Source organism: Deltaproteobacteria bacterium, from assembly GCA_016180845.1.
In the GTDB taxonomy this organism is placed as follows: Bacteria; UBA10199; UBA10199; order JACPAL01; family JACPAL01; genus JACPAK01.
Window position 1 is genome coordinate 1 of sequence record JACPAK010000003.1, and the last position, 57,671, is coordinate 57,671.

Below are 57,671 nucleotides of genomic sequence, written 5' to 3' on the forward strand. Positions count from 1 at the left end.
CGCCACAAAACACAACGGATCGATTCCCTCCATTGCGCACGAGGCCCCCATGACACACCCCGATTTCGTCAACAGATCCAATGTCGTCAATGTCGTCTCGGGCGTCGCATGGCAGGCGATTGATGTCGTGGTTCCTTCTTCTACAGAGGCCTCACAGTAGTTCCGGATGTCGTACTTACCCGCCTCATCGGTAAACTTTATATAAAACCTCGCCTTCCAGCTCGTTGTCGTCGCATCCGTCGGTTTCAAATCCTCCAGCACCGCCGCCAGTGTGTAATTCCCGCTCGTATCGGTCGTCGCATCCCCCAGATCCTCCCCCTCCAGTGTAAACACCTCGCCGGTGAGACCCGAACCGGCACTGTCGGCTGTTGCATTCTTCATCACGAGTCCTGCCACCAATGCCGAAGAGGAACTGGAAGGAATCGTCACCGTCCCGGTTACACTCACCGTCGACTTCGCCGCATCGGTCGTCGTCGTCCCCTCCTCTGAAGAGGTCTCCGCCACACCACCACATCCCCAAATCCCGTTAAATGCAGAGGAGTATACAACACCCACGAGGGTCAAAAATGTTAAGACTCGAAACAACGACAGGAACATCGGTCATTATAAAGAAGCAATAGGCATGCCAAGATTCCTCTTAAAAAAACCATTATAAATCAGAGTGATAACAGAACACCCTGATAGGAAAGGGGTTCGAAAAAACCCGTTTTTGTTAGGTTTTTGACAGTGATCACACCCTCTCGAGGTACTCGTCAGTTCCGGTATCCACTCGCACAACATCCCCTGTCTTCACAAATGGGGGAACCTTGACGGTGAGACCATTCTCGAGCTTGGCTGGTTTATAGGAAGCGGCGGCGGTCGCCCCCTTGACCGGAGGGTCGGTATCGACAACCTTGAGATCCATTGTCGCAGGGATCTCGATCCCAACAGGGGAGTCATCGTAGAAATCGACGGTCACCTTTGTATTGGGCTGGAGATAATGGACAGCAGAACCGAGTATCTCGGCAGAAAGCGAAGACTGTTCATAATTGACCGAATCCATAAAGACATGATGGTCTCCCTCTTGATAGAGATACTCCATCTCCTTCGCCTCGAGTGTCGCCTTCTCCACAGAATCCTCAGAACGATAGCGGTAATTAAGTTTAATCCCATCTTTCAGTCGCTTCATCTCGACTTGCATCTTCCCGCGCTTATTTCCCTGGGTTAAATGTTGAATCGTCAAGACACGGCAGAGCTCTCCCTCATAGAGAATAATCATCCCAGCTCTGATTTGCGTTGCTTGAATCATAATATCGGGGGGCGACTACGTCGACTTCCCCCCCGCCACCCCCCACATGTATTCGCTCGCGCGAAGTGAATTCGACGCTCGCTTATGATACTTATTGCTTACCATAATTGCTCTATAGGGGATGATAGTGAAGGATTCAAGGAGTTCGTGAACTTTTATCTGCGGCCGGTCAATTCCTGATAGATTGTCTCTCGCGGCCCGATGGTCACAATATCAATAACCGTCGATTCTGGTAATCGATAAATAATCCGAAATCGTCCGACCCGAAGACTCCAGAGCCCCTCAAGCTCCGCATGAAGTGGTTTCCCCTCATGAGGATTGTCTACAAGGGCCTCGAGACCACCCCTCACCTTTTGTTTGAGAGAAGGAGGAAGATGGGCAATCAAGGAAACCACTTCTGGAGGAATGCGAAGTCGACGATGAAGTAACATAGAGACTTAGGAGTGAGTAGAACGGAATAATTCCTCAACACTATAGGTCTTCTTGACCTTCTTTAAGGCCTTGAGTCCCCTGCGAATCTCCTTCATAAAAGGCTTGTTGGCGCGTATCGCCTGGGTTTCCTGCCAGCTCTCATACTCATCACCGCTCACAATAACGGCCGCCACCTTGCCATTTTTGGTAATCGTCACCACTTCATCACGTCCTTTGACCTGATCAACGAGTTCACTCAGTTTCATTTTAACTTCAGAAAGTGACAGTGTCTTCATAAGTCCTCAATTCTGGTCGACTAGAATTCAGGTCTATCGTGAGCTTCTCGAGTCGTTTTGTCAATCTGCTTTTTTTCTGGCCTACTCTCCAAAAAAACATTATCAACCGATCCATGAATCGGATAACTCGGGGAGGGGAACTTCTTCTTTTTTTTATTGCCCTGACCTTTTCAATCAAGAATGCCGAGGCGGTTCCCTACTTCGCCGTCATCGCGAACACGCAATGCAGTCATTGCCACATCAATCCGACCGGTGGGGGGATGAGGAGCTCGCATGGGGTTGGGCTTTATAGCGAGTTTGCCCTCAAAAAAACAGCTCACCTTTTCGATAATAAATTCAAGGGTCAGATCAATCCATATATCGGGATCGGTGGCGACATCCGGCTTCAGCACCTATCGACCATCGAAACGCCGCGTGCCAATAACATCACGATTCCCTGGGGGGCCCTTTATCTTCGAGCCGACCCGATCAAATATTTTACCTTCTACACCGATACCGATCTCGCAAACCTCACGAGCCGCGAGATCTACGGGATGATCCATAATGGGATGATCTCAGACCACGACATCCCGACAAAACTCTGGCTGAAAGCGGGACGGATCAATCTCCCGTACGGCCTTCGACTCCCCGATGACAGCTCTTTTATCCGAAGCGATCTTGGGTTTACCTTTGCTGGCCAGGACCTCGGTGTCGAAGTGGGAGCAGAGCCGGGACCGTTCCGGTTGGCGCTCGCTGTCACCAATGGTGTCGGTGGTGGTGCCGGTGACGACAATGGCAAGAAGGCATTCACCTGGTTTTCCGAATGGCATCGAAAAATTTTCAGGGCCGGTGGTTCCTTTTTCTACAACGACAGTCTGGTCTCCCGAACACTCTCCGGTGGGATTCATTCCGCCCTTCATCTTTGGAAATTCGCGATCCTCGGTGAGATTGATCTCCAAAGGGTCCGGACAAACGTCGTTAATCTCTCACGAACCGTTTATGTCGGTTATGGTGAGATTGACTATGAGCTGACGCAAGGGCTGTTTCTGAAGGGGGCTTATGATGCGATCGATGATAATTTGAGAGGATCGGGGCTTCATCATCGGGTTAGCGGAGGGTTGGAGATTTTTCCGATCCCGTTTCTGGAGGTAGATTTGTTGTATCGGATGCGACTTGGTAATGGGGCACTTGGGGATGATCAGATTATGGGGATATTTCATGCATTTTTTTAGACAAAATCCCCCCTTGCCCCCCTTTGTCAAAGGGGGGTTGGGGGGATTTAAAAAAATAAAAATTCTCCTGATATTATTTCTTTGGCTCATGTTTCTCGCCTGCGGCGGAGATGAGGCAGAAGACGATTTGACGCCTACCGACCCAGGCACTGCGGGGGGCGGATCAACCCTTTCAGCCACCCTTTCCAGCATCCAGACCAACATCTTCACGCCGACCTGCGCCACTTCCGGCTGTCATAGTGACGGAAGCGCCTCTGCAGGGCTTATCTTGACCGACGGGAATTCCTTTTCGAATCTGGTCAATGTCACCAGCACAGAAGACTCATCCCAACTTCGGGTGAAACCGGGTGAGCCTGACAATAGTTACCTCGTGAAGAAGATTGAAGGGAATGCCGGGACACGAATGCCACGAGGAAGCTCACCTCTTTCTTCGAGCGAGACTCAGGCGATTCGTGATTGGATCTCTAACGGCGCCGAAAATAACTAGTCCTGAACCTGCCTGCTGTGAGCCTGTCGAACTAGTCGAAGGATCAGGGCGTCGCACAGCTCGCATTCCCAAACGTCTGAACACAGCTCGCCCCGACTGTGTTGCTTCCAACCATATTCGTGCAGGTTCCTGATTGAACCGTCATCGTAATCGTAAAGCCGCTGCATCCGAAAGGTGATAGGGCACCCGTCACTGTATTGGCCGATGCGAAGGTACAGCCAGCCGTTGTCGTCGTACTGCTTGTTGTCCCGCTAAAGGTATTCCCCGATTTAGGCCCGGAATAACCACCGGAGGACCATGAGTTATCCGCTTGGGTAATGGTTGTAAATTGCATCGCCATGCTATTCGCTGTGGCAGCACAGGTATTGGCTGTTAGAGAGCCGGTCGTCAAAGTAAAGGAGCTTGGCAGATTATTCGAGGCACAGGCACCTGCGGTGCAGATCCCTAAACTGCACTGTGCAGCAACAGAACAAACTTCAGCAACCTGACCTTGACCGAGCGGAGTACAGCGTCGCGCTGAAGTTGTTCCACCGCAATAGCTGGAGCTGCACTCTAAGTTGGCGGTACAGGTCTCAGCATTTGCCTTACTGGTGGTGGTTGTTGCCGTCGTTGTCCCAGTCGAATAGCAGGCAAGCCTTGTCGCATCCGTCGTCGCGGTACTGAGACAGGTGTCGACCGTGCTTGTCCCGGTCGCCGTGATCGTGGCCAGATTACTCGTAAATGTGGCATCGGCCTTCGTCGGATCGTAGGCCGCCCCTTGAGACCCGATGTTTGCATCAAACAAGGTATTGGTTCGACTGATCGCCTCAGCACTCCCGGCCGCTGTCCCAATCCCCTTGTCCTTGAACGTATCTCCCCACGACTCCCCCAAACTTCTTAACTTGCCAGCATCAGTCGTCCCCCCGATCGCATCAAGCGTACTCTTCATCTTATCAAACACATTCTGTAACGTCCCATTCGCATCGACAAAACCACACGCCAGCGGGTCCATCCCGCACCCTGCTAATGTCCCGACCAACGCCTCCGGTTTAAACTTCGAAAGATCACAACTCCCGGAAGGACAGTACTGAGACAGCGTCGCGAGAAGCGTCTTGTCCAAATTTGTCGTCTTCTTCATCGTCTCGAGCTCAGAGCCATCCTTCGCATTCGCGTAGATCGCTGCGAGTTTCGAGGTATACGTCGGATTCTTCTTGCATAACTCACAGGCCGATCCCGTCTCCCCCTCCGAAATCGCCTTGATCTCCAGGGTCAGGCTCGCTGACTTTCCTGATCCCCCCGCAATGTTCGTATAAAAAATGTCCCGAAGCGTCGAGGCTGCTGTCGCACCAGTTGAATATTTTGAAGAAATATCCGAACCAACACCGCATGTCGTCAACTGATCCCCCGTCAGACTCCCAGCTTGCGCTGCCGCCATCATCGCCTCCGCTGAGGCGAAACCGAGCGCTCCAGGGGTTGTCGCCGCCATACACTGCCTCGCCACCTCCTTCACCGCACCGACATCATCCTGAACCCCAGTCCCGGTCGTCGGATTCGCATCCTTATAAGTCTTCTTCTGCAATTCCACATAACAGAGTGGATCGATCCCCTCCATCGCACACGATGCCCCAATCTGACACCCTGACTTGGATAAAAGATCGGCCACAGTCAGTGTCGTCTCGGTATCGGCATCACAGGTGATCGAGGTCGTCGTCCCCTCCTCGACCGTCGTCTCGCAGTAGTTCCGGATATCGAACTTCCCTGTCGAATCGGTACACTTGATATAAAATCGCGCCTTCCAGCTCGTAGAAGTCGCATCCGTCGGTTTTAAAGAAGAAACCACGGCGGCCAATGTATAGGCCCCGTTTGCATCAACCGTCACCTCCCCCAGATCTTCCCCCTCCAATGTAAACGCCTCACAGGTCATCCCGACCGCCGCTGACGGCGTGTCCGACGCCGCATACTTTATCCCAAGCGTTGAAAGCGCTGATGCCGAGGTTGCAGGGGCGGAGATCGTTCCGGTGAGATTGACGGTGGGTGCCGCAGCATCGGTCGTTTCCGTGGCACCTCTCGTGGCACTTCCACATCCGAATTGCGTCCAGAAGAGGGGGGATATAAAGAAGAAAGAAACGATCATCAAAACCAAGATTTTAATTTTAATGGATCCCATGACTGCCCTCCCTGCCCCAACCATTAGTTTTTTAGTTTCCCACCCCTAAACCCAGCAAGATTCATTCCAGAAAAATAGAAAATTAATAGACTGATATCATTCATCTTTTTTTGATTGGAAAGAATAAAGGGGGTATAAAAAAACCCTTTTCTAACAAAAAAATGACGGTATAACGATTCCTCTCACATCTAAATGGGGAGGTCTCAATGAAACGAATTAAAAAAATCGGAATGATCGTCGGAGGGACTCTCTTCCTCTTGATCGCCACTATCGTGATCCTTCCCTTTGTGATCGACGTGAATCACTTCAAGGATCCGATCATCCAGAAGGTCGAGGAGAATATTAATGGCAAGGTCCATCTCGATCGAATCGGACTCAAGCTTTTCCCTTTTATCGGACTTCGGCTTGAAAAATTGGCGGTCACGAATCTCCCCGACTCTCCCTTCAAAGACTCTCCTGTGGTCAAACTGGGGGAACTTGATTTCAAGATCCATCTGAAAAGCATTCTCAAGAAAAAGATCATCGTCACCCTCCTCCTGAATCAACCTGAAATCCAGTTTATCAAAACAGCAGAAGGCTCAAATATTGATGCCCTGATCAAGAAAAAGGAGACGGCCCCGGGTCCCCCTGTAGAAGCACCACCACCGGAACCGAAACCGACTGAGGAGGTCAAAAAAGCCCCCCCACAACTCCCTGCGGAGCTGATCATCGAGGAGATCAGCATAAAAGAGGGATCACTACTCTTTGACGATCGTGTCGCCCAAAAACCACCGCTAAAGGTTGGCGGCTTTCGACTTCGGATTACGAATGCGGTCCTGACCGACACGAGCAAGCCGATCGGGATCGATCTCGGCATGAGACTCTTTGACCAGGAAAAAGAAAACTTGGCCTTTCAGGCCGAGGTCGCTGTCGATCAGGTCAAGAAGAATGCAACGCTCAAGGATGGAAAATTGACTGTTGCCGGCTCTCCGATCCTGATGAATCTCGTCGTGGAAGATTTCGAAAAGGAACAAAAGGTCGATGCGACACTCTCCGCACCTGCCTTCGCCATGAATTCGGTCTACTCGCTTGTCCCCGATGCCAAAAAATCTCTCCCACCGGGGACCAAGTTCGAGGGCTCTCTCACACTCGATGTCTCAGCGAAAGGAACCCCGAAGAATATCGACTTGAAGACATCGCTCGATCTCAAACAGGCATCGATCGTCTACGGCCCTCTTTTTTCAAAACCGGCCGGTTCGACACTCGATGCCTCCATTGCGGTGAACTACACGCCGGAAAAGGTGACGATTCAGACACTCGCCTTCCACCTCCTTTCTGCAGCGCTCACAGGAGACGGAAGTCTCGGAATGACAGGAACACAAGAAGTCGCGATCAACTTAAAAACCAATCCACTCAATCTGAAGGAATTGATCGGCCTCTCACCCGCGAACAAGGCATTGAATGTGGACGGATCCCTCCAGCTCGGTCTGTCGGCCGCAGGCCCCACAAAACCAAAACCGGACGTCGCGATCTCCGGAAACCTCTCTTCGGAAAAGCTGAGTTATGAAAAATTTACACTGACCTCACTCACAAGCTCTTTTTCCTTCGCGAATCAAGTCGCGAATCTGAAAGAGCTCGCCTTCACCCTCTTCGAGGGGAGATTTTCAGGGACTGCCGTCGTTGATATGAAAAACCCGAAGCAGATGGGGTGGGATTCGACACTGAAGGTCGAGGGGATGAATATCGACATGGCGCTCACACAAGTCGCTTCATTGCCTGATGTGTTAACCGGGAAGGGGAATGTCGATGTTGTTCTGAAAGGATCCGGAACCAAACCGGAAGAGATCAAAAAGACAGTCTCCGGCACCATCGGCCTCGCCTTGAATGACGGCGAGCTGAAGGCGGTTAATCTTGGGCCAGCAATCTTCTCGGAAAATTTATTAAGCGGAATGGACAAACTTGGCCAAATTTCCGGAGGGAAATTTGGTCAGCCCGGTTTTGTGCAAAATCTGCAGAGCACCCCCTACCAACATCTTGCGATGAACATGACGATTCAGGATGGGAAGATCCAGATCTCCAAATTTGATCTGACTCACACGGAGAACCAGATTGAGATGGGTGGGAACATGGATCTCGATCTCAAACTCGACCTCGCCGGGAAATATATCCTCTCGAAGCCGGCCACGGAGGCGTGGATCACAAACGAAAAGGTCCGTCCCTACGTCACCGATTCGGAAGGGCGTTTCTTAATTCCGTTCAAGATTTCCGGTGAACTGAAGAGCCCGACGATCTCGCCTGACTTCGCCTATGTCAATGAGATGGTCGCGAAGGCGGTCTCCTCGGCCGCCACTGATGAACTGAAGCGCCGCGCCGCCGAAGAGGCCGATAAAGCCAAGAAGGTCGCTGAAGAGAAGGCAAAGGCAGCTGCAGATCGCGCCAAACAAGAGGCAGCGGCAGCCCAGTCACGCGCGGAAGAAGAGGCGAAGAAAAAAGCCCAAGAGGCGGCACCAAAACCGGCCGATGTGGGAGAAAAATTGAAAAAGTTGTTTTAGGAGCTATGTACACTACTGGATTACAAAAATCAGAAAGTTTTCTTGTAACTTATCTCTTAATCTTTTACCATTTCCACGCAGGTTTAGAGGGACAAATATGAAGCATCGACTCCGGAGGCAAGTATGTCTTCCCTCAAAAGCCTTATTGCGGAATTAAAGAATTTCCGAACAATTCTTTTGATCGGATTGATCGGTCTTGCAACAACCTTTACCGTTTTTTTTACTGCCCTCGAATTCCGGACCGGCCGCCTCCAAAAAAAATTCGAGGAACTCGCGAGGGAAAGAATCGAAACGATTCAAAGGGAGATCGACAGCTACAAGAACGACCTTCAATCAAGCGAGGCCGAGGGAGATTCCTTTGAGATTGAGAATCTCAAAAAAAGGCTGATCGCTCGTCGCCCATATGTCGTCACCGTGGAGTGGCTTCCCCTCTCCGTATCGACTCAAAAAGGAACCATCCCCTTCCTCCCCTGGAAGGTCATGGAGAAATTACCACAAAAGGGGGATGTCATGGCGACCGCTCAGGAGACCTTTCTTTGTCTTTACCTCCCTGTTTTTCAAAAAGACTCCGGAAAATTGTCAGGATTCGTGAAAGAAACAATTCACCTGCCCCAGTTGGCACTCTTGGCCCTTTCACCATTCAAACCAATGGGAAATATCATTGAATTTCTCGACTTGACCGAACAGAAAAAGTTCCTCTTCACCATCGATAGGGGAGGAGACGTCAAGGCAGACACACAAGGGACGATCTCCCGCTTCTTTTTTGAAAAGGAGATTGAGATCCCACCCCTCCGTCTTCAACTCAGATTTTTATCAACCCCTGCCTACGTCAAAAACTATCAGCCATACGATCCCTGGTTCTTTCTCCTCCTTGGATTTACCCTGACTTTTTTTCTGACATCCTATCTGTGGAACAGCAAGAGAGAACATGAAACTGTGGAAAAACGAGTCGTGGAAAGGACATTGGAACTTATCGAGGCGAAGAAACGATATCAGCGACTCGTAGAAAATCTTCCTGATTGCGTCTACTCCGCATCGGTTGATGAAAAAGGAACTATCCTCTTTATTTCAAAAAGATGCGAGGAGTGGAGCGGATTTACCCCCGAGGAATTTTATAAGGACCCGATGACCTGGTTCCTCACTCTCCATCCCGACGACCGGGAAAAGACGATCGAGGCCTTCGGAGAATCGGTTCTCGGAGGGAAGTCTTTTCAACTTGAATACCGTATTGTTCACAAAAAGACGGGGAGAATTCGGCTTATCAGAGACAAGGGGACGCCTGTCCTCGACACCTCCGGAATGCCGATACGGCTCGACGGGATCGCCTCCGATATCACCCACGAGAAGGAGATGGAAAAGGAACTGATGGATCACCTGAAAGAACTCGAAAAAACGAACCAGGCGATGATCGGGAGGGAGTTGAAGATGATCGAGCTCAAGTGTCAGATCAACCTGCTCTCCCAAAAGGTCGGGGAAAAAGAACCGTTTGGCCCCCTCTCCGAGATTGGGCAGGAAGCGATCAAGAGGGAAAATACAGAGGAGAAACACCTGGCGCTCCTGAATCTGATGCAGGACCTCATGGAGGAAAAGAAACAATTGGAGCTCTCTCAAGAGACGTTGCGACACAGTCAAGAACAACATGAACGTCTGATTGAAGACGCACCCGACCCCATCGTGGTTCTTGATGGCAATGGATTTATCCGGATGATCAATCCCGCTACCGAAAAGATCTCAGCCAGGCCAAAAATAGAATTGATCGGTTGCCATTTGATCGAATGGGAGGCCTTGAAAAAGGATTCTCGCTCCAAAATTCTGTATGAACTTGAAAAAATTCTCGAGGGTCCCTCTTCTCCCCGTTTTGAGGTTGAGTTCATACATCCCACGAGAGAAACGCCCCTCTTCATGGAGGCACATGCCCACCTTCTGGGAGGAAAAGGTCATTTCGTTCAGATTATTTTCCGAGACATTACCGAGAGGAAACGGCTCGAGACACTTAAGGATGAGTTTATCGGCCAGGTTTCACATGAATTAAGAACCCCCCTGAATGTGATCGAACTCGGCCTCTCCAATCTGCAATCAGGACTTGCCGGCCCTCTTAACGAAAAACAGGCCCAAATCATTGAAAGAAACAGCCGCAACGCCAAACGGCTGGCGCAATTGATCGACGACCTCCTCGATCTCTCACGTCTTCAGTCAAAGGCGGTTGTGCCCCGACTGGAAAAAGTCTCTCTCAATGATCTGATTCGTGAAACCCTTTCCAATTTCCCCAAAAAAGAGGCTATTGCTATCGAGGAAAAGATGGAACCCCAGCTCCCTTCGCTGGAATGCGATCCGGAGATGATTGGTCGCGTGATCACAAACCTCCTCATGAATGCGAGCCGGTATGCACGCTCAAAAATTGTGGTTCAGACAGAAAAAGCTCGATTTCAGAATCAGGAATCACCAACAGAAATCTTAACCTCTGTCGCGAACGATGGCCCCGGTATCCCGCCCGACAAAACCGAGGAGATTTTTCAAAAGTTCACCCAATTAAGCAGAAATGGTGCCGAAAACCACTACAAGGGAGTGGGGTTGGGTCTCGCCATCTGCAAGGAGATCATGGAAAAGCATCATGGCAAAATATGGGCAGAAAGCGATGGAATGAACGGCGCGAAATTTTATTTCACTCTTCCCCTGCGGAAAAATTTTATCGTGAATTAACCTTCCGGCTCTTTTGAAGATCTCCAATATATTTTTGAAGTGTCTCGGTAATATCTCCCGGCTGGAGCAGAACCTCGATCAAGGAAAAACGGTTCGAGGCATACACCTTCCAGAGCGCTTCTTTAAATTCTCTCGGTGTCTTGACCAAAAAACCATCCCCTCCCCAGAGTCTCGCCATCTCGCTATAGGACCACGGGATCAGATTGTTGTAATTCGCCGGGAGGATCGACTGGAGCATCCCCCATCGTTCGTTATTCAGCAAAATCACAATCGGGTTCACCCCATAGCGGGAGCAATGCGAAATCTCCAACCCTGTCATCTGAAAGGAACCGTCGCCCAGAAGAATGATCGGTCTCTCCCCCCGCCCAATCTGAACCCCCAGTCCGGAAGGAATGGCAAAACCCATCGTCGCATAAAAGGCGGGCGCCATCACGCGATCAGCCTGGATTTCATAGGAAATAAAAATCGAATCCCCCGTATCGGCAATAAGGATTAGTTGTTTTTCATTCTGCAAAAAATAATTTGTGATCTGGACAATATCGCGTGTTGTGACTGGTTTGTCGGTCAGTTCAGGAAGTGAAAAGCGTGGGAGTTGTCTCGCCTTGAACTTTGACTTCTTCGAACGGATCTTGGGGGAGGTCAAGAGTTTCTCAAGCAGCAGAGGGAGAGAAGTATTTTCATACTTATGATGCCGGATCGTCATCTGATGCCCGAGCGCATGAATAATCTTGTTCGGATCCATCCTCAGGAAATGGTAGGAGAGATTCGTATCGGCCATGAGGGATCCCAACAAAATGAGGCAATCGGATCCCTCGACAATCTCTTGAACACCAGACTCGCTGGCATCCCCAAGGTAAGTCCCGACATATTGAGAATGATTTAAGGGAAAAGTCCCACGCGCGAGAAAATCGGACGCCACAGGACAACCCAGTTTTTCTGCCAGGGCGACGACCTGTTCCCGGAGACGACGGCGGTGGACCTCAATGCCCACTACGAGGACAGGCCTCTCGGCCTTCTGAATCTGCTCCACCATCTCTTGTGACGCCTCTTCGAGCCCCCCCTGATCAATCGAGATCTTGAATCGTGTCATTTCCTTGGGGACAAGAATTTCCTGATCGACCATGTCACGTGGGAGTTCGAGATAGACCGGTCTCATCGTCTCGAGCGCCACATCGATTGCTCGACAGATCTCTTCGTATGCGGTTTCAGGATTGTCCAGGACCGCAGCGTACTCAGTCACCTCTTCATAGATCTTGAGCTGGGTCCTTGGAGATTTCACCTGATGGTGGAGAAGAAGCCCCTCCTGCGGCTGTCTCCCCGGACCACCACTGATCACCACCAGCGGGGTCATTTCGGCATAGGCGCAGGCGACCTGGTTGATCATGCTGAGCCCCCCGACGCCATAGGTCACACAGACAACCCCCAGAGAGGCCCCGGATCTCGCATAGGCCTGAGCTGCAAACCCGGCCCCTGCCTCTGTCGACAACGGGACAAATTTCAGATTTTTCCTTTTTTCGATCTCCAGACAGAATTGAACAATGTAATCCCCTGGCACGCCGAAGAAAGTCGAGACCCCTTTTGCAGAAAGGAGATCGATCAGTGCATTTGAAAGTGTGGTCTTCATAATGCTCCCCCAACAACTGATGAAGCGATGCTAGTCTCTTAAGGATTGACCGTCAAAAAGAATAATAGGGAAAGTTTATCGAATGAGGGCGCAGCCAGGGCCCGTACTTCCACTAATAATCCCATCGGGAAGTGATTTTTGAGGGAGAGATTCCTCGGTCGAGGAATCGCAAAGATCCCCGACCCGATCGTGATCGGTATCCTGTTGCCCGGGGTTAAAGACGAACGGACAGTTGTCGGTTTCATTCAGAATCCCATCGTCATCCTCATCTCCGGTCGGGAGAACGCTGGTCGTCGGATTAATCTCCGGTGGTTTGACTTCGACCAACTGGTCACACTGTTTTGCGAGGGAATTTACAGGATCAAACGGTTCACAATCAAAATAATCGGAAATGCTGTCTCCATCGGTATCCCAATCATCGGGGCTTGTCAGGAGCGATCCGGACTCAAGTTCATTTTTGAGCCCATCCCCATCCCGATCTTCATCGCATGAGTTCCCTATCTGATCCCTATCCAGATCCGCCTGATCCTCATTGGCCACCGTCATGCAGTTATCGATCCCATCCTCAACCAGGTCCCCATCGGTATCGGCGGCACTGAGGGATAGTGGAAGAAGCGTCGCTGAAATAATCAATAATGATTTCAAAACGTTGTTCGGTCTCACGTTAGTAATTATCGGCGAGGGAGGGAGAAAGTTGCCTGATTAAGACGATCTAAGACCAACTGGAAGAATCGTGGGATTGATAGGTCTTTATCCCAAGCCCTATTGAAAGACCAACGACGAGACTTAAAACAGCGGCAGCCGCCATTCCTCTACGAGTGCCGGCTACCGCTTTTTTAATTCGGTAATAGCGATTTGTCTCCATATAGGTAACAAGTTCTTCCGCATAAGCAGCAAGAAAATCTGCCTTAGCGGAACCAGCCAATCCAGTGCTGGCTTGAGGCGCATTGTACCACAGACGATATTGTTTAATGCTTCTACCTGCCACTTTATCAATAAGAGAGGCGGGCAATCTCCCGACAAAACCGTAACCACCACTACTCCGTCGTAAATCAGTGATAAACCGGCGCGCAACGGGGAATTGAACCTCATGGCTTCTCGCAAGGATACCGGCAAGGTAGTTGTCGTAGATATGGCACCCTTGCTGATAGATTGTCCGCCCATAAAAAGGAGCTGACTTTATGTCCATCTTGGCAACAAATTGGTAAGCCGCCATGCCGGCAGAACACCAGATTGCCGGCTTGGCAATATCAAGCACACAGTCTCGTAACGCCCTCTCTTTTATTCCATCTCCCATAGCTTCATTTTTGTTATCGGCTAAAAAACAAGATCGTTGCTACTTTTTCCACATTTTCCACAGAGGGAGGGCGGAATATTAGAAACTTTTTCCACGGAAGAGCCGATAACATAAGTGGAGTTTCAGATGATTTTGAATACACCACCAGCATCCGTAGTCACACGCTTTTTCCTTTACGGGACCCTCTCGGCGGTGACCGACCACCTCTTTCTTTCGACTACTGGAGAAAAGAGGGAAACGCCCAACCATCTGCTGCTCTCTTTTCTGATGGGTGGCATGGGCGGAATCGGCCTCCTGAATCAACTTAAATGGTATAGGGCCCTCGAACAAACAGGCTCCTCTCTGCTTCATCGAGGGAATCTCAGACAAGCAGCGATCATTTTTTCACAACTTGGAATGGTCGAGGGGGGGCTCTTTGGAGGGCTGAATAGCCTCGTTGGGACAAACTCAAAAGAAGCAGAGACACCGAATGAAAAGGGACTCCGTATCCTAACAGCCTCCCTGTTTGGCGCTATTTCGGGGGGGCTTCTTTCTCCACTCCTCAGAATCGCTGGCCGGATTCCACTCAATGCAACCCAAGCCCCTCATCCTGCCTTGGCCTCCACATCACATTCCCGTGTGACTCATGAAGTTGGCCCTCCGCAGTGTCTTATGGCAGGAGAGGCGGTCCCATCGACAGATACCGTCAGAAGAATCAAGGAATTAACACCCCACTTTTTTGAAACAATCGATGCAGAGGGGATCCGGCAATTCGAGCAAGATCTTGGATTCATCCTCGATCACCCAAAACTCAAGACAAGCTTTTTGGCTGAGCAGCTCCGGTTTGCCCGTGAAAGTGTTTTACATCGACATGACCCCGTTCTCTATATCGACAATAGTGGCATGGGGACATGGGATCTGGATTCCCTGGTCAATTTCCCTGACCGCTCATTTCCCCTTTCAATCGGATTCTCCGCCTCCTGTCCTGACTTGCTGGTCGGAAACATAAAAGCCTATGCCCTTAATGGAGAGCGTGCCGTCATGACCCTGCACATGCGACTCACCGCCTCGCGCATGGCACGATGGCTCGTCGAGAATGAGCCCCTCTTCCTTACCTATACGCGAGGAGATGGGGGCAATTTCGATCGTTTTCCTACGATCGCTGTTCAAAAGCTTTTTAAAGAGATGGCCTCAGAGAGGCATGCCTCCCTGCTTGTCTTCTCAAGTTGGAGAAATAACATGCGAGAGGAAGCGACAAAAATATTAACAGATGCCGGCTTCCCGCCAGAAACCGTTGTTTACACATGGGGAGCGATATTTGAGGATGTCTATAAGTTGAATGCGGTCAAGGATCCGAGGGCGATTCGCTCCGTACGACATTGGGTCTCTCGTGTTGAGGCGCCATGGCGCTACCATCGAGAACTGGTCCGCTGTTGGGAAGATTTTATCCGTTCTAGAAAGGCAGCTACCGGGCTTTCCCGAAGGGAGTTTATGACAACCCGGCTCAAAGAGGCTGCCGCAGCTGAAGGACTTTACTTCCCCGATGAGCTCTACTACTAGCTTTCTCTGCGTAAATAATCCCGTCGTTTGACAACCTCTCGGACGCAGCAGTACATTATTCAATAGATGGAGACCAAGAACAGAAACCAGGACCGTCCGATGAATCCAGCGCTCGATCTGGAAAAGGAGATCCTCCGCCTCAAAAAAGAACGGAATGCGGTGATCCTCGCCCATTTTTATCAGGAATCCGAGATTCAGGACCTCGCGGACTTTGTCGAAGATAGCCTTGGTCTCGCACGTCGCGCCCAGAAGACGAATGCCGATGTGATCGCGTTTGCCGGCGTCGACTTCATGGCGGAGACCGCAAAAATTCTGAATCCGAAGAAAAAGGTTGTTGTCCCCGATCTCGAGGCGGGGTGTTCCCTAGAAGAGAGTTGCCCGCCGGAGGCGTTCGCTGAATTCAAGGCAAAACATCCGGGGCACCTCGTCATCTCTTATATTAATTGTAGTGCGCGCGTGAAGGCGCTCTCTGACATCATCTGCACCTCGTCGAATGCCGAAAAGATCGTCGCCCAAATTCCAAGAGACCAACCGATCATCTTTGCCCCGGATCGAAACCTCGGCGCCTATCTATCGAAAAAACTCGAACGCCCGATGGTCCTCTGGAACGGTAGCTGCATGGTTCATGAGATCTTTAGTGAAAAAAAGATGATCCAACTAAAAGAAAAACATCCCCGAGCGCTCGTGATCGCGCATCCCGAGTGCGAAGAACAGGTCCTTCGACATGCCGATTTTATCGGTTCCACATCGAAGCTTTTGGCGTTTGTTCAAGAGAGTCCCTCAGAGGAATTTATCATTGCGACTGAAGTAGGCATTTTACATCAGATGGAGAAATTGGCCCCCGGCAAAAAACTGATCCCGGCCCCACCCGATGGAAACTGCGCCTGCAATGAATGTCCCCATATGAAAAAGAATACGATGGAGAAACTCTATCTCTGCTTGCGGGACCTGAAACCGGAAATCACGATGCCTGAAGAGTTGCGCCTCGCCGCCCTCCGCCCGCTTCAGCGGATGTTTGAGATGACTGATTTCTAACAACAAAACTAAACCCCCTTCGAGAATTCATTCAAATGACTACCGCACTGACCGCACCACAAATCATGGACGAGCTCCTCCTCCGGCTCCATATTCCTCCCTCGAGCCAGTGACGACGACTGCTTGACTTCGAATGAAAGACGTTATAACTTTGTTCAAACAAGGGCTGTTTATGGAAAATTCCAGAAAATTGACAAAGATCGGTAACAGTTACGGGTTAATCCTTCCCAAGGAGGTACTCCGACTTTCGGGAATTGACCCAAAGGCAGGTTGTCGGGTTGCCGTTGAGAAGGAACGGATCATTATTGAGCCGGCCAAGCATGAAAAGAACACGGACAATGAAGTGGCACGTGCGATGGTTCGATTTATAAAAAAATACCGGGCCGATCTTGCAAAACTCGCCTCCTCGTGATCGTCCGCTATTTAAAGATCGAACATGTCATGGCCCTGCACGAAACGGGCATTCAGCAATTCGGCGGAATTTACGGAATACGCGACAAGAACGCCCTGGATGCTGCAATCATGCAACCTCGACAATCGTTTGGTGGCGTCGATCTCTATCCAACCCTTTTTACCAAAGCAGCGGCTTATGCCTATTTCATTTCTCAAAATCATCCCTTCCTCGATGGAAACAAGAGAACCGCCATCTCAGCCGCAGCCGTATTTCTCGATTTAAACGGTTATGAAATCAAAGCCCCCGCAGGAGCGATCTACAAGCTGATGATCAATGTGGCTGAAAAGAAGTTTACGCCTGAACAACTGGCAACCTGGTTTTATAAAAATTCCCGCCGTAAAAAATCGTCTTCGGAGGTGAACGCCTAAAGTCCTACCCATTTCCTCCACTCCCCCTCAGAGAGAATCTGGACCTTCCCCCCTTTTGCCTGAAGCTTTTTGGCCTTGTCGAGTTTGGAACCAGCTCCCCCTCCGTCTCCAACCACGAGATAGTCAAGATCCTGCGTCACCCCACCCGCGATCTCTCCTCCTTTTCCCTCGACTAATTTTTCCGCCTGCCCACGTTCCATGGCGAGAAGCGAACCGGTGAAGAGGAATTTTTTGCCGAAAAATGGCCCTTCTCGTAGGGGCGACCCCGTGCGCGGGGTCGCCCCTACCAGCGTCACGTGACGCAACAATTTCTCTATCACCCCTCTCCTCTTCCTCAACCCCTCCACCACCTCCCGCGCAATCACCGGCCCGATCGTGTGGATCGCCGAGAGCTCCTCCTCGCCAACCTTCAATATCCGGTCAAGCGTCTTGAACTCACGAACGAGAATCTTTGAGGTATGCTTCGCCAACTCACGAATGCCAAGGGATCGCACGAAGAGATCGAGCGGGAGTTGCCTCTTCGCCTGGATATTTCCAATCAGCTTTGTCGCGAGGATTTCCCCCATCCTCTCAAGTTCGAGAAGATCCTCTCTCTTCAATTGATAAAAATCGGCCGGGTCCTTCACAAATCCATTTTCGTAAAGTTGGGCAATTAATTTTTCTCCGAACCCGTCGCATTCGATCACCTTGATAAAATGCTCGAGCTCCTCCATCTTCGCCTTTCGGCAGCCCCCTTTGTTGGTACAATAGACAAAATCATCAATGAGCTCTGTGGCAAAACCACACGAAGGGCATTTCTTCGGCATTTCAATCGCCGCCCCCCTCCCCGCCTCAACAACCGACTCCAGATTCGGGATCACCCCTCCCCGCCTCATCATCAAAACCTTTGATCCCTTTCGAAGACCAAGCTTCTTCATCAATCCGTAATTATGGAGAGAAACGTGTGTCACAGAGGCCCCGGATAGCTGGACAGGGTCGACGACCCCTACCGGCGTAATCACGCCGGTTCGAGCGACGCTCCATTCCACATCTTTCAGGGTTGTCACACCGGAATCCCCCTGAAATTTGTAGGCGATCGCATACCGCGGATGGTGCGCGGTAAATCCGAGCCTCTCCTGCTCCTTCACCTGATTCACCTTGAAGACGACACCGTCCGTTTCATAGTCCCACGAGTCCCTCTTCGAGAGGAAATAGTCATAGGTCCCCTGCATCTTCTCCTTAGGGATCTGACGAGCCTCTACCGTCGGAATATGAAAGGACTTCAAGAGTTCAATCTTCTCCCCCTCTGACTTCAAAGAAAGACCGAGAATGTCGTAACCGAAAAAAGAGAGCTGATAGTCGCGCGTCTTCCGAGGATCCTTTTGCTTGATCGCCCCCGCTGCGAGATTTCTTGGATTGGCAAATTCTCGTTTGTACTTCTTGAAGACGGAGAGTTTCATATAAATCTCTCCCCGTATTTCCGCTCCCCCCTTTGAAAAAGGGGGGCCGGAGGGGATTTTCTGGGGGATATCTCGGATCATCCTCGCATTCGCAGTAATATCCTCCCCGACCATCCCGTCGCCACGCGTTGCAGCGAGAATAAGCTCCCCTTTGGAATTATACCGAATCTCCGTCGCGCACCCATCGATCTTCGGTGAGGCGATGAGATCCCCCTCAAACTTCTCGGCCCACTCCTGGATCTCCTTCTCGCTATAACACTTATCGAGCGAGAGCATTTCAGAGGTATGCGAAACTTTTCGAAACTCTTTTTGTTCAACCGAAAAATCAGGTGGTATTTCAGACAAGACAGGCGAGTCCGGGTTCAGCTTTTTTAAACGGAGAACCAGTTGGTCAAACTCGTAGTCGGTGATCTCCGGTTTCTGGAGTTCAAAATAGAGACGGTTATGATGCCGAATCGCCTCTTCCAGTTCTTTGACCGTCATCCTGGCAATCTTCAGTGTCACTTTTTTGTGGAATTCGGAAGCGGATAAAGCTGATCAGTTCTCGAGAAGACTTTTTCCAGATTGGTATGACAATTAATTCCAAAAACTCCTGAGCTCTTCCCATTTAGCCAGAGGATAGAGACAGCAGCGTTGTCGATCCTCATGCGCAACATCTCATTTAAATCCAGGTTCATGTAGTGCGTCAGGATTACCTTGATCACATCGGCATGACTGACCGCCATGATCCGTCCCTTACGGTGCTCCTTCCGCATCATTTCCACCCAACGCACCCCCCTCTGCCAGACATCCTTCATCCGCTCGCCACGAGGGGCCTGGGCCTTCGCCGGATTCGTATGATAGAGTTTGAAGGCGGGGTAACGACTCACCTCATCGAATGTCTTCCCCACCCAATCTCCATAATCGATTTCAACCAGCTCAGGAACCTCGACAACCCTGACACTCCTCCCCTTCGCCAAAATCCGCGCGGTCTGGATTGTCCGTTTCAGCGGGCTCGTGTAAACTGCCTTAATCTCAATAGAATCCAATGACTTCGCCGTCTCTTCCGCCTGCTTGATCCCCTCCCGATTCAGGGGGACAGGACGCCCCCCCATGATCCGGCGGTTCTTGTTCCAATCGGTCTCACCGTGTCTGATAAAGAGGATCTCGAGCATGTCGCCTTATATAGCGGAGATTTTTTCAGGATGCAACTTGAGGAACTCAATTTTTAGAGATCTGGGAAAAAAGTTGAATTCCTTCTTTATTTAAGCGACGTATCCAAAAATGGACAAGCCCTTCAAAGCAACACTTCCAAACGGCCTTCGAGTGATCCTCCTCCCAAAAAATGACGCGCCGGTCGTTTCGTGGAATCTCTGGGCCAATGTCGGCAGTGTGAATGAAACCCCTGAGACCGCCGGTATCTGTCACCTGATCGAACATATGCTCTTCAAGGGCACCTCACGGCGGCCGGTCGGACAGATTGCGAAGGAGGTCGAGGCATCGGGCGGTGAGATGAACGCCTACACCAGTTTCGATGAAACGGTCTTCTACATCAACATGTCGAGCAAGAAGCTCGATGTCGGGCTGGATATCCTGGCAGACGCCGCCGCGGATCCCACTTTTGATGCCACTGAGTTAACACGTGAAAAAGAGGTCGTCGTCGAAGAGATCTCGCGCGCTGAAGACAATCCCTCGCAGATGGTCAGCGAAGATCTTTTTAAAAAGGTCTTTGCCGTTCATCCTTACGGCAAGCCGATCGCCGGGGATCGCAACACCGTTCGGGAGGTCTCGCGCCAAACTGTGATCGATTTTTATCGACAATGGTATGTGGCCTCGAATCTCCTTCTGATCGGTGTGGGTGATTTCGCCATCGATCCGACAATCAAAAGAATCGAGGCACTTTTTAACAAAATTCCTGCTGGAACCGCTCCCCGTCAAGAGATCCCGATCGAACCTCCCCAGACCTCCCCCCGTCATGTCACACGAGAGATGGCGGTCGAGGGGTATTATCTCGATCTGGCCCTCCCCGCCCCCTCCCTGAAACATCCCGATGTCGCGGCGCTTGACCTCCTCGTTCAAATTTTAGGAGGCGGGGCCAGCTCCCGACTGGAACAAACGGTTAGGGAAAAGAAAAAACTGGTGAGTTCTATCTCTTCCTCAAATTTTATCTCCCGCTATCCCGGTGTGATTGCCATCGGGACCGTCCTGCAGGATGGAGAATTGAAAAAACCTCTTCAGGCGATCTGGGAGGAAATGGATCTCTTGCGTCACGAGAAGGTTTCCGCCGTCGAACTGACACGGGCTCGTGATAATATCCGAAGCACACGCATTTACGAAAAGCAGACTGCCGAACGTCTTGCCAGAAAGCTCGGTTTTTTTGAAGGTCTGGCGGAAGATCTGGAATTTGAAGAACAGTATTATCGAAAGATTTCAGAGACGACCGAAGGCGATCTTTTGGAACTCGCCCAACGCTATTTTGTTCCGGAAAAGCTGACGCTAGCCCTCTGTCATCCAAAGGGAAAATTAAAACTCTCGCCTCAGAGTCTTTTTTCTTCCCTTGGGAAACCAACATCAAGGAAACCGAAACCGACTTCGCCTTCCGTCTCTTCTTTCACCCTCTCTGAAGGAGTCCGTCTGCTGGTTCGGGAAAACAAGACACTTCCGATCCTCTCCATGCGAAGCCTTTCGTTAGGAGGTAGTCGTTGGGAGACAAAGAAGACCAACGGAATTTCCCATCTCGTTTCGATGCTTCTGACAAAAGGGACGACACACCGTACGGCACGTGAAATCGCCGAAGCAGGAGAGAATATCTGCGGAAATTTCGATGGCACCATGGGACGCAATCTGATCGGCCTCTCCGGAACCTTCCTTTCGGAAAAAGAGACCGAAGGGGTCGAGCTTTTCTTTGATCTCCTTTTTCATCCCTCATTTGCCGAGGAGGAGATCAAAAAGGAAAAAGAGACCACCTATACAATGATCCGAAATCAGGAAGATTCACTCCCCAATATCGCCATGAGACATTTCTTCGAATCCCTCTACCCTCAACATCCTTACGGCCTGCAGCCTTTGGGGACAATCGATTCCGTCCGCAAACTCAAGCGGCAAGATCTCTTCCGCTGGTACCAACAGGTCCTTCACCCCAAAAATATTGTCATTTCTATTTCCGGAGATGTCGATACCAACGAGATCAGGGAAAGAATCGAAGAAAAAATCAGGATAGGAAACGACTGGAAGTTTTCTTCCCGCTTGAATCTTCCTCGTTTGGCCAAGGTCTCGCCACCGAAAAAACCAAAAGAGGTCATCCTCCGGAAAAAAGAAAAATACCAGGCCCACATCGTCTATGGTTTTTTAGGAACCACACTCACCCATCCGGATCGTTATGCGCTGGATGTCATGAATGCGATCCTTGCCGGTCAGGGGGGGCGCCTCTTTCTCGAACTGCGTGACAAAAAGGGACTCGCCTATTCCCTCTCCTCATCGAGTACCGAAGGAATCGAACCGGGCTACTTCATGGTCTATATGGGGTGTGATCCGACCAAGCTCGAGATCGCTTTAGCAGGGATCAAGGATGAACTCAAAAAAATCGCCACGGAAAAAACGCCTGAGGAAGAGATTTCACGAGCAAAAAAATATCTGATCGGTAATTATGAACTCGAACTCCAGAAAAATTCTGCCGTCGCCGCGATCCTCGCCTCAAATGAAATTTACAAGATCGGCTGGGAGGAGCTCTATCGTTACCCCGAACAGATCGAAAAGGTAACGGCGAATGACATTCTACGCGTTGCCCAGAAATACCTGCGACAGGATCACTCCGTGCTGTCGGTGGTAAGACCTTAGGGATTATTTCTCAAATGAGAGCAGATTCTTTCTTTATCCTGCCTTGAAAAACTGCTGCCGTAGATTCTCTCAAATAATGCTATTTTAAGCTCAGTGGAATTCGCGAGCGGGCTGCTGTCTCTGATTCCTGATTGGCACATCTCCCGACAAAAATGAGTGAGTGAAATGCCCCTCAGAAATCGCTCCTTCCCCGTCAGTTTTTTTATCCGTTCATTGTAGACCTTCTGAAAGCTTGTCGAGGTATCAGGGCGATACATAATATTGTTTCAACCTTTCCAAAAAACCCAGCCTCTCTGCCCATCGTTCCAGATAACTGTAGTCTAACTCATCTGACAGGAGAGTGACTAGGTTTCTGATATCACGCTCCTGCATCTCTGAACGAGACTCTTTTGACCATTCAAGTTTGGCAAGAATCAAATCTTCAGGTGAAATCACATAGCCCTTAATAGAGCCTAACTCCTTCAATCTTCGTCTCTGAAATTGTTCACGTGAAAAAGGATCATTTTTACGGACAATCAGATCCACTTTAAAAATCGTTTCTTCATCAAGGATATTAAACATACGTTCGAGATTCAGCGCCTCCTGAACGGCTTCACGACTGATGTAAAACCCGTCCTGAAAAATTGTGATTAGCCTTTCCGTATCCCTGCTCTCAACCTCAATAACAATGTCAAAATCGTTGGTGGCACGAGGGTGGCCATAAAAATTCAAGGCCATAGAACCTGTCAGCATGTAGGGAATCGAGGCCCGGTTGAGACGCTCAATGACCCGCTCCAAGGTTTTTAATTCCGGGCTTTCTAAGAGAGTGGACATAAGATCAATCTTTATTCTGGCAATAAAAATATAGCAACCCCATCCAAATCCTTACCGAGAACCAACAACGAAAACGTTCCTTTGGGAAAGAACTGAACGGAGGAGATCAATGCTGTTATTGCCGATGTGAATGCTGATGGTAAGGCTGATAATAGAATCTCGTCCGCCAACAGATCCACTCAAGTAGCCTATAATGCAAGACGGTTTTCTCAAGATTTTATTGCCGAGGTTTCAAGAGTGATCGGTGATTTTCCATACAGACAAGCCTCCTCCTATTGGCGGCTTAAAGCTTTGGAAAAATGGTGCGCGGAAAATGCCCTTCATAATGATCCTGAAGGCGAATGCGCTAATGTGGGTGGGGGTTTAAAAGACTGAGGATCACTCCGTTTTATCCGTTGTAAAACCCTAACCCCTCACCTTTTGCCCGGCAAAAACTTCTCCCACGGGCAATGCCCACAATCCGGCTGGCGTGATTTGCACCAGTTTTTGCCGATGTTGACGATTAAGGCATGGAACTCGTTATACAAATTGGAGCGGGTGTCGGGCAAATGATTTTCAAAATACTCCTGAATCTCATGATAATCGGCCTCCTCGGTCAGAACCTGATGCCGCGTGAAGATCCGTTTCGTATAGGCATCCACGACAAAGATCGGTTTGTTTCCTGCGTACAACAGGATCGAATCACAGGTCTCCGGACCAATCCCTTTTACAGATAAAAGTTTTTCGCGGAGACCCTCTGTTCTCTCGGCAAACATCCGATCCAGATCGGCATCATACTCATCAATTAAAAATTTAAGAAAAGAACGGAGACGTCGCGTCTTGATATTGAAATATCCTGCGGGACGGATCAGAGAAGCGAGGTGGGACGGGGCGACCGCATACAACTTCTTTGGTTCGAGCAACCCTTCCTTCTTAAGATTCGCAATCGCCTTTTCAACATTTGTCCAATTTGTATTTTGCGTGAGGATCGCCCCGACACAGACCTCAAAAGGGGTCTCACCGGGCCACCAGTGTTGGGGGCCAAGTTTTGCGAGGGCGGCTTGGTAATAATCAAGCAGCTGGTGCCGCATCTGTCGCTGGCGCTGCTGGGGCCGGAGCTGCTGCCCCCTCTTTCACCCCCGCCTTTGCCTTATAATGCTCCTCACACAGGCCCAGCTTCACCATCGGCTTCCGGCAGTTTTCCTGATGACAGGTCTTGAAACGGCGATGAGGCAGATCCCCTTGCCGCCATTTTTTGTAATGAACATTACAGTACCCTTTTGCGCGATAGGGTCTTTTGCAATTCTCCACCTTACATTTTTCAGTCTCCATGATCGCTCCCTCCTATTGTTGAATGAACAAGATCAACCAGCCATTCTTCCGTCTGATCTTCTCCCCGGTAGCACCTCACCCGAACATGACCTCGAAACCTGGAAACAACCTCTGCGTTGCAATCATGAACATCCGGAAAGTTCCCCTGAATCACCGCCAACGCCCTCCTGGAGTCCCCTTCATCAAACTTTCTTTGCATATAACTCACCAGAAAAACCCCAACGAGAAGAACACCGACCGCTGCACTCCAACGCAAAAGCGTCATTGTCCGTTTTTATCCAAACCCTCTTTTTCAAGAACCTCTTCCAGTTTTTCCTTTTCCTTCTCGTCGATATTCTCCATCGCCGGTCCGGTCGGTAGATTTCTTTTCTTGAGGTAACTATCCACTTCCCCTCGAACCTGACGCACGATCTCCTGGATTAATGGGGCATTCAGAAACTCCCTGACATGATCTTTTACGGGACGCCCCTGATAGTCGAGTTGCAGGATAACCCAAAAAAGTGCTCCAAGAACCCCCAAGAAAAATAGCTTTCGCAGAAGCCAAAACATGCCCATGTTTTTGGGTATTTGAAGCAGGGTGTCAAGTGATGATTCTATCGTCTTTGGGATAGACTTTCTGCCAACGGGCCTGTAGAATTTATGAATCAATTATGGCCCCCCTTTTGGATATAGCGGCCGAATTTGGTCGTGCCCCCCGCGTTTTGATTGCCGACGACCACGAGGCCAATATCCAGCTCATTAAGTTGCAACTCAAGGGAACCGGTTATGAGCTCGACTTCGCCGTCGATGGGAAGCAGACAATCGAAAAGGTCGCCTCTTTTAAACCAGATCTCATCGTCCTCGATATCATGATGCCGGAGATGACCGGATACGATGTCTGCGCAAGACTCAAATCAGACAAGGAATATCGTTTTATCCCGATCATTATTGTCACCGCCCTTCAGGAGCTGAAAGACAAACTGAAGGCGATCGATCTCGGCGCGGATGATTTCCTGATCAAACCGTTCAATCGTCTTGAGTTAGAAACGAGGATCCGATCGCTGCTTCGTCTCAAGGCACTCTATGACGACCTGGAGACAAGTGAAAACATGCTGGTCTCTCTGGCCCAAACGATTGAAACAAAGGATCTCTACACACGCGGACATTCGGAGCGTGTGGCACGATACTCACGGCAATTGGCTCGAACAATTGGCCTCTCCGAAAGGGATCAAAACATGATTTGGCGCGGGGGACTGCTTCATGACATCGGCAAGATCGGAATCAGTGAAACGATCCTGCATAAACCAGGCCCCCTCACCGCTGAGGAAATGGCCGAGGTCCGGACCCATCCGATGAAGGGATACGAAATCTGTTGTGGTCTCAAATCGATCCACACCTCCCTCTCGATCATCAAGAATCACCACGAGCGATTCGATGGGTGTGGTCATCCTGATAAGATGAAAGGGGAAACGATCCCGCTTTATGCACGCATTGCAGCGATCGCCGATAGCTACGACGCGATGACGACGAATCGTCCTTACCGCAAGGCAATGAAACCGGACTCAGCAATCAAGATCTTGGACAAGGAAAAGGAGTGGGGTCAGTGGGATCCAAAATTGATCGATGCCTTTATCTCAATGATCCGATCGATTTACCGACCCTGAACACAGACTAGTCTTTCAAAAAAACAGCGAGCAGGTCGACGACAAAAAGCAACACAATCAAAAACTCAAGCACGAGCATCCAGGATTCATTCGCCTCTGCCCGGAGGACTTCGTAAAAATGGTCCAGATTCGAAAGGCGGCTTTGGATACTCTCCTTCCAGGTGGCGAGGTGAAACCGCTCCCGAGCGGCGAGGTAGACACGGGCCAGATACCAATCCCCAAAAAATTTGCTGATATTGGAGACATCATCGGTGATTTTCGTCACATCCATTCGGAAGCGTCGGAGTTTCGCAAGCCCCCTCCGAGCCAACCCGGAAAAATAAGGACGCGTCTTCTCAAGATCGTCGTAGGCCCGATCCAGATAGCGGTCCAACCTTTCATCCATGAGTACAAGTTCTTCAAGCTGTAGATTCGCGAGCTCCAGAACATGAAGGAGATCTTGAGGAGGACCTGACAGATCAACAACCAAGGCGGAGTCCCAATCAATGATCGTCGCATCTTCCTGGGTAAAACTGATGAAATGACGAAAGGTCTCGTCGATCTGTTGAGGGGAAAGTTTTTCGGGTTCGGTTTCGGCCAAGAGACCGGCGATCTCCTGTCGATGCTTGTCGACCCATTGACCCACATGAGTCGTCTCACCGATCCCCTGAAAGGTAAAAACGGTGTAGGCCTCCGGTATCCCCACCTTCTCACTCCCTTTCACAATATATTCCTGGAGATTTTTGACGACATCGGCACACAACTCATAGGCCGCAGCATCCAGAGGCTTTTCATTGTCCAGAACAAGCTCGTGAAATTTCATCAGATCGCCCACCGTCTGGACTTCAAACGGAACAGAAATCATGAGGGAAACCACCCCGACATCATAAACCCTCACCACGATATGTAGGGGAAGCCCACCAACCTTCCATGAATGCGGTCTCGGTTCGATCGTCAATGGTTTGTAAAAAGGGATATCTTTGGGAAAGGTCCGATCGGCCTGGACCTCAAATGGCATCGCCTTTTTGGAGAGGATCTTGCTGACCTTCTCTGTGCGGATCTCATCCGCTACATCGAAGGCGAAAAGATAGACAACCTCTCCTTTGAGCATGAAACTCCCCTTTAAGATTTTTTGATAAAGGGACTCAACAGATCAATCGGAATCGGGAAGATCGTCGTCGAATTTTTCTCTGAGGCGACCTCGACCAAGGTTTGCAAATAACGCATCTGCAAGCTCATCGGGTGATCCCCCATCATCTTCGCAGCCTCCACCAGCTTGGCGGCTGACTGAAACTCCCCTTCCGCCCGAATGACCTTCGCACGTCGCTCTCTCTCCGCCTCGGCCTGCTTGGCCATCGCCCGCTGCATCTCTTGGGGGAGATCGATATGCTTGACCTCGACGTTCGCCACCTTGATCCCCCACGGCTCAGTCTGGCGATCAATGATATCCTGCAGGGTATGATTGATCTTCTCCCGCTCGGAGAGGAGCCCGTCAAGTTCCGTCTGCCCCAGCACCGAGCGAAGGGTGGTCTGCGCCATCTGTGAGGTGGCAAACAGGTAATCCTCCACCGCCACCACAGCCTTATTGGCCTCTACCACCCGGAAATAGACAACGGCGGAGACCTTGACTGAAACGTTGTCTTTCGTAATCACATCTTGTGGTGGGACGTCGAACACGATCACCCGAAGCGAAATCCGCACCATCCGATCGATCGGCGCAAAGACAAAGATGATACCGGGTCCCTTCGGAGAGGGAAGCATGCGACCGAGGCGGAAGATAACACCACGCTCATATTCACGGAGAATCTTTATCGAACTCAGGAGATAGAGAACGACAAAGGCGATAAGGATCGAAGAAAACGAGTACATAAAACCTCCCTATATTTTTTTGACCTTCAATTTCATTCCGGCCATCGATAGAATCCGAACCTTGTCTCCTGCCTGTAAAGATTCTTCCGAAAGCATCTCCCAGATTTCACCCGCGATGTAAATCGTCCCTCCTGCCTCGACTGTCCCTATCTGACCGACAAGCCCCTCTGCCCCCACAGGACTTCTCTGACGTTTTGCACGGATCGCAAGTCCTGTCAGGAATAAGGTCAAAAGCCCCGTTGCGATAACAATCGGCAGGACAATCTTGAGCGATAACTGCATAAAATCGGCCGCTGAGTCCATTAAAAAGAGGGAACCGAGAAGCATGCTGACAATCCCGACCATCGCGAGAAGTCCGTAACTCGTGACAAATGCCTCCGCGACAAAAAGGGCGATCGCGAGGACAATCAGAGCGAGCCCGGCGTAGTTCGTCGGCAGCGTGTGAAAGGCATAAAAGGCCAAAATGATACAAATGAGTCCAGCAACCCCCGGAAACCAGGTCCCCGGATGAGTAATCTCAAACAGCAACCCATAAAAACCGAGCATCATTAAAATATAAGCGATATTCGGATTGATCAGGACATCGAGGATCCTTTGACGCATCGTCATCGGGATCATGGAGGGAACTGCCTCCTTTGTTGAGAGCGTCACCCTCTTCCCGGAGGCAAGCGTTATCTCCCTCCCATCAATTTTTTGCAGGAGCTCCCCCAGATCCTGGGCGACATAATCGACAACATTCAGTTTTAAGGCCTGCGTCTCCCCCTCCGAGATACTCTCCTTCACCGCCCGAACCGCCCAATCGACATTCCGCCCCCGCGTCTTCGCAATCGTGCTGACCCAGGCGACGGTGTCATTCAAAATCTTGGCATCGTGGGGGCTCGCGTCGCCCCCTCCATCCCGCCTTGGCAACGGCGGGGATGGAGCCTCCCCTTCAACGGCCCTCTGGGCCTGGTTCTCTTTCTTCTTTTCACCTTCCTTTTCCTTTCTTAACGACTTCAAAACATCCTTTAACGACTCTTTTTTTCGTCCGGGACTCTCTCCAAACTCGACCGGATGCGCGGCACCGATATTGGTCGACGGGGCCATCGCCGCAATATGAGAAGCCAATGTGATAAACACGCCCGCTGAACCGGCTCGTGAACCGGACGGGGCGACGAAGACAACGACCGGAATTTCGGCATTCAGGATTTTTTTCACAATAGTCCTTGTGGAAGAAAGAAGCCCTCCCGGCGTATCGAGCTGGATCACAATCGCTTGATCCCCGTCTTTTTCAGCCTGCTCAATCCCTTTTTCAATATACTCCGCGGTGATCGGATTGATGATCTGGTCATTGATGGTGAGGATGGAAATTTTCTTGATCGGGTCGGCAGAAAGTATCAGAAGAGGAAGACATATGAGCAAAAAATAAATGGCAATTTTCTTCATAACGGTGAATCTCTAATACCATGCAATCCCTCTTACTTACAATCCAAAACCGCCCTTACGTCGTTGCCTTCCTGATGGCATTTCTCGTCATCGGCCTCTTGAACCGCGGTCCTCTCCGCACACTCCTCTTTTTGATTATCGGTTACACGATCGCCTTCCTCTCTGAATTTTGTTCGATCCGTTGGGGCTTCCCGTACGGAATGTATCACTACATCTACGAAAACATGAAAGGCGAACTGATGCTCGGCGGCGTTCCGGTCTGGGATTCGATCTCTTACGTGTTTATGGCGTATGCCTCATATGAAATGGCTAATTGGATAAAAAAATGGCGGGTCCTGCCCCGGGCTCAAGCCCAGTCGTGCTCACCCGTTGCGCGCGACTGGGCACCCCCGCCCGGGTCACCCGCCATTTTTTTATCCTCACTGCTCATGACCCTCCTCGACATCATGACCGACCCCCTCGCCGTCCGTGGCGATCAATGGTTCTTGGGCAAGATCTTTTACTACCCCAACGGTGGTATTTATTTCGGTGTCCCCCTCTCCAACTTCGCGGGGTGGTTTTTGGTGGGGTTGGTGATTTTCTCGCTTTATGAATACGCGGGAAAAATCGCAGGGGCGACCGGCCGGTCGCCCCTACGAATACCCTTCTTGGGACCCCTCTTCTATCTCTCGATCATGGCATTTAATGTTGTGATCACCTTCGCTATCGGAGAATGGGGACTCGGTTTTATCGGCCTGATGATAATTGGATTCATTGGCTTATTCTCCTTCCGTCGTTGCCGAACCTAATTCCTCAAGGATCTTTCGAGCCCCATGGCTGACAACAGGATCGTCTGGTCTTTCAGCAAGCAATCTCGCCCAATCTATCGCCTCATCCACCCTTCCCTTTGCGAAGAGAGAGAGCATGTCGATCGCATCTCTTCGTCTCTGTTCGGACTGGGACGGGAGGAGATCGGACCAGAGAAGGTACCGTTCATGCTGACACCAAAATGCGTCCGGTTTGAATCCATCCACTACTGCATCCGCCAAGGTATACTGAAGATAACGAACAACAGGATGGGGGTAATAAGTGAGACGGGTTGACAGCGCCATCTGCTCTTCCGGAGTCTGACAACTTCCTGTCAGTTGGAAGATTCTCTCAGCTAATTTAAACCGATCCCCCTCATCCACCGCCTTTGCCAATTCCCCCCAAACAACCTCCGGATCTTGTTTGATGCCTGTCCTCCCCACAGCCCATAGATTACGTAACTCAACAGAGATAATCGGTTCCAAGGCAGAGGAGGCTGCCCTTCTGACCGCTTCATCCAGGTCGGGTCGTTCACTGAGAGACACCAATTCACCTATAAGGGATGTGACATTCTCTCCCTTCGCCTGTACTCTTTCAATCTCTGTCCTCAGAAGAGCAACATCTTCCAGGGTCACGGTCGCGAGACGTCTCGAAATCCTCAACGCCTCATCCGGAGTCAGTTGAATCGAAGGAGATTTCCCTGCCTTCAAAAAATTTCTGATCTCTCTCCTCCCCTGCCGATCAAAGTTGAAGACACCAAGCAGCGCTGCTTGCGTGAAGGTGTCAACCCAACTCGCCCCTGTGAAACGACCAACGATAAGGTCGATCAGATCCCAGGTCAGGCCGAGGCAGAGTGTCACGCCACGCAGCATCTTGGCCGCCGGGAAAAATGCGTGGCCGATCAGATTCAGTCCTGTCACAAAACCGGAACCTAGAATCAGGGCATCATGGAAGGAATCCCGACTCTCCCCAGAAAAGAGGTGCACGCCAGCGCGAGCAGATTGCCAGAGGGCTGTCATGGCAGCTACTGGCGCCAGACATCGCGCGATCGGAATATTTTTAATTTTTAGATTAGAAAATTTCTGAAAACCCCTGCCGACTTCCTGAAAAGAGGTGTAGTCCTCCAAGAGTTCTCCGACCCGCGGAATCCCCATGAAAAACGCGGTCCCGAGACCTGAAAGGCCAGTAACGTTATCGACTACAACTGCCGTGGATTCAATCATTTGACGAAATTATCGGCCTTCTTAAGGATTAGTTTCGAGGAGATACGGGCTTAAGTCATTCGCTGTTCCCGGTGCTCCTCCCCGTCAAAACTCATCAGTTTCGGGATCCCCTCGACGAGCGTTTCGATGTAAACCGTTTTTTTCCAGAGGCCGTACAGATTTTTCAGGGTATCCTTCGCCCAATCGATCCGGAGATCGACCCCTTCATGCAGATGCTTCAGGCAGAGCTCCCCGCGGCCGGCATGATTTCCATCCTGAACCTGAATGATCGGGTTCCCGAGATTTGTGAGACTCATCAGTAATTTTTCCTTCACCTTCTTGAAATCCCGATCGATGATCTCGTAGGTCCCATTCGCCTGATTGAAACCGTAGACGAAAAACTTCTGGTCTTCACAAAAAGCCTCCGTCAAAAACTCATCGATGAAAGTCAGATCATTATGAAGGGCCCTCGCCTGGAAAATCTTCTGCCGGCCAAAACGGCGCTCAATATCCCGCAAAAGCTCCATCCCGATCTTGTACGGATTGAGTTTCCCCGGCTGCGGAGAAACCGTCGCCGAGTGATGGCTGGCATAGTCAATCACCTCACTGTCGTTTAGCGCCTTCTCCGTCATGATCTTCGAGTGCCAGTACGCGGCCCATCCTTCATTCAGTATTTTTGTCTGGGCCTGAGGAGAAAAATAACACTGCTCTTCCCGAATAATCGAAAGAACCTCTCGTTCCCAATCCTCCAGAGGGGCCTGTTCGATCAGAAACCAAAGCAGATCGCGTTCGGGAAGATGACAAACCGGCTCTTCAATTGACTGCTGCAGCGCCACCGGCGACTCCTCTTCCAAAAACCGATGCGCTGACGGCCTTTTTCTTTTTGCCCCAGGGTTGTGAATGTCGATCAAATTTTCGAGGGACAGACATCGGTCGACAAAACATTCTACCTCGTTCAAACCAAAACGATTGATATAACGATAAATCTTGGCGCGGTGATTCCCCATCTCATCCATCATCTTGCGATTGGTATGTGAAAAATAATGATTGTTCTTAAAAAAATCGGCATGCCCGTACACATGGGCCATCACCATCTTCTGATCAATAAGGCTGTTCGATCGAAGGAGATAGGCGTAGCAAGGATCGTTGTTGATCACCATCTCGTAAATCTTCGAAAGACCGTAGCGGTACGACTTGCTCATCCGCTCAAATTCCATTCCGAACCGCCAGTGAGGGTAACGGCTGGGAAACCCGCCATAGGAGGCGACCACATTGATCTCATTCCAATCTAGGAGTTCGAAGATCACCTCGAAAAAATCGAGTCCGAAGTCCTTCGCATATCGGAAGATCGCATCACGCGCCTGTTTTAATTCCGGTGTTAAAGACATAATTTCCTATCGTCCTTTTCCCAAGAAATCCTTGATCGAGTGATAGATCGCCTCCCTCGAGGCAATCTTCGAGGTCATCACCCGTTCATGACTTGGGAATCTCTCAATCAAGTCTTTCAGAAACTGACCGCTCCCGTATTCACTCTCGACCTGACCGTAACAAAAGACATTGACCCGCGGCAGGATCTCTTCCGAAAGAAGTTTCAGACACTCCTGGGTGTCATTGCCGGACCAGTTATCACCATCAGAAAAATGAAAAGGATAAATGTTCCACTCTGTGGATGCATACTTCTCCTTGATCATTTCCAGCGCCAGCTTATAGGCCGAGGAGATGATCGTTCCCCCGGACTCTCGCGTCCGATAAAAAGTCTCCCGGTCTACCTCACGCGCGACGGCGTCATGCACGATGTAGCGTGTTTCGATCCCCTTGTACTGAGAGCGAAGCCAGGTATCGATCCAGAAGGATTCGATCCGAACGATCTCTTTCTGTTCGGCCCCCATGCTGCCGGAAACGTCCATCATATAAACAATAAGCGCATTTCGTTCCGGACGCCTCGTCTCTTTCCAGACACGGTAACGACGATCCTCCCGATAAGGAACCACCTTCGGACTTCGATAGTCATAACTCCCGCTCATGATCTGACGCTTCAGCGCCTGCCGGTAGGTCCGCTTAAAATGACGAAGTGATTCAGGTCCGCTGGATCGGATGCTGGTATATCTTTCTTTTTCGGCCGCTAGCGAGGCGTCCCCTTTCGGTTCAATCCGAGGGAGTTCAAGCTCCTCCCCCAGTATATTGGCCAATTCATCCAGTGTAATATCCACCTCAATAATATGTTCCCCAGGTTCATTCCCTGCCTGAGGTTTTCCCCCCTCCTCATCCCCAACACCAATCACCGTCCCCGGTTCTCCGTCCCCTTGACCAACCCCTCCCATCTGCCGTGATCCATAGGCAAAACGGGGGATCTCGATCTCCGGCAGAGGGATGCTGATGACATCCTGCCCCTGGCGGCCGATCAGTTCTCCTCGTGTAATAAAGCGTCGGAGCTCTTTTTTGATACGACCCTGGATGATTTCCTTGAAACGGGCGTGATCGGTGTCGATCTTCAGAAATGACACATTAACCCTTCCCTTTTACATCCCCTCTCGCAAAAATACTCGACACATAGGAAAGGACATCGCTTGAGCAAACCTCACAGTAAGCAGAATTCTTCACGAGGCGATTTTTGACTACAGCAATTTTGTCCTGAAATTCCGGATCCGAAGCGGGGGAGGCAAGACTCGTCAGCCGGATTGAATCCTTCTGATCCTCAAAAAGCTTCAGCTCCAGGGCATGGCGGAGTCTCTCATTCGTCTTGTAGTTGAAGACCTTTCCTTCAATGGCCAGCGCCCCTATATAATTCATGATCTCCCGGCGAAAATCATCCTTTCGCCCCTCAGGGATATCAATCTTCTCCTCGATCTGTCTCATGAGCCGTTCATCCGGCTCCTCGTACTGACCGCTATAACGATTCTTTACCTTTTCGCGCTGCGTGTAGGCCTTCACATTATCAATATAGTTGGCGCACAACCGGGAGATCGCATCTTCATCGGCAGCGACCGCCTGCTGAACTTCATGCTTGATAATATCCTCATACTCATCCTTCACGACAGAAAGAAGCTCAAGATAGCGCTTCCGTTGCTCATCGCTCTTCAGCAATGAGTGATGTTTGAGACCACTCTCCAACTCGCGAAGCACCATGAACGGGTTGATACACCCTGCATCCCGATCCATCACGAGGGCATTTGAAATTTTATCCTGAATATAACGTGGCGAGATCCCATCCATCCCTTCCCGAACTGTCTCTTTTCGGAGCTCCTTAACGCTCTCCTCCGTGTAACCAGGAACCGCCTTTCCATCGTAGAGTTTGAGCTTTTGCATCAGCGTGAGGTTGGCCTTTTTGGGCTCCTCAAGTCGCGTCAGAACAGACCACATCGCCGCCATCTCCAGCGTATGGGGGGCAATATGCTTTCCTCGAATCCTTTGAGAATTAAAATCCCTCTCGTAAATCCTGATTTCCTCATGCAGCTTCGTGATGTAAGGAATGTCAATCTTGAGCGTTCGGTCACGAAGCGCCTCCATGTATTCATTGTTTTGAAGCTTCCGGTATTCCGCCTCATTGGTGTGCCCCAAAATGACCTCGTCAACATCCGTCTGGGCAAATTTCTTCGGCTTGATTCGATGTTCCTGGGACGCCCCGAGAAGATCGTATAGAAAGGCGACATCGAGCTTCAGCATCTCAATAAATTCGATCATCCCGCGATTCGCGATATTAAATTCCCCATCGAAGTTAAACGCCCTCGGATCCGAGTCTGAACCATACTCCGCGATCTTTCGGTAGTTCATATCCCCTGTCAGCTCTGTCGAGTCCTGGTTCTTTTCATCCTTCGGCTGGAAGGTTCCGATCCCCACGCGATCTTTCTCGGCCAAAATCAGCCGTCGGACACGGATATGCGAGATCACCTTCTTCCATTCGCCGTGATAGCGATTCAGCAATTCCCGATAGATAAAACGACACGGAGGACAGAGATCCCCGTCAACGCGGATCTTGCGATCATTCGGCGCCCCCTCATTCACCTTTTCAAAAAACTTTTGCCGGATTTCGAGCGGGATCAAATGAATCGGCTCCTCATGCATCGGACAGGGAAGCATTTCCTGATTCCCGAAAATGAGGGGATCCCCTCCATTTTTGACCCAGTAAAAGGTATATAACGCCCCTTCGGGGGTTCTCGAATACGCCTCAAGCCCTTTTTTCAGGAGACGCGCGATCGTGCTCTTGGAACTTCCGACAGGACCGTGCAAGAGAAAGAGCCGTTTCTCGGCCCCATAACCCATCGCGGATGCCTTGAAGATATTGACCATCTTCATCAGGGGGAGATCGAGCCCAAAGATCGCATCCTTCCCATTCTCCAGGGGATCGGTAAAAAACTTGTAACGCGTGATGACTTTTTTACTGTCGGTGTACTCCTCGGTTCCGTGGGACAGGATCATATCGTAGATCCTTTGAAATGCGGTCCGAGAGATCCTCGGATTTTTCTTCACGATCTCGAGATACTCATCAAAGCCCCCTTCCCATGAGAGATCCTGATAGTGCCTCTCATCGCAGAGACCTTGAACAACATCACTCAAATTTGGCATATCCCCCCCTTTTTGCATTTCGCCTAGAGAATTGGCGAAATGGCTCCTCAAACTTTTGCCTTATCTCCGGAAAAAATCTGAGGATCCTTTTAATGGGGAGTTAAAACTGAGAAAGAACGATTGGATTTTACACTAATTTTATCAGCCGCAATTCCTTTTGTCTATATAAGGAATTGACGCACCCCTACTTCTTTTCAAAAAGAGCCTTGTATTCCCCATACCCCTCTTTTTCCAAAGACTCCTTAGGGATAAAACGAAGCGAGGCGGAGTTTATACAATAACGGAGACCGGTTGCCTGCCTGCCGTCAGGCAGGGTGCGAGGACCATCAGGGAAAAGATGCCCGAGATGGGACCCCGCCTTCCGACTCTTGACCTCAGTCCGGACCATAAAATGACCCTGATCTTCCTTTTCTATAATGTTCTCGGGGTTTAAGGGCCTTGTAAAACTGGGCCACCCGGTTCCTGAATCAAATTTATCGAAGGAACTGAAAAGAGGCTCGCCGGAGATAATATCGACATAGATCCCCTCTCTCTTGTTATCCCAATACTCGTTTTGAAACGGGAGCTCAGTCCCGCTACATTGCGTGACCTCATATTGGAGGGGGGTTAATGTTTTTCTTAAATCATCACCCGAACGTTCTCTGCATTCTCCCTCGCCCCACGTCTCTTCCAAATAATCATCCCGACCGGAATGGGATCGATAGAGGGAATATCGAAATGGGTTTTTTCTGGAATAGTCCTGATGGTATTCCTCCGCGCGGTAAAAATGCCCCACCGGCAGGATCGGAGTGACAATCGCCTTCTGAAACCTGCCGGAATGGCTCAACTCTTTTTTCGATTTTTCAGCAAGTTTTCTCTGCTCGTCGTCATGATAAAAGATCGCCGTCCTATACTGGCTTCCCCGATCGATAAACTGCCCTCCCGAATCGGTCGGATCGATCTGACGCCAGAAAAAATCGAGGAGTTCTGAATAGGAGATCTCCTTTGAATCGAAGGTCACCTGAATCGCCTCGTAATGGCCTGTTGTCCCACGAGAGACCTCTTCGTATGTCGGATCCTCTTTCTGACCTCCGATATAACCGGAGGCAACCTCCTTGACCCCCTTCAATTCATGAAAGGCATGCTCGACACACCAGAAACAACCACCGGCAAATGTCGCCTGAGTTAAGACAGAAAATCCCTTTTGAAGTGCCATCGGTCTCTCCATCCCCTTTTGCATCTCCATCTTACAGGAGAGACTCAGGATGATCATCAGAAATACCGTGGAGACAAGTCTTTTCATTTTCATCGCTCCCCCTCTTAGTGTAAGAGAGGGAGTTATGTTAAACAAGCCCCCCCCGGAAGGGGGCGTTACTCAGGGCCTTGAAGAGATCAAAGCCCGGATCGAATCTGCCTGTCACCGTTCTAAACGCTCGGTATCCGAGATCAGATTAATTGCGGTGGCCAAAGGTCAACCGGTGGAAAAGATAGCTGAGGCGATTCGAGCTGGCGTTACCGATATCGGTGAGAATTACGTGCAGGAGATGTTGGAGCATCGGGAAGCTATTGGTAAGAGCGGGTGGCTCGGGTCGGGCGCCCGCCCGCGCGCAACGGGTGAGCACGGGTGGGCGGAACCCGAGACAGGACCCGCTCTAATTCACTGGCACTTCATCGGACACTTACAAAAAAACAAGGTCAGAAAAATCATCGATGACGTCGAACTGATCCATGCCGTTGATTCCCCCTCCCTCGTGCAGGAGATCCACAATCAGGCCAAGAAGGTCGGCAAGGAACAATCGATTCTCCTCGAAATCAATCTCGGTCAGGAGGAATCAAAGTCAGGATTTCCCTATTCAGATGAACTGTTTGATCTGATTCCACAAATAAACGAACTCGATTCCGTCTTGCTGAGAGGCCTCATGGTGATCCCCCCTTTTGACGAGGATCCAGAGAAGACCCGCCCCTTTTTCCGACATCTGCGAGAGATACGAGACAAAATTAATTCTAGAAAACTCTACAAAAACCAACTAACAGAGCTCTCGATGGGGATGACACACGATTTCGAGGTCGCGATTCAGGAGGGGGCGACGATGGTGAGGATCGGGACGGGAATTTTTGGGCCACGATTATGAAAAAAACAAAAATAAAACTCGGTTTCATCGGCTGCGGCAACATGGGTCAGGCGCTTGTCACCGCGCTCATAAAGAAAAAAATATTCAAGGGCTCAGAAATCGGTGCCACAACACTTCACCCTGAAAAGAAGCGGCTCCTTCGAAAAAAATACAAGATTCAACTCTTCGATACCAACGCAGAGTTGGCACAATCCGCACCGCTGATCCTGCTCGCCGTAAAACCACAACAGATGAAAGAGGTCCTGCAGGAAATCGCCGCCGTGATCACCCCAAGACATCTCGTGATCACGATTGCTGCTGGCCTCGATACCCTTTTTTATCTCCGCTTTCTCCCAAAAGGGACCCGACTGATTCGGGCAATGCCGAATACACCAAGCCTCCTCGGGATGGGAGCCACCGGCCTTTTCTCAGCGCCCTCCGCAAAAAAATCAGATCGCCAATTGGCGCTCAAGATTTTTTCCGCCGTCGGCAAGGCGCTCTTTATCCCTCAGGAAGAATGGCTCGATATTGTGACAGCACTCTCTGGGGCCGGACCTGCCTTCGTCTATCATTTTATTGACTCCATGATTAAAGGGGCGACACAGCTCGGTCTCCCGGAAGAAATTGCCCGCCCCCTTTTTCTTGAAACGGTCAAGGGGGCGGTTGAAATGATAAGGTCTGTTAAAGAGCCGATCGACGTCTTAATATCACGAGTCGCCTCGAAGGGGGGGACGACAGAGGCGGGACTTAATCTTATGAGGGAAAAAGGTTTTGCTGAAATTCTGAGACAAACGGTCGAGGCAGCAACAAACCGAGCAAAGGAGCTCCGAGGCCAAACATGACCTTTTTAGGCTATCTCGTTCTTACTGTCGCCAGAATCCTTGGATTCTTCATTGATATCTACACATTCATCGTTGCGATTGCGGTCATTATCAGCTGGGTAAATCCTGACCCCTATAACCCGATTGTCCGCTTCCTCCACCTCGCTACAGAGCCGGTTTTTCGAAGGGTAAGACGCCTGATCCCCTCCTCTATTTTCTATCGAACACGAATCGATTTCTCTCCATTAATCGTCTTTATCTTATTGATTATATTAGAGACTTTCGTCATTGGCCTCCTGAGGGAACTAGCAAACTCGTTGTTATCAAAATAAGAAGAAACTGTTGATAAGATCTTGGAACGCTAAAAGATTCGTTGATTTGGCAAGGTTATTGCCTTAGAATGGAGACAAAAGTCCCAGTCGTCGGTGGGGACAAAAAACCCACGGGGATTATCCGAGAATTAATATGCCGATTGACCGTTTAATCCATACTGATCCAAACCTCCGTCGCGTTGGAGGTGTCTTGGATCAACCCGACAAGAGGCAACAACAGCAACAAGAAAAACAAAAAGATAAATTTGAAAAAAAACCGTCTCTCTTGAAAAGAATCCTGGCGATGGATGGAAGCAGAAGGAGAGGCACAAGCCTCCTGGGACAAAAACCGAAGAGATTGACCCTTCCGACTCAGAGGGGTCCGGCTCATGATTCTTTAGAAGAGGAAGAAGGAAGCCTGACCTTTACAGAACGAATCCTTGTCCTTTGGGGGATTTTAGGGAAAGATGGCAAACCTCGGCCGGGAGTGATCCTAACTTACGTGTTAATTCTCGGCATGTTTCTCGGGGCCTCATTCTTAATCATTGGGATGATTCTATGGCAGTAGAGGATGTAAAAGGGGCAGAGAAAGAAGAATCTTCATTCGAGCCAAAACCGTTTGGCCGCTATGTCCTTTTGGACAAATTAGCTGTTGGTGGAATGGCGGAGATTTACAAGGCGAAGACCTACGGTGTCGATGGTTTTGAAAAACTCCTCGCCATCAAGAGAATCCTTCCTCATTGCGCCGCAGACAAAGAATTCATCAGCATGTTGATTGATGAGGCGAAACTTACCGTCCTCCTCTCCCATGCCAATATCGTCCAGGTTTTTGATCTGGGAAAAGTTGGCGATGACTATTTCATCTCGATGGAATTCATCAATGGCACCAATCTGCGCGAGGTCATGACCCGATTGGCTCAAAAAGGAGAAAAACTGCCGGAAGAGATCGCCGTCTATATCATGAGCGAATGTTGCAAGGGGCTCGATTATGCCCATCGAAAAACCGACTATCAGGGAATTCCATTGAACATCGTCCACCGGGACATCAGCCCCCAAAATATTCTTGTTTCTTTTGAAGGTGAAATAAAAATCGTCGATTTTGGAATTGCGAAGGCGGCGATGAATGTTTCCCACACGATGGCCGGCATTCTGAAAGGGAAAATCGCCTACATGTCTCCAGAACAGGCTTTGGGAAAACCGATTGATCACCGAACGGATATCTTTTCGGCAGGGGTTGTCCTCTACGAGATGTTGACCGGGGAAAAACTGTTTACGGGAGAAACACAGTTTGAAGTCTTAAACAAGATTCGAACAACCCGTCTCAACACCACAATGCTCCCCGAACAACTTCCCGCCTCAGTCAAGGCGATCCTCTGCAAGGCCCTCGCTTACAATCCAAAAGATCGCTATCAAAGCGTGGGAGATTTTCAGCTCGATCTGACGAAATTCCTTTATTCCTCATTTATCGATTTTTCACCGAGACATCTCGCCTCCCTGCTCCAAAAAATGTTCTCAAAAGAGATCGCCAGAAAAGCGGCCATCCCTCAACTCGACGACAAGACAAGGTCCGTCCTGATCAAGCAGGCAGAGCAAGAAGACATCATGGTTCATGGAAGCTCTCAGCCACGGGCAGCGGTGACGCAAAAAACGGCGGTTTCCGGGATCTATTCCCTCCCCGGAGTCAAAAAGGCAGGGCGAATGGCGATCGGTCTCGGCATCCTGGCCGCTGCAGCCGGTCTTGGTTACTTCGGCTATCAATTTTTCAAACCGGAGGCAAAACGAGAGGTGGTTGTTCAAAAAACAACACCGGTTCAAAAAGAGAGGACACCGCCACCAGCGGCTCCAGAGGCGGTCGATATCGGAAGTTTCCGGGTAGCAACGAATCCCTCCGGCGCCCAGATATTTTTGAACGATGCCGATACCGGACTGACAACCCCCTCCACACTCCAGAAACTCCCGTTGGGAAGGGAATACGAAATCCGGCTTGTGAAAAAACAGTATAAGGAATTCAAAAAGAAATTTGCCCTCATGACGACCGAACCGATCCTGATTGATGAGCCTCTCGAGGCGTTGCCACTTGGCGTTATCGATATCAGCTCGTCACCCGCCGGCGCCAAGATCTTCCTTGATGGTCAAAATACCGGGAAGGCCACTCCCTCGAAAATCGAAAATCTTCATGTCCCGAAGGATTATCAGATCAAATTGGCATTAGAGGGGCATGCCGACTGGTTTGGAGGGGTTCAGGTCAAAGATCTGGAACCGGTAAAGCTGATTGCAACACTGACGAATCTTCCCAAAATCGAACAACCCTCTGCCCCTCCCCCCTCAACTGCAGAAAAACCCAAGGCAGCTCGATACGGGAAATTGGATATTCGATCCAACCCTTCTCAGGCAAAAATTCTTCTCGATGGAAAAGATACCGGAGAAGTAACCCCTTCCACTTTTGACCAGCTTGAAGCAGGCAGAAAACTCAACGTCACCCTGCAGAAAGAGGGATATGAAGCCTGGAGTCGTCGAGGCCTTACCATCAAGGGAAATGAGACCGCTAATGTCAGCGCCTCTCTCAACCCGGAAATTAAAGAGGAGGCAAAACCGGAGCCGCATACTCCCACAACAGCGGCGATCGGCGGAAAACCGGCATCACTTAAATTGGATTCGGAACCGTCAGGGGCCGATGTTTATGTCAATGCTGAGTTCAAGGGAACAACACCCGTCACGGTTACCAGTATTCCTGCAGGTGCCGTGAAGCTTTTGATTTCGAAACAAGGCTACTTGCGTTATTCATCGAATATCACGCTCGATGCCGGGGAATTGAAATCATTGGGGACAATCCAGCTCCAAGGCCTCTTCGGAGAAATCAGCATCAATTCAACTCCTCCACGGGCCAATATCTATTTCGACGGAGATATGATCCCCCCCAAGACACCGGTCACAATCAACAAAGTCCCACGAGACCGCAAGCATACCATTCGCATTCAGCTCGATGGCTACGAACCTTGGGAAACGACCGTGGATCTCAGCTCGGAAGGAAATAAAAAATACAATGCTGTTTTGGAAAAAAAATGAGGAGGTCATTTAATGGATCCGAAACCTGTTACTGTTGATGTCGACACACAACTGATCGGGAAAGAAGATCAAAAAGATGTCGTCTTTCAACGTAAATGCCAATTGGTTGTTATTGAAGGATCCGGCAAGGGAAAGAAATTCCCGCTCTCAAGATCCAAGTTTCAGGTGGGGAAAAAAGAAACAAATGACATGGTGGTTGATGACAAGACGGTCTCAAGAAATCATCTGGAAATTGTTCAGTCAGAAGATCGCTATCTCTTGAGAGATCTTGAAAGCACCAACGGCACCTATATCAATGACATTCGCGTCAAGGAGGCGTTCCTGTCTCCGGGTGACGTGATCCGACTTGGAAAAACCAGGATCGAATTTACCGCTTTCGACGAGAAAGTTCAGATCGAGCCGTCTACGAAGGAGGAGTTCGGTCCTCTGCGCGGTCGGTCTCGAAAGATGCGCCAGATCTTCAGCATCCTCGAAAAAATCTCACCGACAAACGCCACGGTCATTATCGAGGGAGAAACCGGAACAGGAAAAGATGTGGTCGCCCGGGCGATCCATGAGTACAGCCCACGCAAAAACAAGCTGTTTGTCGTCTTCGACTGTGGAGGCGTGGCAGAAAACTTGATTGAGAGCGAACTTTTTGGGCATGTGAAGGGGGCCTTTACGGGAGCCGTTTCGAGTCGACGCGGGGCCTTCGAAGAGGCGAATGGAGGGACAATTTTCCTGGATGAAATCGGCGAGCTCTCGCTCGACCTCCAACCAAAACTTCTGAGGGCCCTCGAACAACGTGAAGTCAAAAAGGTCGGGGCGAATGATTCGGCCCCGATCGATGTGCGTGTCATCTGCGCGACAAATCGTAATCTTCGCAAAGAGGTCAGCGAAGGACGATTCCGGGAAGACCTTTACTATCGGTTGTCGGTTGTAAAGATTAACGTCCCTCCGCTTCGGGAACGTCCGGACGATATTGGCCCTCTCATCGAACATTGCCTGGCGACCAACAAATTTAATCTGAAACCGGATGGATCCCTTCGGGTCACCCGTGTCGACGATGACGCCCTTAAAATGCTGTCGCGATACCAGTGGCCCGGGAACGTCCGTGAGCTGATCAACATACTTGAGAGAATGGTCCCGCTCGTCGAGGGAAACACGATCGCAGGACAACATGTTTCTTATGTTTTTGAGCAAATCGAAAAAGAGGATGATGAGGCGACGGAACGAATGCCGGTCGATATGGGACTTCCCTTCAAGGAGGCGAAGCAAAAAATCGTTGAGGGGTTTGAAAAAGACTATCTCGCCGCCCTCCTCCGCAGAAACAATTACAATATCTCGAAGACCGCGCGTGAGGCGGGCATTGATCGAAAGCATATTCGAAATCTGCTTAAGAAGTACGGGATCCTCGGGGACGTGGAGGAGGGGGAGTAGCAGGCTTCCTCATCCTCTGCCGCATCTCCAAATTTCTCTTCAACGCTATCACGAGTGAACGGGCACGATTCGCCCAGAGACTCTTCCCTTCCGAATCGAGGACGATTGCATTCCGAAAATCCTCAGCCGCCTTTCGGAAGTTTTTATGCTTGAGATAGATCTCCCCGCGATTCACAAAAACGCAGAGATCCTTCGGATTTAGACGATAGGCCCGCGTGTATTCCACTACGGCATCGACGTAACGTCCCATTTTTTGGTAAACCCCCCCGAGCGCGGTATGATAGTAGGGATTCGCATTGTCGACGGCGATAAGCGTCTCGAAAATCTTCATCGCCTCCTGATAGCGGCCATACTTGTATTTGAAGTATCCTATCTCGGCAAGACGCATCAGTTTTTTCTTGGGAAATCGGGCGAGATCGGAGATCGAAAGCCGGCCCCTGGCAAATTTGTAAAAAAGTTCCGTCAGGAAACGTTTTCGTTCCGGATTTGGATCGAGAACGCGTCCTCGGTCGTCTTCTTCGAAGGGTCGTCTTGTTTCGTCAAGAGGCATCGAAGGTTTAGCCTCTGAAATTCGCTATTATCTGTTTCTGGGTCTCCTGCAAACTCCCCAAGATCGATTGTGTCATATTATCGACCTGGTCCAGCTTCTGCTTGAGGCTCTGAATTCCAAAACTGGCAATTCCCATATAGCTCGTATTTTTGGAAAGCTCCGCATTCGCCTTCGCAATCTCTGCAGTCGAGGCACCGGTGAGATCCATACGGGCGGTCGACTGATCGAGTTGATCAATCTGATTTCGATACACCTCCATCGCCTTTTTCAGTTTTTCACCATAGTAATCGGTCGTTCTATACGCCATCGTGAAGACAGCCGCCAAGACGGCGGTCTCCGGATCGACAGAGGCTATCGTGAGAATTTTCTGATACTCTTCGTCTCTCTTCCCCTTCTGTTCATTGATCTCGGTCATGAAAACCTGATCGAAGATATCGAGGTCGCCAACAGGAACATCCGCACCTGGCGTCGCTCCACGGTTACTCACATAATCCTGGGCCCGCTCAATCAAATTATTCAGGTCACCCGCCGACTGGATCCCTATCCCCTTCCCTCCCTTGTTCAACGCCCTCTGAATCTCCTCATAAAGGCTCCCCAAGGCCTGCTCCTCTTGCAACTCAACAGGCTGAAGACTCTCGATCTCTTCCCGAATCTCATCAAACTCAGGGATCTCTCCGGAAAGCGATTTGATCTTTTCGGTGTATTCCAGGGAATGCAGCTTGGCCCCTTGCGAAGAGAAAAACTGCGAGAGGAGACGGAGATCCTGAAGGACTGTCTTTGGAACCTGAAGATCCCGGTAAAATTCGGGACTCGCAATCGGAAGATCGACTCTGGATGCGGGGGTTTCCAGTTGGTGATCTGTTCGAAAAGATGTCGGATCTACTGGCATAAATTATTTCTTATCTCCTCTAATCTTCACCTGTTCTTTTAACATGCGTGCTCTGTTTGCCCAACGATCACTCCCCTCCTTGTCGAAAGAGATCGCCTTGTCGAAATCCTGATTCGCCAGAGGGAGAAGACCCATCGCCAAATAAGACTCGCCCCGGTTCGTGTATGAAACGGTGTCCTTTTGATTGAGATCAACCGCAACAGAATATTCCAGGATCGCCTCGGCGTACTTCTCCTGACGTTGAAAGGTTGCCCCCAACATCTGATGGTAATAATAATTTTCAGGATCAATGATTGTTAAGCCCCTGAAGATCTTCTCAGCCCGGTCGTAACCACCCGATTTGAACTGCTCATAACCGATCGTCGCCATCTGTTGGAGTTTCTCAGGGGGGAGGGCAAAAAGTTCCGTCCACGAAAGATCCCCTTTCGTGAGCTCCGCCACTCTCTTCTTCGCCTCAGTCAATTTTTCCGGGGAGACCTTCTTCAGCGCCTCTTCAAGTTGCTTGATGACCTCTTCTTGAAGTGGGTTTGCCGTTTCCTTCTTCTTTTCGGTATCCCCCTTCTTTTTCGCCGCCACGGCCACCTCTTTTACCTCCTAAGGTAACATAATTCTTGAGTGATGACAATAAGTTATCAGGTTTAAGTATTAAATCGTGAGAGATGTCGGATCTGCGCCCCTTGGATATCCAGATACGACTTCGTAATATTTTGAATCTCTTCCATACTGGTCAGCGCCGTCCGAAGCAGGTTCATCGTCGCCTGACGGTCTGTCGCAATCTTGTTCACCTGCAGATTCGCTGATGAGGCCTGTGAGGCAAAATTAGGATTCTCTGCCGAAAGCTGATCAAGTTGTGTCACCACCTGTTGCTGTTGCCGATCCTGCTCCTCGAGCGCCTTCACCATTTTCGCCCCTACCGTCACGGTCGACATCGCCGCCTGATGGGAGAGCATGATCAACGCAAGATCGAGGACACGGTAATCACCCGCCAGGAGGCGCCTCATGATCTGATCGACCACGCGCTTCGTCCTCTGCCATTCTGCACGAACACGTCCGGCATTCTCCAAGACCGCTGTATTGGTCGAACTCAGCGCAATGTCGATCATGAGATCCGAAGGACGACTCGCCCCTCCGGCAGACTGGGACTGAACGATGGTCGTCCCCCCCGATCCCCGGTTCATCTCAATATAATCCGAGTCCCCATCATCATAAGGAGTCCCTTCCCCTCCACCTGCGGAGGAGATCCCGACAAAGCGGCCTCGAGAACCACCGGGGCGCCCGGTTGCTGGTGTGTTGGTGGGTGTGGCGGCTGAAGCCTCGGAAGTCCCCCCAGACCCCTCCTCCTCAGTCGCCACCGATTCGTCATCTTGTCCCACACTCAACTCCTGTCGAAGCTCGGATTCAATGGTTCCTTTTTCAAGCTCTCTGACCCAATTCTCGACATGCACAATCGTATCGGAATAAAGTTTTTCCCCTCTCAAAAATTTCTGTTCTTCGAGCTGAAGCTCCTTGATCCTCTTTTCATCCGCCTTTCCTGATTTGCGGAGCTCGATCTGCTGTCTGAGTTCAGCCGCGACCTTGCGACGCCCTTCCGCGAGTAGCTGGAGATTTTTTTGGAGCCTTCCGATCACCACCTCGCGAATTTTCGCCGGCTCCTGGACCGGAATCTTCTCTCCGTAAATCTGTGTCAACTTGTTCAAGGCAAGATCAAGGCGTGTCTTTGGCACATCAGACGGTCCCTGCGCCTCAAATTTCGTCTCCATCTCCGCCTGAACCTTCTTCACCGCATCAATAGAATTCTTGATCGTCTGGACCTGTTTCAGCAAAAGCTGTTTCTTCGCGGGATTTTTCTCCTGATTCACTTTGGATTGAAGTCCAGCCAACTTTTCTCTCGCAAACTGAACGATCCCTTTTGCCCGACCCTCTTCAAGCGCCTTTTTATCGACCACCTGCGAAAGCGCGGTCTCAAGGTCAGTCACGACCTCCTTATGCCGTTGATAATCCTCACGTGACAGCCGTGTCAGGAGCTCCTGAGGACGGATCTCTGCCGCCTCGGCTATTTTTTGGGAGACCTCGACAGAGCGATACTCCGAGGGAACCCCGTCTCGTTTCCCGGTACGGGAAAATTCATCGGATGGGGATTTCTGCGGGACGGAGTTTGCCCCCGCGCTCCCGCCGATGTTCATTGTTTTGTTGATGTTAGACATTGAACCTCGAATAATGCCGTTTGAACTGCCCGACGATATCCAGCACCGACTTCTCGACGTTCCCGATCTCCTCCGTCATCGTCAGCACATCCCGCATCTGATTCATCAGCATCTGCCGCGCCACCGCGATGCTGTTCAACTGCATCGAGAGCCCCTGTGACTGATGCTGAAAATTCGCCATGCTGTCGGGATTTCCCGGATCGAACTGCAGCTTCTGGAAGGTATCGGAGATCTGCCCCTGCTGCTTGTCATACTGCTTCATCGCGGAGAGCATCGCGACCGAGGAGAGGATCAGCGTCCCCTTCGACTTCCGGGAGATCGCGATCAACGCGCTCGTGATCGCATCGGTATTCCCGGAAAGGATCTGCATCAGCAGGAAATTGATCAACGCCTCCAATTTTGAATTTTGGCGTCGGATATCTTCGCCAAGCCCACCGGCACCAGCCATCATCGGGGCGCCGATATTGAAAAGCACATCGCCCGGTCCCATCGCGCCCCCTGGACCACCAAACACGCCGGGAGAGGCAATTCCCAAGAGACCACCGCCCCCCCCACCAAACGGCGCAACACCGAAATGACCAGATCCACCACCACTCGCGACACCAAAAGAAGATCCACCGGGACCGACACTGGCACTGCTCATGAACGGCCCGCCACCGACCGCCCCATTAAACATATTGAAGGCGGTACCTGCCAGGCCGAGCTCTTCCAATGTATTCTGATTATTCATCCGCTCTCCGCTACGTTTATACTTTGCCATTTCATGATCCCGTCTTGCTAATTGAAGCTCTTTTTTTTCATCTTTTGTCAGTAATGAATACGGATCACCCTCGTCATCTCCACCCTCAGAGGTGGTACGAACACGACCCCCACGACGCGTATGATCCGGTGCGTCGGCCCTGTCGGCTCTCGTTTCATCAACTTTGCCTTCGAGTTCCGTAAGCTCTTCCAAGGCAGCTTCAAGTTTTTCAATCTGGTCTTCATCCTCAGCTTTATCTAATTTGTTGTTGATTGCCTTCTTCGCAGCATCAATTTTCTGAAGCAAATCATCCTTATCTTCTGCCGTATTGAGTCTCTCTAACACTCCACCATCTCGAAGGGCTTGCTCATTTACATGGTGTCTCCTGATAAATTCATAAGTCATTAACCCAAACCTCTCCCCCGGCATCTCGCTGCGTCGTCCTTCAAATCCCCAAGTCTCCATAGATCCTCCTTGGAGGGGGTAGTGCCCCCTTACATCTAAATTATCGGCCCCAGAGCTGCCTCAAGTTGCGTTACATGGGGCTGAAATTGCGTTTATTTTACAGGAATCTGGAGAGAGTCACAATAAATATATCCCCTAATCCGTTATCGGTGTGGGAATATCCTCTTGCTAACGTTTGAAACGTTAGGTATCTTAACGTTATGGACGTTAAGTCTTTTAACGAACTTTTGGCGCAAGGTGAGATCGACCGCGAAGATATGTGGCCTCATTTGGCCGAGATGAAATCCAGGGTGGTGCAATTCCGGTTTGAATTCGGCCTCGAGGAACTCCCACTGGAGCCGGGCCTGATTACTATCCGCGGCCCCCGACAGTACGGAAAAAGCACATGGCTTGAAATGCACCTAAAAAAATCGATCCAGGATTATGGACGTGGATCCGCCTTCTATCTCAATGGAGACGAACTGGCCTCTCCGGAGGATCTGGTACGGGAAATAGAAAACCTGGAGGCCTCCTATTCCCCCGATGCAAAAGTGAAGCGTTTGTTCATTGATGAAATTACGGCCGTCACCGGTTGGGAGCGGGGTATCAAGCGGGTGATCGACCAAGGGCTCCTGAGAAATATCCTCGTGATCACGACCGGTTCAAAGGCATCGGACCTCCGCCGAGGATCGGAAAAACTCCCCGGTCGCAAGGGGAGATTGAAGAAAAGCGAGTTCTTGTTTCTCCCCATTTCGTACCGGGAGTTCCACCGTCTCTGCGGACACAAGCTGGGGGAAAAGAGCTGGATCGCCTATCTCCTGACCGGAGGCTCCCCCTTGGCCTGCAACGACATTTATGAATCTGAACACCTCCCCGAATACTTCATTCAACTGATCCGGGACTGGGTTATGGGAGAAGTCGTCGCCTCGGGCAGGAGCCGGGTTGCCCTAACCCAAATTCTGCCGATCCTCTTCAGAGGCGGCGGGCAACCGATCGGATATGCCAAACTGGCCCGCGAATCGGGCCTCGCAAACAACACGGTGGCAAGCGGCTATCTGGAACAGCTCTCCGACCTTTTGGCCGTTCTCCCCGCCTGGCCGTGGGATACCAATGCCGGTATTCTGCAAATCAGAAAACGATGCAAATTCCATTTCATCAACCTTGCCGTAGCGATCGCTTTTCACCCGGCGGCACTGCGTTCCATCGATCAGTTCGAGACGCTCACTACGGAAATGCAGGGAATGTTTATGGAATGGTTGGTCGCTCAGGAGGTTTGGCGGCGATCTGTTCTGGCCGGAGCAGACAACCCTGAAGCGATCGGCTTTTGGGGCTCGAAGGATCATGAAATTGATTTTGTGACTCCAAACCACGAGTTGATCGAAGTCAAACGCGGACGGGCGGGCCCACTTGATTTTAGCTGGTTCTCTAAATCATTTCCCCACGGTCACCTGGCCGTGATCTGTGGCACCCCGTTTCAAACCAGCCATGTCACCGGAATGACGCTGGAGCAGTTTCTGCTGGCCGGAGGGTAAGAGGGGGACCGGGGTTAATGGAAAACCCGCTTGACCAAGGTTCATCAGATCTGATACCTTGAGGCTACTATGAGTACAAAAAATCCAAGGGTCATGGTCGTTCTTGAAAGTCCACTTTATCACTGGATTCGCAAGGTGGCCAAGAAGGACGGGCTCTCCCTCTCCATGAAATTACGAGATCTGGTCCGCGAAGCCTATGAAAGTTATGAAGACCGCTACTGGTCACGCGCGGCGGGCAAGAGGGCAAAAAACTTTGATCCGTCCAAGGCTCTTACACATGGGGAATTCTGGAAAAAAGCGGGACTCTGATTGTCATTTGAAATCCTCTACGACCGAAACTGTCTGGAAAAGGATATCCACCGACTGGACAAACCAACTTTAAAGCGAATCAAATCGACGATCGAGGAACGCCTCTCCATAGCACCAACCGATTTCGGAAAGCCGTTAAGATATACGGGAGAAAATCTTTGGAGTCTTCGAGTCGGAGATTGGCGGATCATCTACAAAATCACTGAAAATCAGATCTGGATTCTAAAGATCGGTCATCGGAGAGAGGTTTATAATTTTCTGCTTACGAAATAACCAGACCAAGGGGTTACTGCTTGCTACGATCTCTGGAATATCGGATCCGTTCGGCGGTGTTCCTGGCCGCCTCGGCGGCACGCATATGGATCTGCGGCATTTCGTCATAGATCTGCTTCAGAGCCTCGGCGTCCTGGATCAGGTAACCGATCTTCTCAACATCCGCCTTGCTTCTGTCGTAGGCCGCCTGATCTTTTTTCCCGATCGCCGCTGAAGCCTTCTCCTGATGTTTAAACTGTTCATCGCGAAGTGCCTGGATCTTCTTTCTAAGATGCGCCTTCTTTTCGGCAGAGATAATCCCTGTCTTCGACGCCTCGACCTGCTCAAGCGCCGCCTCGAGATCAGCCAGGATCGCGAGGAGGTCGGGATCTCCGACGGCAAGTATCGTCAAAATCTCTTCGATCAGCTCCAGGATCCGCATCTCAAGTTTGCGCGCGGTCGCGAGTGCGGCATGGACTGATTTATAAGCTTCACCAAAATTGTACGCTGCAAAATGAGGGTCACTGGTATGAATCCCGTCGTCTTCTTTCCCCTCGGCCTTCGCCCCTTCGAGTTGGGACTGACTATAGATCGTCCTCATGTCGGTGTCGGGGGCATATCCGAACTTCACTGAAATCTTGGACCCCAATCCAAAACTCTGGGCGGCGTTCTTCAACGCCTTCACAAAATCCTGATCGGGATGATGATCCTCGAGCGCCTTCATGACCCGCTTGGCAATCTCCGGTGTAAACTCGTCGAATTTATCATATCCTTCGGGAAACTCGATCGTGATCGGAATCTCCTGTTTTTCATATTTGATCAACGGGTAGAGCGGGTGCTCCTTCGCATCCCTTCCGGTCCCGGTCAGCCTTTGGATTTCAGTCTTGGAAGGAATGGTAATCTTGACGGTGTGGACCGGTTCGGCATGGAAGGCGTTGTATGCGGTCAGCTTGCCATCCCAAAAGGCGATCGGTTTTTTGATGTCCGCTTTCCCAGGTCGTCTAAAAATTATCTCCGTCGCCCCCTGTGCTTTAAGCTCGTCCACGGTCGCCTTCGTCGTACCACCAACAAGGGTAAAAACGGTTTGGCCTGCCTCTTCAGGACTCACGGTCAAAAGATTCCCACCATCAAGATCAGGCGGCACAGCTGTCGCAAGATCCCTTGCCCCTCTACCTCCTGTTCGAACTATAACTTCAAAATCTGCCATTGTTTCCTCTTGTTCCTCTCTACTTCACATCCTCTACTACAGGTGCCCCCGGTTTAGCACTCGTCTTGTGGACCCGAGGAGTCGGCGAACTCGTCGTGCTCGTCGTCGAACTGGTTGTGGTTGTCCCAGCCGCCTTCTTATCGGCCGGTTTTGGGCCTGCGGATTGATCCTTTGTCACAAAAGTTACCAATGTCGACACGACTCCCTCATCCACTATAATTTTTTCTACCTTTTGAATGACCTTAGCGAGTTCTCCTGTCTTTTCCCCCTCCTGCTTCTCTTCCTTCTTGAGCCGTCCATGCAAGGTTTCCAACCAGCTTCTGATAGCAACTGATCTTAAGGCATGGGCGGTTTCACCGGAAACCTTGTTCGAATTGGCGACACGCTTTGTCAGATCTTTTGCGACAGCCTCAAGCTTCGCGATCTCTGGTTGTGCACCAACCTTCTTGAACGCCTCAAGTCGATTGTTCAGCCAACAATTGATCACCTCGGGAGATCCAACAACAGATTCTGTCCCACCTTTGATCCCGCCAAGAAGCTGGTCTGCGACAGCAGTTCGTTTATCCTTGTCCGTCAGCTTCAGATCGTCCTTCAGAAAAGACTCAACTTTATTCCGCAACTCCGCTGGTGTCTTCGCAGTAATCTGCTGCGTACGCCCATCATGCGATAAAAAGTAGCTGAAGACAGGCTTGTCGTTTTCATATCGAACCACTTTTCGTCGAAGCTCAACATTCGCTTGTTTGTCAACTCCGGCAACAAGTTCGTCCAAGACAAACGTCAGCTTGTCGGTCGGTCTCAGGTCCTTTTTCAGGGCTTGGAACTTGTCCTTAAGCCAGCTTCGGACCGACGCGCTGGTCTCCACAGGAATTTGATATTCTTTTTTGTCAACCTCAACAAAATATTTATAAGGAACCATCTTATCTCCGGTCGCCTCTCTGCGAAGTTTAACCTTGGACTCGCCATTGTCATAGGTTCGCGTCCCATCCCAGTATTGTTCGATAGAAACCTGACCCTGCTCTTTTATCTTCGGGAGCTGTTTATCGAGAATCTCCTCATAGGCAGCGACATAACGATCCTGCTCCTGAGTGTTATTGTATTTCCCAAAATCAGGCTTACTGGCAATCCAGGAGAGGAAGGAACCATCGTTCTCATATTCGTAGATCGTATTCCCCTCTTTATCACGCATGACCCGACCCTGCGCATCCCTCTTTTCAACCTTATCTCTGAAGATGATATCTCCATCTTTATCTCGAACAAGCTTTCCATCTTTATAAAGTGCACTTGGGGTCCCGTAGGCCTCTACAAATCTCCTCTCGGTTTCTTCTCCAATATGAAATTTCTGATCGAGCTTCGTTCCAACAGTAAGACCGGCGCCCAATCCGACGGCGACAGGGGCGCTGGCAACTGCCAAGAGGGCCCCTCCCACAAACGCCACGGCGGTCGCTCCGTATCGCCATTCAAGATCTTCTGACTTGCCACCATATTCATCCAGCCAGTGTTGAAATGCGTCGTTCAGACCATAAGTAGCGACAAGTGCCGGACCGATGACCCTCGCAATAGCGGCCCCTGTGAGACCGAAGCCACTCAGGCTTGCCCCTGCCCAATGTCTGAAGCCAAGCAAGGCAACCATACCAACACCCATTCCCATACCAACCCACCCGATAATCTCCTGGTAGTCATCTTTTTCGGCACGACTCAACCCACGGTTCTTCTCCACAGCATAGCCGGCCCCGATAAGTCCTGCAAAACCTAGCGTAAATAAGGCACCTGCTCCGGAAAGAACTCCCCCCTTTATCTCCCCTGCAGCCCCACGAATTCCGACACTGGGTTCACTCCACCCTTCACGGGCCCCTTCCATAAATTGACGCCGAGCAACAGCCAAGCGCCCTGGTCTAATAGGGGCCTCATCTAACAAACTAGCTTCGTCCAAACTGGTCTGGGTGGGGTCTACCGCATTCCAGTCAGGAGCGGCAGCGGTCCTCATAGCTGCTGGAGGTGGCGGCGGTGGTGTAGCCTCGGCGGGAGGCGGTAGCGCGGGTGATGGAGAAGCTGGAACAGCTGGGGCTGGTTCGGCAGCGGCTGCAGGAGCTGGAGCAGCAGTCACGGCAACTTCTGCAGTAGGGGCGACTGCCACCTCGGCAGCAGGTGGTGCAGCGGGGGCAGGTGTCGTTGTTGCCGCAGCCTTGACTGCGGCAGTGACCTCAGCCCTAAAAGCCTCCATTTCACGCGCAAGGGCCTCTCTCAACTCTGCCAGATCTCGACCCTGTTGTTCGATTTTGACACGCATCTGTTTCTCACTTGGGATAGGAGGACGGCCCCTGAGGCGACGTCCGATATTACGAATGCCGCGCCCCAAACCAAATTGAAACGCCATGAAGAGACCCATTATAATAAGGCCCCATTTACCACCTTGTGATTTCAAGATCTGATTTAAGGCGCTGGGATGCGTCTCTTTATAAACTATCGCCTCAATCTGTTTCTCCTTTGGAAGCTTTCTTTCTTCAGCGGTAAGGTCCTCCCCCCTGTCTTTGATAATCTGATCCTGAAGTTTCTCGATTTCCTTCCGAATCGCCTCCTCAACTTTTCTCAAATCAGCCCTTAATTGCTTCATCTTCGGCTCAAGACCCCTGGAAAGGATCACGGCACCCCGAACAAGGTCTTCTTCCTTCAGGGTCTCAGAGCGCCCCCCACCATAATTCAGCTTTGTCTCACCGAAGTTTCCGGATTCCGGGGCCTCATCAATTGTCCCGTTATTACTCTCATCGACTCGGTCAGCGATTCTCATCGCCTCCATCAGCTGCAACTGAGCCTTCTCCGACATCGAACCTCGAAACCCTGGTTCATAATTCCCTTGAGGATCCGGCATCCCAAATAAAACTTTTTGGACGAAACCGCTCAACTCCTGTTCATCTTTGGTCATCGGCTTCCCTCTTAATCCCTGTGGGATATCCCGGGCAACACCTGGAACAACAAATGTCCTGTCGGTCAGGAAATGCTTCAAGCCCGGAAAGTCTTTGACAAACTTTGAAGCGAGCCCCTTCAAGTCATCCACAGTCCCTGGAATGAGCCGTCTCGCCTCCCGAAGCTTTGCAAGTGTTGCCTCCTGTTCCGCTTTTTTAGCCTCCTCCTCAATTTTTTTCATTCCTTGCTCGTAGAGGTCTTTCGTCGGTACGCCCCCTTCACCGGGACCAGGGACCCCTTCAAGCAACCCAAACCGCTCCCCCGGTAGGGAAAGGAACCTTCCTTCAAATCCATAATGTTCCATGGATTTAGACCTCCTCCGCCAAAGGCGGAACCTGATCCCCCGGGGTTAAAATGTGTATACTCCTACTCACATTGTAATTATCGGGAGGGGGAGGCCCCCAAGTTGCGGGGGGGGATGGATTTTTTTGTGTTAAATTAGTTAATTAAAATAAGTAGTTAAATACATAACTCCCCTCAAGTATATCCGAGAAAGCAAGATCCCCCTCTTATAATAAGAGGGGGTTAAATCTTCCCCCCTCTCTTAATGTAAGAGAGGGGCGGGGGGTGAGTTATTGTGGCCGACTAACTTGACTAGTCTGACTAGATAATATAGTATTCGCTTCATGGCTCACACCTATTCTATCTACGAGGCGAAGGCGAAACTCTCTGAGGTCTTACGGATGGTAAAGAAGGGACAAGAGACGGTCATTACTGAAAGAGGAACACCGATTGCCAAAGTGGTTCCTTTCAAAGAAAAAACCGCATCGACCCTGGACGAAAGATTAAAAGAACTTGAGGCGCGAGGCCTTGTGCGACGATCCAGAAAATCGGCATCCCTCCCATCACCCATTCCAAGGCCCGGCGCCTTGAAAAGATTTCTTGCGGATCGAGAATGACAAAAATCTACGTCGATTCATCGGTTGTTGTTGCCATGCTTTTTGGTGAAGAGAAGTCTCCAAAATATCGTGAAATCTTTGCCCGGCAGAGTGAGATATTGAGTTCTTATCTTCTTGAAGCAGAGGTCTATGCCTCAGCAAGAAGAGAAAAGATACCTCTCGATAGCGCATCGAAGCTTTTGACTGATGTCACACTCATTGCACCTGGTCGCTCTTTAGAATACGAATATCAAAAAGTTTTCCAGCATGGTTATTGCCGCGGAGGCGATGCGTTTCATCTAGCCATGATGGTCCACATCGATCCTGACTTCTCCAGCCTGGAACTCCTCACAGCCGATCGACAGCAAGAAGAGATCGCCCGAAAGATCGGGATCAAGATTTTCCAAGAAAGTTGATGATCCTCTCCACCTGCGGGATCATCCCGAGACTGAGCTTCTCCATCTGTGAGGCGATCAGGCCGATCCCCAGGAAAACGATCAGGACACCGAGGACACCGCGCACGACGAAGCCTAACTCCCAGACATTGATCGACGGGGCGGTCTTGCTGATCGTCCCGAGGATCACGTCGGCAATGAAGATCGCGATCAGGACGGGGGCGCAAAGCTGCATCGAGAGGATCAAGACAATACCGGTCAACCGGATAAACTCATCGACGAGCGCAACAACATCAGGTTGGGATTTCGGGAGCGTGAGAATCGGAAGAAGTTCATAGCTCTCCACGACTGTCTTGAAAAAGAGGAGATGCCCTCCCGCTACGAGGAAGATGACGATCCCCAGCAGATATTCGAACTGTCCAAAGACCGAGCTCTCTTGACCGAACTGCGGGATCAGCAACCTCGCCTGCGCCGCCCCGCGTTGGTTATCGATCACAAGTCCCGTCGCCTGAAAACCATGAAAGACAATCGATGAGGCGAAACCGATCGCGATCCCGTAAAACGCCTCCTTGAAATAGAGAATCATCATCATGAGAGGCGGGATCGTGGTCTTCGCGGGAAGTGTCGCCGAGATATACGGATACAGAAAAACAAGCAGCGCCAACGCAAGACCGACCTTGACCATCCCCGGCACCGGTTTGCCGGTCAGAAACGGGATCGTCGCCGTGATCATCATGAGTCGGACAAATATAAGACTCGCGACGACAAGGGCAAATCGCCAGTCGATGGTCGGAACGCCGGCGAGTTGGAAAATTTTTTCCATTTATTTAACGTACGTCGGAAATGAATCCATCAAAGCCTGCGCAAAATTAACCAATTGAACCATCGTCCACGGCCCGACCAGGACGAGCGTCACCATGACCGCGACCAATTTCGGCACGAAAGTCAGTGTCTGTTCCTGGATCTGAGTCGTCGCCTGGATCAGGCTGATCGCAAGACCGACCAACAGCGCGGCAACAACCGGGGGAGCGGTCAGGATCAGCGTCAGATAGAGCGCCTGTTTGGTGATTGAGATGACGTAGGATTCCAAACGATCAACCTCCTACCTTATACATACCCCAAAATTATCCCCTTCGCTATAAGGTACCACCCATCCACCAAGACAAACAGCAGCAGCTTAAACGGCAATGACACCGTCACCGGTGAGATCTGGAACATCCCCAAGGCGAGCAGGATATTGGTGATCACGATATCGATCACCAAAAACGGGAGAAAGATGATGAACCCGATCTGGAAAGATTCCGAAAGCTCCGAGATCACAAACGAGGGAACCAGGATCGTAAAATCCTTGTCGGTAACACCCTCCCGATC

55 protein-coding genes (1 of these 55 running past the window's edge) are annotated in these 57,671 nt (G+C 50.5%); 22 read left to right on the top strand and 33 right to left on the bottom strand.

What is annotated here, in order from left to right; all coding sequences use genetic code 11:
• From HYT76_05755 to HYT76_05770, 4 genes are all read right to left on the bottom strand, one after another.
• Positions 1-555: hypothetical protein (locus HYT76_05755; GenBank protein ID MBI2083055.1), on the bottom strand; the 555-nt coding region annotated here is incomplete at its 3' end.
• 175 nt (positions 556-730) lie between these two features.
• Positions 731-1,288, bottom strand: coding sequence for an elongation factor P (gene efp, locus HYT76_05760; protein MBI2083056.1), 558 nt, complete (start codon positions 1,286-1,288; stop codon positions 731-733).
• Positions 1,289-1,443: 155 nt separating this feature from the next.
• Positions 1,444-1,719 (bottom strand): type II toxin-antitoxin system RelE/ParE family toxin, encoded by a 276-nt coding sequence (locus HYT76_05765; protein MBI2083057.1) that lies wholly within the window; start codon positions 1,717-1,719, stop codon positions 1,444-1,446.
• Positions 1,720-1,725: 6 nt separating this feature from the next.
• Entirely contained in the window at positions 1,726-1,995 is a 270-nt protein-coding gene (locus tag HYT76_05770) for a type II toxin-antitoxin system Phd/YefM family antitoxin (GenBank protein ID MBI2083058.1), read from the bottom strand.
• Positions 1,996-2,108: 113 nt separating this feature from the next.
• Between HYT76_05770 and HYT76_05775 the strand changes: the two genes are divergently transcribed.
• Together HYT76_05775 and HYT76_05780 are read left to right on the top strand one after the other, a co-directional pair.
• A complete protein-coding gene (locus HYT76_05775) occupies positions 2,109-3,206 on the top strand; it encodes a hypothetical protein (GenBank protein ID MBI2083059.1) in 1,098 nt (365 codons plus the stop codon).
• A gap of 88 nt (positions 3,207-3,294) precedes the next feature.
• Positions 3,295-3,693 carry a hypothetical protein gene (locus HYT76_05780; protein ID MBI2083060.1) on the top strand — a complete coding sequence of 133 codons (399 nt, stop codon included), beginning with the start codon at positions 3,295-3,297 and terminating at the stop codon, positions 3,691-3,693.
• 43 nt (positions 3,694-3,736) lie between these two features.
• Here the strand turns inward: HYT76_05780 and HYT76_05785 are convergent, their stop codons facing one another.
• Positions 3,737-5,839 (bottom strand): hypothetical protein, encoded by a 2,103-nt coding sequence (locus HYT76_05785; GenBank protein MBI2083061.1) that lies wholly within the window; start codon positions 5,837-5,839, stop codon positions 3,737-3,739.
• Positions 5,840-6,045: 206 nt separating this feature from the next.
• Here HYT76_05785 and HYT76_05790 point away from each other — a divergent pair, with 206 nt between their 5' ends.
• Complete coding sequence (locus HYT76_05790; protein MBI2083062.1) at positions 6,046-8,370, top strand: AsmA family protein; 2,325 nt, start codon at positions 6,046-6,048, stop codon at positions 8,368-8,370.
• 123 nt (positions 8,371-8,493) lie between these two features.
• A complete protein-coding gene (locus HYT76_05795; protein MBI2083063.1) occupies positions 8,494-11,070 on the top strand; it encodes a PAS domain S-box protein in 2,577 nt (858 codons plus the stop codon).
• Here HYT76_05795 and HYT76_05800 read toward each other — a convergent pair.
• The 3 genes from HYT76_05800 to HYT76_05810 form a co-directional block, all read right to left on the bottom strand.
• Positions 11,057-12,694: an indolepyruvate/phenylpyruvate decarboxylase gene (locus HYT76_05800; GenBank protein ID MBI2083064.1), complete on the bottom strand. Its 1,638-nt coding sequence runs from the start codon at positions 12,692-12,694 to the stop codon at positions 11,057-11,059. The two genes, HYT76_05795 and HYT76_05800, sit on opposite strands and share 14 nt — an antisense overlap.
• A gap of 75 nt (positions 12,695-12,769) precedes the next feature.
• Positions 12,770-13,339, bottom strand: a complete 570-nt coding sequence (locus HYT76_05805) for a thrombospondin type 3 repeat-containing protein (GenBank protein MBI2083065.1) — start codon at positions 13,337-13,339, stop codon at positions 12,770-12,772.
• A gap of 67 nt (positions 13,340-13,406) precedes the next feature.
• Positions 13,407-13,991, bottom strand: a complete 585-nt coding sequence (locus HYT76_05810) for a hypothetical protein (GenBank protein MBI2083066.1) — start codon at positions 13,989-13,991, stop codon at positions 13,407-13,409.
• 126 nt (positions 13,992-14,117) lie between these two features.
• Here HYT76_05810 and HYT76_05815 point away from each other — a divergent pair, with 126 nt between their 5' ends.
• The 4 genes from HYT76_05815 (at position 14,118) to HYT76_05830 (ending at position 17,387) form a co-directional block, all read left to right on the top strand.
• Positions 14,118-15,530, top strand: a complete 1,413-nt coding sequence (locus HYT76_05815; protein MBI2083067.1) for a hypothetical protein — start codon at positions 14,118-14,120, stop codon at positions 15,528-15,530.
• Between the two features lie 66 nt (positions 15,531-15,596).
• Positions 15,597-16,565 (top strand): quinolinate synthase NadA, encoded by a 969-nt coding sequence (gene nadA / locus HYT76_05820; GenBank protein MBI2083068.1) that lies wholly within the window; start codon positions 15,597-15,599, stop codon positions 16,563-16,565.
• 172 nt (positions 16,566-16,737) lie between these two features.
• Positions 16,738-16,977, top strand: coding sequence for an AbrB/MazE/SpoVT family DNA-binding domain-containing protein (locus tag HYT76_05825; protein MBI2083069.1), 240 nt, complete (start codon positions 16,738-16,740; stop codon positions 16,975-16,977).
• Complete coding sequence (locus HYT76_05830) at positions 16,974-17,387, top strand: type II toxin-antitoxin system death-on-curing family toxin (protein ID MBI2083070.1); 414 nt, start codon at positions 16,974-16,976, stop codon at positions 17,385-17,387. The genes HYT76_05825 and HYT76_05830 overlap by 4 nt, the downstream gene beginning before the upstream one ends.
• On the opposite strand, the gene ligA is transcribed toward HYT76_05830, so the two are convergent.
• The gene (ligA, locus tag HYT76_05835) at positions 17,384-19,330 is read right to left on the bottom strand and encodes an NAD-dependent DNA ligase LigA (protein MBI2083071.1); all 1,947 of its coding nucleotides are present in this window, start codon (positions 19,328-19,330) and stop codon (positions 17,384-17,386) included. The two genes, HYT76_05830 and ligA, sit on opposite strands and share 4 nt — an antisense overlap.
• Positions 19,327-19,980 (bottom strand): histidine phosphatase family protein, encoded by a 654-nt coding sequence (locus HYT76_05840; GenBank protein MBI2083072.1) that lies wholly within the window; start codon positions 19,978-19,980, stop codon positions 19,327-19,329. Before HYT76_05840 ends, ligA begins: the two co-directional genes overlap by 4 nt.
• 109 nt (positions 19,981-20,089) lie before the next feature.
• On the opposite strand from HYT76_05840, the gene HYT76_05845 reads away from it, so the two are divergent.
• The gene (locus tag HYT76_05845; GenBank protein ID MBI2083073.1) at positions 20,090-22,642 is read left to right on the top strand and encodes an insulinase family protein; all 2,553 of its coding nucleotides are present in this window, start codon (positions 20,090-20,092) and stop codon (positions 22,640-22,642) included.
• A 243-nt stretch (positions 22,643-22,885) separates the two neighbouring features.
• On the opposite strand, the gene HYT76_05850 is transcribed toward HYT76_05845, so the two are convergent.
• From HYT76_05850 to HYT76_05870, 5 genes are all read right to left on the bottom strand, one after another.
• On the bottom strand, positions 22,886-23,455 hold the full coding sequence (locus HYT76_05850; protein MBI2083074.1) for a hypothetical protein: 570 nt from the start codon (positions 23,453-23,455) through the stop codon (positions 22,886-22,888).
• A gap of 413 nt (positions 23,456-23,868) precedes the next feature.
• On the bottom strand, positions 23,869-24,525 hold the full coding sequence (locus tag HYT76_05855; protein MBI2083075.1) for an endonuclease III domain-containing protein: 657 nt from the start codon (positions 24,523-24,525) through the stop codon (positions 23,869-23,871).
• Positions 24,506-24,766, bottom strand: coding sequence for a vegetative protein (locus HYT76_05860; GenBank protein ID MBI2083076.1), 261 nt, complete (start codon positions 24,764-24,766; stop codon positions 24,506-24,508). The genes HYT76_05855 and HYT76_05860 overlap by 20 nt, the downstream gene beginning before the upstream one ends.
• The gene (locus tag HYT76_05865; GenBank protein ID MBI2083077.1) at positions 24,756-25,031 is read right to left on the bottom strand and encodes a hypothetical protein; all 276 of its coding nucleotides are present in this window, start codon (positions 25,029-25,031) and stop codon (positions 24,756-24,758) included. The genes HYT76_05860 and HYT76_05865 overlap by 11 nt, the downstream gene beginning before the upstream one ends.
• The gene (locus HYT76_05870; GenBank protein ID MBI2083078.1) at positions 25,028-25,315 is read right to left on the bottom strand and encodes a hypothetical protein; all 288 of its coding nucleotides are present in this window, start codon (positions 25,313-25,315) and stop codon (positions 25,028-25,030) included. Before HYT76_05870 ends, HYT76_05865 begins: the two co-directional genes overlap by 4 nt.
• A gap of 101 nt (positions 25,316-25,416) precedes the next feature.
• Between HYT76_05870 and HYT76_05875 the strand changes: the two genes are divergently transcribed.
• Positions 25,417-26,409: a response regulator gene (locus HYT76_05875; GenBank protein MBI2083079.1), complete on the top strand. Its 993-nt coding sequence runs from the start codon at positions 25,417-25,419 to the stop codon at positions 26,407-26,409.
• Between the two features lie 7 nt (positions 26,410-26,416).
• Here the strand turns inward: HYT76_05875 and HYT76_05880 are convergent, their stop codons facing one another.
• The 3 genes from HYT76_05880 to HYT76_05890 are packed head-to-tail and all read right to left on the bottom strand — an operon-like array spanning position 26,417 to position 29,658.
• Positions 26,417-27,499, bottom strand: coding sequence for a hypothetical protein (locus HYT76_05880; GenBank protein MBI2083080.1), 1,083 nt, complete (start codon positions 27,497-27,499; stop codon positions 26,417-26,419).
• 11 nt (positions 27,500-27,510) lie between these two features.
• Entirely contained in the window at positions 27,511-28,257 is a 747-nt protein-coding gene (locus HYT76_05885; protein MBI2083081.1) for a slipin family protein, read from the bottom strand.
• Between the two features lie 9 nt (positions 28,258-28,266).
• A complete protein-coding gene (locus tag HYT76_05890) occupies positions 28,267-29,658 on the bottom strand; it encodes a nodulation protein NfeD (GenBank protein MBI2083082.1) in 1,392 nt (463 codons plus the stop codon).
• 44 nt (positions 29,659-29,702) lie between these two features.
• Between HYT76_05890 and HYT76_05895 the strand changes: the two genes are divergently transcribed.
• A complete protein-coding gene (locus HYT76_05895; GenBank protein MBI2083083.1) occupies positions 29,703-30,470 on the top strand; it encodes a carotenoid biosynthesis protein in 768 nt (255 codons plus the stop codon).
• On the opposite strand, the gene HYT76_05900 is transcribed toward HYT76_05895, so the two are convergent.
• From HYT76_05900 to msrA, 5 genes are all read right to left on the bottom strand, one after another.
• Positions 30,441-31,691, bottom strand: a complete 1,251-nt coding sequence (locus HYT76_05900) for a hypothetical protein (GenBank protein ID MBI2083084.1) — start codon at positions 31,689-31,691, stop codon at positions 30,441-30,443. The genes HYT76_05895 and HYT76_05900 overlap by 30 nt on opposite strands.
• 50 nt (positions 31,692-31,741) lie before the next feature.
• Positions 31,742-33,058 (bottom strand): SpoVR family protein, encoded by a 1,317-nt coding sequence (locus HYT76_05905; GenBank protein ID MBI2083085.1) that lies wholly within the window; start codon positions 33,056-33,058, stop codon positions 31,742-31,744.
• A gap of 6 nt (positions 33,059-33,064) precedes the next feature.
• Positions 33,065-34,174 carry a DUF444 family protein gene (locus tag HYT76_05910; protein ID MBI2083086.1) on the bottom strand — a complete coding sequence of 370 codons (1,110 nt, stop codon included), beginning with the start codon at positions 34,172-34,174 and terminating at the stop codon, positions 33,065-33,067.
• 1 nt (position 34,175) lies between these two features.
• Entirely contained in the window at positions 34,176-36,233 is a 2,058-nt protein-coding gene (locus HYT76_05915) for a serine protein kinase (GenBank protein ID MBI2083087.1), read from the bottom strand.
• Between the two features lie 184 nt (positions 36,234-36,417).
• Positions 36,418-37,428: a peptide-methionine (S)-S-oxide reductase MsrA gene (msrA, locus tag HYT76_05920; GenBank protein MBI2083088.1), complete on the bottom strand. Its 1,011-nt coding sequence runs from the start codon at positions 37,426-37,428 to the stop codon at positions 36,418-36,420.
• Positions 37,429-37,552: 124 nt separating this feature from the next.
• Here msrA and HYT76_05925 point away from each other — a divergent pair, with 124 nt between their 5' ends.
• The 6 genes from HYT76_05925 to HYT76_05950 all read left to right on the top strand — a co-directional run bounded on the left by HYT76_05925 (position 37,553) and on the right by HYT76_05950 (position 43,940).
• Positions 37,553-38,344 (top strand): YggS family pyridoxal phosphate-dependent enzyme, encoded by a 792-nt coding sequence (locus HYT76_05925; protein MBI2083089.1) that lies wholly within the window; start codon positions 37,553-37,555, stop codon positions 38,342-38,344.
• Positions 38,341-39,165 carry a pyrroline-5-carboxylate reductase gene (locus HYT76_05930; GenBank protein ID MBI2083090.1) on the top strand — a complete coding sequence of 275 codons (825 nt, stop codon included), beginning with the start codon at positions 38,341-38,343 and terminating at the stop codon, positions 39,163-39,165. Before HYT76_05925 ends, HYT76_05930 begins: the two co-directional genes overlap by 4 nt.
• Entirely contained in the window at positions 39,162-39,476 is a 315-nt protein-coding gene (locus HYT76_05935; protein ID MBI2083091.1) for a YggT family protein, read from the top strand. The genes HYT76_05930 and HYT76_05935 overlap by 4 nt, the downstream gene beginning before the upstream one ends.
• A 133-nt stretch (positions 39,477-39,609) precedes the next feature.
• The gene (locus HYT76_05940) at positions 39,610-40,023 is read left to right on the top strand and encodes a hypothetical protein (protein ID MBI2083092.1); all 414 of its coding nucleotides are present in this window, start codon (positions 39,610-39,612) and stop codon (positions 40,021-40,023) included.
• Positions 40,014-42,521: a serine/threonine protein kinase gene (locus tag HYT76_05945; protein ID MBI2083093.1), complete on the top strand. Its 2,508-nt coding sequence runs from the start codon at positions 40,014-40,016 to the stop codon at positions 42,519-42,521. The genes HYT76_05940 and HYT76_05945 overlap by 10 nt, the downstream gene beginning before the upstream one ends.
• Positions 42,522-42,533: 12 nt before the next feature.
• A complete protein-coding gene (locus HYT76_05950) occupies positions 42,534-43,940 on the top strand; it encodes a sigma 54-interacting transcriptional regulator (GenBank protein MBI2083094.1) in 1,407 nt (468 codons plus the stop codon).
• Here HYT76_05950 and HYT76_05955 read toward each other — a convergent pair.
• From HYT76_05955 to HYT76_05975, 5 genes are read right to left on the bottom strand one after another with little or no spacing between them, the layout of a single operon-like run.
• Positions 43,897-44,490: a tetratricopeptide repeat protein gene (locus tag HYT76_05955; GenBank protein ID MBI2083095.1), complete on the bottom strand. Its 594-nt coding sequence runs from the start codon at positions 44,488-44,490 to the stop codon at positions 43,897-43,899. The genes HYT76_05950 and HYT76_05955 overlap by 44 nt on opposite strands.
• A gap of 7 nt (positions 44,491-44,497) precedes the next feature.
• Complete coding sequence (locus HYT76_05960; GenBank protein ID MBI2083096.1) at positions 44,498-45,379, bottom strand: hypothetical protein; 882 nt, start codon at positions 45,377-45,379, stop codon at positions 44,498-44,500.
• A gap of 3 nt (positions 45,380-45,382) precedes the next feature.
• Complete coding sequence (locus HYT76_05965) at positions 45,383-45,961, bottom strand: tetratricopeptide repeat protein (protein MBI2083097.1); 579 nt, start codon at positions 45,959-45,961, stop codon at positions 45,383-45,385.
• A 56-nt stretch (positions 45,962-46,017) separates the two neighbouring features.
• The gene (locus HYT76_05970; GenBank protein MBI2083098.1) at positions 46,018-47,583 is read right to left on the bottom strand and encodes a hypothetical protein; all 1,566 of its coding nucleotides are present in this window, start codon (positions 47,581-47,583) and stop codon (positions 46,018-46,020) included.
• Positions 47,576-48,787, bottom strand: coding sequence for a hypothetical protein (locus HYT76_05975; protein ID MBI2083099.1), 1,212 nt, complete (start codon positions 48,785-48,787; stop codon positions 47,576-47,578). The genes HYT76_05970 and HYT76_05975 overlap by 8 nt, the downstream gene beginning before the upstream one ends.
• 200 nt (positions 48,788-48,987) lie before the next feature.
• Here HYT76_05975 and HYT76_05980 point away from each other — a divergent pair, with 200 nt between their 5' ends.
• The 3 genes from HYT76_05980 to HYT76_05990 all read left to right on the top strand — a co-directional run bounded on the left by HYT76_05980 (position 48,988) and on the right by HYT76_05990 (position 50,880).
• Positions 48,988-50,298 (top strand): ATP-binding protein, encoded by a 1,311-nt coding sequence (locus HYT76_05980; protein MBI2083100.1) that lies wholly within the window; start codon positions 48,988-48,990, stop codon positions 50,296-50,298.
• A 69-nt stretch (positions 50,299-50,367) separates the two neighbouring features.
• On the top strand, positions 50,368-50,607 hold the full coding sequence (locus tag HYT76_05985) for an antitoxin, RHH family protein (protein MBI2083101.1): 240 nt from the start codon (positions 50,368-50,370) through the stop codon (positions 50,605-50,607).
• Complete coding sequence (locus HYT76_05990; GenBank protein ID MBI2083102.1) at positions 50,608-50,880, top strand: type II toxin-antitoxin system RelE/ParE family toxin; 273 nt, start codon at positions 50,608-50,610, stop codon at positions 50,878-50,880.
• A gap of 13 nt (positions 50,881-50,893) precedes the next feature.
• Here HYT76_05990 and HYT76_05995 read toward each other — a convergent pair whose 3' ends face one another.
• Positions 50,894-52,066: a hypothetical protein gene (locus HYT76_05995; GenBank protein ID MBI2083103.1), complete on the bottom strand. Its 1,173-nt coding sequence runs from the start codon at positions 52,064-52,066 to the stop codon at positions 50,894-50,896.
• A 19-nt stretch (positions 52,067-52,085) separates the two neighbouring features.
• A complete protein-coding gene (locus tag HYT76_06000) occupies positions 52,086-55,331 on the bottom strand; it encodes a hypothetical protein (protein ID MBI2083104.1) in 3,246 nt (1,081 codons plus the stop codon).
• Positions 55,332-55,653: 322 nt separating this feature from the next.
• Between HYT76_06000 and HYT76_06005 the strand changes: the two genes are divergently transcribed.
• Together HYT76_06005 and HYT76_06010 are read left to right on the top strand one after the other, a co-directional pair.
• Positions 55,654-55,926 carry a type II toxin-antitoxin system prevent-host-death family antitoxin gene (locus tag HYT76_06005; GenBank protein MBI2083105.1) on the top strand — a complete coding sequence of 91 codons (273 nt, stop codon included), beginning with the start codon at positions 55,654-55,656 and terminating at the stop codon, positions 55,924-55,926.
• Positions 55,923-56,321 carry a PIN domain-containing protein gene (locus tag HYT76_06010; GenBank protein ID MBI2083106.1) on the top strand — a complete coding sequence of 133 codons (399 nt, stop codon included), beginning with the start codon at positions 55,923-55,925 and terminating at the stop codon, positions 56,319-56,321. The genes HYT76_06005 and HYT76_06010 overlap by 4 nt, the downstream gene beginning before the upstream one ends.
• Here HYT76_06010 and HYT76_06015 read toward each other — a convergent pair.
• The 3 genes in view from HYT76_06015 to sctR are tightly spaced (at most 17 nt apart) and all read right to left on the bottom strand, a layout consistent with a single transcriptional unit that may run on beyond the window.
• Positions 56,299-57,123 carry a flagellar biosynthetic protein FliR gene (locus tag HYT76_06015; protein ID MBI2083107.1) on the bottom strand — a complete coding sequence of 275 codons (825 nt, stop codon included), beginning with the start codon at positions 57,121-57,123 and terminating at the stop codon, positions 56,299-56,301. The genes HYT76_06010 and HYT76_06015 overlap by 23 nt on opposite strands.
• Positions 57,124-57,390, bottom strand: a complete 267-nt coding sequence (gene fliQ, locus HYT76_06020) for a flagellar biosynthesis protein FliQ (protein ID MBI2083108.1) — start codon at positions 57,388-57,390, stop codon at positions 57,124-57,126.
• A 17-nt stretch (positions 57,391-57,407) separates the two neighbouring features.
• Positions 57,408-57,671: the 3' end of a type III secretion system export apparatus subunit SctR gene (gene sctR, locus HYT76_06025; protein ID MBI2083109.1), read on the bottom strand. 519 nt of this gene lie beyond the right edge of the window; the window shows 264 of its 783 coding nt (coding positions 520-783); its start codon lies beyond the right edge, outside the window; its stop codon occupies positions 57,408-57,410.

Excerpts from the sequence above, each read along its gene's own strand:
- msrA (MBI2083088.1), bottom strand. The coding sequence starts at position 37,428 with ATGGCACTTCAAAAGGGATTTTCTGTCTTAACTCAGGCGACATTTGCC.
- HYT76_05850 (MBI2083074.1), bottom strand. The coding sequence starts at position 23,455 with ATGTCCACTCTCTTAGAAAGCCCGGAATTAAAAACCTTGGAGCGGGTC.
- HYT76_05825 (MBI2083069.1), top strand. The coding sequence starts at position 16,738 with ATGGAAAATTCCAGAAAATTGACAAAGATCGGTAACAGTTACGGGTTA.
- HYT76_05980 (MBI2083100.1), top strand. The coding sequence starts at position 48,988 with ATGGACGTTAAGTCTTTTAACGAACTTTTGGCGCAAGGTGAGATCGAC.
- HYT76_05905 (MBI2083085.1), bottom strand. The coding sequence starts at position 33,058 with ATGTCTTTAACACCGGAATTAAAACAGGCGCGTGATGCGATCTTCCGA.
- HYT76_05815 (MBI2083067.1), top strand. The coding sequence starts at position 14,118 with ATGATTTTGAATACACCACCAGCATCCGTAGTCACACGCTTTTTCCTT.
- HYT76_05800 (MBI2083064.1), bottom strand. The coding sequence starts at position 12,694 with ATGAAGACCACACTTTCAAATGCACTGATCGATCTCCTTTCTGCAAAA.
- HYT76_05985 (MBI2083101.1), top strand. The coding sequence starts at position 50,368 with ATGAGTACAAAAAATCCAAGGGTCATGGTCGTTCTTGAAAGTCCACTT.
- HYT76_05995 (MBI2083103.1), bottom strand. The coding sequence starts at position 52,066 with ATGGCAGATTTTGAAGTTATAGTTCGAACAGGAGGTAGAGGGGCAAGG.
- HYT76_05950 (MBI2083094.1), top strand. The coding sequence starts at position 42,534 with ATGGATCCGAAACCTGTTACTGTTGATGTCGACACACAACTGATCGGG.
- HYT76_05955 (MBI2083095.1), bottom strand. The coding sequence starts at position 44,490 with ATGCCTCTTGACGAAACAAGACGACCCTTCGAAGAAGACGACCGAGGA.
- HYT76_05795 (MBI2083063.1), top strand. The coding sequence starts at position 8,494 with ATGTCTTCCCTCAAAAGCCTTATTGCGGAATTAAAGAATTTCCGAACA.
- HYT76_05840 (MBI2083072.1), bottom strand. The coding sequence starts at position 19,980 with ATGCTCGAGATCCTCTTTATCAGACACGGTGAGACCGATTGGAACAAG.
- HYT76_05870 (MBI2083078.1), bottom strand. The coding sequence starts at position 25,315 with ATGTTTTGGCTTCTGCGAAAGCTATTTTTCTTGGGGGTTCTTGGAGCA.
- HYT76_05780 (MBI2083060.1), top strand. The coding sequence starts at position 3,295 with ATGTTTCTCGCCTGCGGCGGAGATGAGGCAGAAGACGATTTGACGCCT.
- HYT76_05860 (MBI2083076.1), bottom strand. The coding sequence starts at position 24,766 with ATGGAGACTGAAAAATGTAAGGTGGAGAATTGCAAAAGACCCTATCGC.
- HYT76_05940 (MBI2083092.1), top strand. The coding sequence starts at position 39,610 with ATGCCGATTGACCGTTTAATCCATACTGATCCAAACCTCCGTCGCGTT.
- HYT76_05915 (MBI2083087.1), bottom strand. The coding sequence starts at position 36,233 with ATGCCAAATTTGAGTGATGTTGTTCAAGGTCTCTGCGATGAGAGGCAC.
- HYT76_05765 (MBI2083057.1), bottom strand. The coding sequence starts at position 1,719 with ATGTTACTTCATCGTCGACTTCGCATTCCTCCAGAAGTGGTTTCCTTG.
- nadA (MBI2083068.1), top strand. The coding sequence starts at position 15,597 with ATGGAGACCAAGAACAGAAACCAGGACCGTCCGATGAATCCAGCGCTC.
- HYT76_05790 (MBI2083062.1), top strand. The coding sequence starts at position 6,046 with ATGAAACGAATTAAAAAAATCGGAATGATCGTCGGAGGGACTCTCTTC.
- HYT76_05970 (MBI2083098.1), bottom strand. The coding sequence starts at position 47,583 with ATGTCTAACATCAACAAAACAATGAACATCGGCGGGAGCGCGGGGGCA.
- HYT76_05845 (MBI2083073.1), top strand. The coding sequence starts at position 20,090 with ATGGACAAGCCCTTCAAAGCAACACTTCCAAACGGCCTTCGAGTGATC.
- HYT76_05775 (MBI2083059.1), top strand. The coding sequence starts at position 2,109 with ATGAATCGGATAACTCGGGGAGGGGAACTTCTTCTTTTTTTTATTGCC.
- HYT76_05975 (MBI2083099.1), bottom strand. The coding sequence starts at position 48,787 with ATGGAGACTTGGGGATTTGAAGGACGACGCAGCGAGATGCCGGGGGAG.
- efp (MBI2083056.1), bottom strand. The coding sequence starts at position 1,288 with ATGATTCAAGCAACGCAAATCAGAGCTGGGATGATTATTCTCTATGAG.
- HYT76_05900 (MBI2083084.1), bottom strand. The coding sequence starts at position 31,691 with ATGATTGAATCCACGGCAGTTGTAGTCGATAACGTTACTGGCCTTTCA.
- HYT76_05785 (MBI2083061.1), bottom strand. The coding sequence starts at position 5,839 with ATGGGATCCATTAAAATTAAAATCTTGGTTTTGATGATCGTTTCTTTC.
- HYT76_05885 (MBI2083081.1), bottom strand. The coding sequence starts at position 28,257 with ATGTACTCGTTTTCTTCGATCCTTATCGCCTTTGTCGTTCTCTATCTC.
- HYT76_05945 (MBI2083093.1), top strand. The coding sequence starts at position 40,014 with ATGGCAGTAGAGGATGTAAAAGGGGCAGAGAAAGAAGAATCTTCATTC.
- HYT76_05810 (MBI2083066.1), bottom strand. The coding sequence starts at position 13,991 with ATGGGAGATGGAATAAAAGAGAGGGCGTTACGAGACTGTGTGCTTGAT.
- HYT76_05865 (MBI2083077.1), bottom strand. The coding sequence starts at position 25,031 with ATGACGCTTTTGCGTTGGAGTGCAGCGGTCGGTGTTCTTCTCGTTGGG.
- HYT76_05925 (MBI2083089.1), top strand. The coding sequence starts at position 37,553 with ATGTTAAACAAGCCCCCCCCGGAAGGGGGCGTTACTCAGGGCCTTGAA.
- HYT76_05880 (MBI2083080.1), bottom strand. The coding sequence starts at position 27,499 with ATGCTCAAAGGAGAGGTTGTCTATCTTTTCGCCTTCGATGTAGCGGAT.
- HYT76_05935 (MBI2083091.1), top strand. The coding sequence starts at position 39,162 with ATGACCTTTTTAGGCTATCTCGTTCTTACTGTCGCCAGAATCCTTGGA.
- HYT76_06005 (MBI2083105.1), top strand. The coding sequence starts at position 55,654 with ATGGCTCACACCTATTCTATCTACGAGGCGAAGGCGAAACTCTCTGAG.
- HYT76_05855 (MBI2083075.1), bottom strand. The coding sequence starts at position 24,525 with ATGCGGCACCAGCTGCTTGATTATTACCAAGCCGCCCTCGCAAAACTT.
- HYT76_06000 (MBI2083104.1), bottom strand. The coding sequence starts at position 55,331 with ATGGAACATTATGGATTTGAAGGAAGGTTCCTTTCCCTACCGGGGGAG.
- HYT76_05770 (MBI2083058.1), bottom strand. The coding sequence starts at position 1,995 with ATGAAGACACTGTCACTTTCTGAAGTTAAAATGAAACTGAGTGAACTC.
- HYT76_05875 (MBI2083079.1), top strand. The coding sequence starts at position 25,417 with ATGGCCCCCCTTTTGGATATAGCGGCCGAATTTGGTCGTGCCCCCCGC.
- HYT76_06010 (MBI2083106.1), top strand. The coding sequence starts at position 55,923 with ATGACAAAAATCTACGTCGATTCATCGGTTGTTGTTGCCATGCTTTTT.
- HYT76_05930 (MBI2083090.1), top strand. The coding sequence starts at position 38,341 with ATGAAAAAAACAAAAATAAAACTCGGTTTCATCGGCTGCGGCAACATG.
- HYT76_05895 (MBI2083083.1), top strand. The coding sequence starts at position 29,703 with ATGCAATCCCTCTTACTTACAATCCAAAACCGCCCTTACGTCGTTGCC.
- HYT76_05960 (MBI2083096.1), bottom strand. The coding sequence starts at position 45,379 with ATGCCAGTAGATCCGACATCTTTTCGAACAGATCACCAACTGGAAACC.
- HYT76_06015 (MBI2083107.1), bottom strand. The coding sequence starts at position 57,123 with ATGGAAAAAATTTTCCAACTCGCCGGCGTTCCGACCATCGACTGGCGA.